The 44666-nt window shown below is 61.3% G+C and carries 43 protein-coding genes and 2 pseudogenes; 24 read left to right on the forward strand and 21 right to left on the reverse strand.

What is annotated here, in order from left to right; all coding sequences use genetic code 11:
- From G6035_RS15340 to G6035_RS15360, 6 genes and pseudogenes are all read left to right on the forward strand, one after another.
- Positions 1 to 431 (forward strand): annotated as a pseudogene (locus G6035_RS15340) (hypothetical protein); the annotation flags it as partial.
- On the forward strand, positions 428 to 1057 hold the full coding sequence (locus G6035_RS15345; RefSeq protein WP_176617975.1) for a 4-carboxy-4-hydroxy-2-oxoadipate aldolase/oxaloacetate decarboxylase: 630 nt from the start codon (positions 428 to 430) through the stop codon (positions 1055 to 1057). The pseudogene G6035_RS15340 and the gene G6035_RS15345, both read left to right, overlap by 4 nt.
- Positions 1058 to 1558: 501 nt before the next feature.
- Entirely contained in the window at positions 1559 to 1687 is a 129-nt protein-coding gene (locus G6035_RS20240; RefSeq protein WP_256128040.1) for a hypothetical protein, read from the forward strand.
- A gap of 1132 nt (positions 1688 to 2819) precedes the next feature.
- Complete coding sequence (locus tag G6035_RS15350; protein WP_176618011.1) at positions 2820 to 4070, forward strand: CaiB/BaiF CoA-transferase family protein; 1251 nt, start codon at positions 2820 to 2822, stop codon at positions 4068 to 4070.
- Entirely contained in the window at positions 4067 to 5065 is a 999-nt protein-coding gene (locus G6035_RS15355) for a hydroxymethylglutaryl-CoA lyase (protein WP_176617976.1), read from the forward strand. The genes G6035_RS15350 and G6035_RS15355 overlap by 4 nt, the downstream gene beginning before the upstream one ends.
- Positions 5066 to 5067: 2 nt before the next feature.
- Positions 5068 to 6057: a D-glycerate dehydrogenase gene (locus G6035_RS15360; RefSeq protein ID WP_176617977.1), complete on the forward strand. Its 990-nt coding sequence runs from the start codon at positions 5068 to 5070 to the stop codon at positions 6055 to 6057.
- A gap of 29 nt (positions 6058 to 6086) precedes the next feature.
- On the opposite strand, the gene G6035_RS15365 is transcribed toward G6035_RS15360, so the two are convergent.
- Positions 6087 to 6878 (reverse strand): IclR family transcriptional regulator, encoded by a 792-nt coding sequence (locus G6035_RS15365; protein WP_176617978.1) that lies wholly within the window; start codon positions 6876 to 6878, stop codon positions 6087 to 6089.
- A 98-nt stretch (positions 6879 to 6976) separates the two neighbouring features.
- On the opposite strand from G6035_RS15365, the gene G6035_RS15370 reads away from it, so the two are divergent.
- From G6035_RS15370 to G6035_RS15390, 5 genes are all read left to right on the forward strand, one after another.
- Positions 6977 to 7768: an IclR family transcriptional regulator gene (locus G6035_RS15370; RefSeq protein ID WP_176617979.1), complete on the forward strand. Its 792-nt coding sequence runs from the start codon at positions 6977 to 6979 to the stop codon at positions 7766 to 7768.
- A gap of 221 nt (positions 7769 to 7989) precedes the next feature.
- On the forward strand, positions 7990 to 8802 hold the full coding sequence (locus tag G6035_RS15375; protein WP_218063285.1) for an amino acid ABC transporter ATP-binding protein: 813 nt from the start codon (positions 7990 to 7992) through the stop codon (positions 8800 to 8802).
- An 84-nt stretch (positions 8803 to 8886) separates the two neighbouring features.
- Positions 8887 to 9762, forward strand: a complete 876-nt coding sequence (locus G6035_RS15380; protein ID WP_176617980.1) for a glutamate ABC transporter substrate-binding protein — start codon at positions 8887 to 8889, stop codon at positions 9760 to 9762.
- 37 nt (positions 9763 to 9799) lie between these two features.
- The gene (locus G6035_RS15385; RefSeq protein ID WP_176617981.1) at positions 9800 to 10450 is read left to right on the forward strand and encodes an amino acid ABC transporter permease; all 651 of its coding nucleotides are present in this window, start codon (positions 9800 to 9802) and stop codon (positions 10448 to 10450) included.
- Positions 10447 to 11352, forward strand: a complete 906-nt coding sequence (locus G6035_RS15390; protein ID WP_176617982.1) for an amino acid ABC transporter permease — start codon at positions 10447 to 10449, stop codon at positions 11350 to 11352. The genes G6035_RS15385 and G6035_RS15390 overlap by 4 nt, the downstream gene beginning before the upstream one ends.
- A gap of 553 nt (positions 11353 to 11905) precedes the next feature.
- Here G6035_RS15390 and G6035_RS15395 read toward each other — a convergent pair.
- From G6035_RS15395 to G6035_RS15415, 5 genes are all read right to left on the reverse strand, one after another.
- Entirely contained in the window at positions 11906 to 12964 is a 1059-nt protein-coding gene (locus G6035_RS15395) for a DUF4192 domain-containing protein (protein WP_176617983.1), read from the reverse strand.
- Between the two features lie 99 nt (positions 12965 to 13063).
- Positions 13064 to 14023, reverse strand: coding sequence for a hypothetical protein (locus G6035_RS15400; protein ID WP_176617984.1), 960 nt, complete (start codon positions 14021 to 14023; stop codon positions 13064 to 13066).
- 8 nt (positions 14024 to 14031) lie between these two features.
- Positions 14032 to 14505 carry a hypothetical protein gene (locus G6035_RS15405; protein ID WP_176617985.1) on the reverse strand — a complete coding sequence of 158 codons (474 nt, stop codon included), beginning with the start codon at positions 14503 to 14505 and terminating at the stop codon, positions 14032 to 14034.
- Positions 14506 to 14687: 182 nt separating this feature from the next.
- Entirely contained in the window at positions 14688 to 15188 is a 501-nt protein-coding gene (locus G6035_RS15410) for a hypothetical protein (RefSeq protein WP_176617986.1), read from the reverse strand.
- A 468-nt stretch (positions 15189 to 15656) separates the two neighbouring features.
- Complete coding sequence (locus tag G6035_RS15415) at positions 15657 to 16976, reverse strand: helix-turn-helix domain-containing protein (RefSeq protein WP_176617987.1); 1320 nt, start codon at positions 16974 to 16976, stop codon at positions 15657 to 15659.
- Positions 16977 to 17179: 203 nt separating this feature from the next.
- Here G6035_RS15415 and G6035_RS15420 point away from each other — a divergent pair, with 203 nt between their 5' ends.
- The 3 genes from G6035_RS15420 to G6035_RS15430 all read left to right on the forward strand — a co-directional run bounded on the left by G6035_RS15420 (position 17180) and on the right by G6035_RS15430 (position 22306).
- Positions 17180 to 18517, forward strand: coding sequence for a hypothetical protein (locus G6035_RS15420; RefSeq protein ID WP_176617988.1), 1338 nt, complete (start codon positions 17180 to 17182; stop codon positions 18515 to 18517).
- Between the two features lie 256 nt (positions 18518 to 18773).
- Positions 18774 to 20198 (forward strand): reverse transcriptase domain-containing protein, encoded by a 1425-nt coding sequence (locus tag G6035_RS15425; protein ID WP_176617989.1) that lies wholly within the window; start codon positions 18774 to 18776, stop codon positions 20196 to 20198.
- Between the two features lie 497 nt (positions 20199 to 20695).
- On the forward strand, positions 20696 to 22306 hold the full coding sequence (locus G6035_RS15430) for an RNA-directed DNA polymerase (protein ID WP_176617990.1): 1611 nt from the start codon (positions 20696 to 20698) through the stop codon (positions 22304 to 22306).
- A gap of 714 nt (positions 22307 to 23020) precedes the next feature.
- Here the strand turns inward: G6035_RS15430 and G6035_RS15435 are convergent.
- From G6035_RS15435 to G6035_RS15450, 4 genes are all read right to left on the reverse strand, one after another.
- Entirely contained in the window at positions 23021 to 24079 is a 1059-nt protein-coding gene (locus tag G6035_RS15435) for a DUF4192 domain-containing protein (RefSeq protein WP_176617991.1), read from the reverse strand.
- Positions 24080 to 24172: 93 nt separating this feature from the next.
- The gene (locus G6035_RS15440) at positions 24173 to 25141 is read right to left on the reverse strand and encodes a hypothetical protein (protein ID WP_176617992.1); all 969 of its coding nucleotides are present in this window, start codon (positions 25139 to 25141) and stop codon (positions 24173 to 24175) included.
- Complete coding sequence (locus G6035_RS15445; protein WP_176617993.1) at positions 25141 to 25617, reverse strand: hypothetical protein; 477 nt, start codon at positions 25615 to 25617, stop codon at positions 25141 to 25143. Before G6035_RS15445 ends, G6035_RS15440 begins: the two co-directional genes overlap by 1 nt.
- A 198-nt stretch (positions 25618 to 25815) precedes the next feature.
- A complete protein-coding gene (locus G6035_RS15450; protein WP_176617994.1) occupies positions 25816 to 26325 on the reverse strand; it encodes an SRPBCC family protein in 510 nt (169 codons plus the stop codon).
- A 419-nt stretch (positions 26326 to 26744) separates the two neighbouring features.
- Between G6035_RS15450 and G6035_RS15455 the strand changes: the two genes are divergently transcribed.
- The 6 genes from G6035_RS15455 to G6035_RS15480 are packed head-to-tail and all read left to right on the forward strand — an operon-like array spanning position 26745 to position 31819.
- A complete protein-coding gene (locus G6035_RS15455) occupies positions 26745 to 27377 on the forward strand; it encodes an RraA family protein (RefSeq protein ID WP_176617995.1) in 633 nt (210 codons plus the stop codon).
- A gap of 52 nt (positions 27378 to 27429) precedes the next feature.
- A complete protein-coding gene (locus tag G6035_RS15460; RefSeq protein ID WP_176617996.1) occupies positions 27430 to 28362 on the forward strand; it encodes an ABC transporter substrate-binding protein in 933 nt (310 codons plus the stop codon).
- The gene (locus tag G6035_RS15465) at positions 28359 to 29285 is read left to right on the forward strand and encodes an amino acid ABC transporter permease (protein ID WP_176617997.1); all 927 of its coding nucleotides are present in this window, start codon (positions 28359 to 28361) and stop codon (positions 29283 to 29285) included. The genes G6035_RS15460 and G6035_RS15465 overlap by 4 nt, the downstream gene beginning before the upstream one ends.
- Positions 29282 to 30043 (forward strand): amino acid ABC transporter ATP-binding protein, encoded by a 762-nt coding sequence (locus G6035_RS15470; protein ID WP_218063279.1) that lies wholly within the window; start codon positions 29282 to 29284, stop codon positions 30041 to 30043. Before G6035_RS15465 ends, G6035_RS15470 begins: the two co-directional genes overlap by 4 nt.
- Before the next feature lie 14 nt (positions 30044 to 30057).
- Positions 30058 to 31206: a pyridoxal phosphate-dependent aminotransferase gene (locus G6035_RS15475; RefSeq protein WP_176617998.1), complete on the forward strand. Its 1149-nt coding sequence runs from the start codon at positions 30058 to 30060 to the stop codon at positions 31204 to 31206.
- Between the two features lie 13 nt (positions 31207 to 31219).
- On the forward strand, positions 31220 to 31819 hold the full coding sequence (locus G6035_RS15480) for a TetR/AcrR family transcriptional regulator (protein WP_176617999.1): 600 nt from the start codon (positions 31220 to 31222) through the stop codon (positions 31817 to 31819).
- Positions 31820 to 31865: 46 nt separating this feature from the next.
- On the opposite strand, the gene G6035_RS15485 is transcribed toward G6035_RS15480, so the two are convergent.
- Together G6035_RS15485 and G6035_RS15490 are read right to left on the reverse strand one after the other, a co-directional pair.
- The gene (locus G6035_RS15485; protein WP_176618000.1) at positions 31866 to 32648 is read right to left on the reverse strand and encodes an alpha/beta fold hydrolase; all 783 of its coding nucleotides are present in this window, start codon (positions 32646 to 32648) and stop codon (positions 31866 to 31868) included.
- A gap of 2 nt (positions 32649 to 32650) precedes the next feature.
- The gene (locus tag G6035_RS15490; protein ID WP_176618001.1) at positions 32651 to 33841 is read right to left on the reverse strand and encodes an acyl-CoA dehydrogenase family protein; all 1191 of its coding nucleotides are present in this window, start codon (positions 33839 to 33841) and stop codon (positions 32651 to 32653) included.
- Positions 33842 to 34045: 204 nt separating this feature from the next.
- On the opposite strand from G6035_RS15490, the gene G6035_RS15495 reads away from it, so the two are divergent.
- From G6035_RS15495 to G6035_RS15510, 4 genes are read left to right on the forward strand one after another with little or no spacing between them, the layout of a single operon-like run.
- Entirely contained in the window at positions 34046 to 34603 is a 558-nt protein-coding gene (locus tag G6035_RS15495; RefSeq protein ID WP_176618002.1) for a MaoC family dehydratase, read from the forward strand.
- Entirely contained in the window at positions 34600 to 35496 is an 897-nt protein-coding gene (locus G6035_RS15500; RefSeq protein ID WP_176618003.1) for a CoA ester lyase, read from the forward strand. Before G6035_RS15495 ends, G6035_RS15500 begins: the two co-directional genes overlap by 4 nt.
- Positions 35493 to 36659, forward strand: a complete 1167-nt coding sequence (locus tag G6035_RS15505) for a CaiB/BaiF CoA-transferase family protein (protein WP_218063280.1) — start codon at positions 35493 to 35495, stop codon at positions 36657 to 36659. Before G6035_RS15500 ends, G6035_RS15505 begins: the two co-directional genes overlap by 4 nt.
- 36 nt (positions 36660 to 36695) lie before the next feature.
- The gene (locus G6035_RS15510) at positions 36696 to 37385 is read left to right on the forward strand and encodes a GntR family transcriptional regulator (protein WP_176618004.1); all 690 of its coding nucleotides are present in this window, start codon (positions 36696 to 36698) and stop codon (positions 37383 to 37385) included.
- Between the two features lie 17 nt (positions 37386 to 37402).
- On the opposite strand, the pseudogene G6035_RS15515 reads toward G6035_RS15510, so the two are convergent.
- The 9 genes and pseudogenes from G6035_RS15515 to G6035_RS15550 all read right to left on the reverse strand — a co-directional run.
- Positions 37403 to 38233 (reverse strand): annotated as a pseudogene (locus G6035_RS15515) (TAXI family TRAP transporter solute-binding subunit); the annotation flags it as partial.
- On the reverse strand, positions 38224 to 38340 hold the full coding sequence (locus G6035_RS20675; RefSeq protein ID WP_218063281.1) for a twin-arginine translocation signal domain-containing protein: 117 nt from the start codon (positions 38338 to 38340) through the stop codon (positions 38224 to 38226). The gene G6035_RS20675 and the pseudogene G6035_RS15515, both read right to left, overlap by 10 nt.
- Complete coding sequence (locus G6035_RS15520) at positions 38337 to 38816, reverse strand: HAMP domain-containing sensor histidine kinase (RefSeq protein ID WP_176618006.1); 480 nt, start codon at positions 38814 to 38816, stop codon at positions 38337 to 38339. The genes G6035_RS20675 and G6035_RS15520 overlap by 4 nt, the downstream gene beginning before the upstream one ends.
- A gap of 81 nt (positions 38817 to 38897) precedes the next feature.
- Positions 38898 to 39233, reverse strand: coding sequence for a hypothetical protein (locus tag G6035_RS15525; protein ID WP_176618007.1), 336 nt, complete (start codon positions 39231 to 39233; stop codon positions 38898 to 38900).
- Positions 39234 to 39289: 56 nt separating this feature from the next.
- Positions 39290 to 40645 (reverse strand): MFS transporter, encoded by a 1356-nt coding sequence (locus G6035_RS15530; RefSeq protein WP_176618008.1) that lies wholly within the window; start codon positions 40643 to 40645, stop codon positions 39290 to 39292.
- A gap of 74 nt (positions 40646 to 40719) precedes the next feature.
- Complete coding sequence (locus tag G6035_RS15535) at positions 40720 to 42237, reverse strand: aldehyde dehydrogenase (protein WP_218063282.1); 1518 nt, start codon at positions 42235 to 42237, stop codon at positions 40720 to 40722.
- On the reverse strand, positions 42234 to 42827 hold the full coding sequence (locus G6035_RS15540; RefSeq protein WP_218063283.1) for a thiamine pyrophosphate-dependent enzyme: 594 nt from the start codon (positions 42825 to 42827) through the stop codon (positions 42234 to 42236). Before G6035_RS15540 ends, G6035_RS15535 begins: the two co-directional genes overlap by 4 nt.
- A complete protein-coding gene (locus G6035_RS15545; protein ID WP_218063284.1) occupies positions 42824 to 43360 on the reverse strand; it encodes a thiamine pyrophosphate-binding protein in 537 nt (178 codons plus the stop codon). Before G6035_RS15545 ends, G6035_RS15540 begins: the two co-directional genes overlap by 4 nt.
- Before the next feature lie 134 nt (positions 43361 to 43494).
- A complete protein-coding gene (locus G6035_RS15550; protein WP_176618010.1) occupies positions 43495 to 44427 on the reverse strand; it encodes a LysR family transcriptional regulator in 933 nt (310 codons plus the stop codon).
- Positions 44428 to 44666: the final 239 nt, after the last annotated feature.

The raw sequence follows: 44666 nt of genomic DNA on the forward strand, positions 1-44666 counted from the left end.
AGCATCTTGCCGTTCCCCTGGCTGTGGGCGGAGCCAGCCTGCTGGCCAGCGCCTACAGTCCCAACCCGGTCGTGGCCTTCATTTTCCTGACCCTTGCAGCCGGCGGCATCTGGGGCGGGCTCGGCGTCTTTTGGACCCTGGCCGGAGAATTCCTGGCCGGCGCTGCGCGGGCAAAGGCCATCGCCCTCATCAACACCCTGGCCCAAATGGGTGGGCTCATTGGCCCCTGGATGACCGGGGTGCTCAAGGATGCCACAGGGGGATTCGCCGTCCCCTTGACGGCACTTGCCGTCGCCTCGTTCCTCGCCTCCGCGATCGCACTGCTGATGAACCGGCATTCGAAGATTGCATTGCGCACTCCCATGGTGCCCTCGAAGGGGTACTCCCCGACCCCTAGTTCCGCATCTTCCCAGAAGGAGCCCACGGCATGAGCATCACCACCACCGGCACCAATATTTTTGACCGACTCGCCGAACTTGGCGCTGCCACCGTCTACGAGGCCAACGGACAGCGCGACGCCGTCGACCCCACCATCAAGCCACTGGACCCTCGTTCACGCATTGCCGGTCGCGCCGTGACCGTGGAACTGGAGCCTGGCGACAACTGGTTCATTCATCTCGCACTCCTCGAAGCTGGCGAAGGCGACATTCTCGTCGTCGACGCCAAGGGTTACACGCAGGCCGGCCCTTGGGGCGACGTGCTGACCCTGGCCGCCCAGGAACGCGGACTCGCAGGGCTGGTTATCGACGGCGCCGTCCGTGACAGCCAGGACATCATCACAGCAGGATTTCCTGTCTTCACCCGGGGCGTCTGCATACGAAAGACAACGAAGGTCCAGAAGGGACGGATCAACATCCCTGTTACTGTCGGCGGGGTCCTGATCAACCCCGGCGACGTATTGGTCGGCGACGCCGATGGACTGGTCCGAATCCATGCAGACGACCTGGCCACTGCACTGGCCTCATCGGAGGCACGGCTGGCCAAGGAAGATGAAATGCGCGACGCCATCCGTGCCGGTGGGACGACCCTGGACCTGCTGGGACTGCCCCGCCCCTGACCTGCCCACGCACCGCCTCGAGGGTCGAGGAAGGCCGAGGAAGACCCCGCGAATATGGCGCCGGGTTGCTTCCCGTCGACGCCGGCCCCGCCCCGGCTGGCTGCAGGAGCGGCATGTCGCCGCAAGGAGCAGCGCTTGGGCGCTGAGCGCAAGCACCGGCGCCCGGCCGTCGGTCCCGCCCCGGCCGTCGGTCCCGCCTCGGCCGCCGGTCCCGCCCCGGCCGCCGGGGCCGTGAGCGCCAATCCGGCGTCGTGGACCTGGATGTCCGTTGCGCTCTCGCTCGGCGACTGTTCTTTTGGCGGCGGCACCCTTCGCCGCAGAGGGCGAACAGAACCTTCATGGTCGCGACGCCACCGCAGGCGTTGGCCGGGTCTTCGGGATCGCTGAGGGCCCAAAATTCCTTTGTCGGGGTTAGGCCGCGAGCCGCCGCTGCGTGCCCGGTGGCCAGGGCTGCTGTGGTGATGTCCATCCCCACGCCTCATCTGGCGCAGGCCGCACAGAATGCGCGCTAACGACTTTGCCGGCGTCACGCATGTCCTGCACCCGGTCATCGGAGCCCTGAGCGGCCTGTTCCCTGTCACCGGACCCGCCCCCGACGTCGCGGGCGGCATGTTCTGCTACCCGAATTGATTGACGCCTGCTTCCCGGTCGACGGCCCGGTCCCCTGGCGCGGGCGGGCAATGTCTTCGTGTCCGCTATGCCATCGCAGGCGTCCGCCGGGTTGTTGAGGTCAAGTTCGACGTGGAGGTGGTTTTCGGCGTTGCCGCTGACCCGAATTTTCTCTTTTCCGCGTCTGGTCTGGACCACCCCCGCGTGCCCGAAGTCCATGGGCGTCTTGGTGATATCCAGTCCCATGCCATGCCGAGCGCTGGCAGCGCACGATGCGCGCCAGGCGCTCCGGCGGCGTCAAACATTTCCATCACCCGGTCGGCGGGGAGCCCCGCCACTTGTCGCGCCCCTGAACTCGCGGCCAACAGTGAACTTGCGCGTCGACTGTCCCCGACCGGCCCGGCATACCACCGATGACGCAATCCGGCACCTCCATGCAGGGGCCGCGAACGGCGTGCAGCCCGATACCGCCCGTGCCCGCGCTATCAACTGGTCCTGCTCCGGATCTGTCAGCGCCGACGTGCGCCGGGGCCGATGCGTGCGCCGGGATTGGTGCCTACCTTGCCGGAATGGCAGCATGCACGCGGGGTATTCACCGAGTCGCACCGACGCCGGGACGGGGCCATCCAGTGCTGGACAGCAGTGAGGTTCCGAAGGCGCTGCCCAATCCGTGAGCGCATGATGCCGGAGTCGTGCCCAGATAGCCGACCGCCAGTTCTTTTCATCGGCGTAATTCCGGAGCAGCCGACACCAAGGGTGCCCCGCCTGCTCCGCCGACATCCACGCCCCTGAAGCGGCCAATAGAGCGGCCAACTCGACATCCGTCCGCAAGTCCATCGTGACAGTATGGCGGCGAACGCGGGAAACCACTGTGGCGAGCTAAGAGCCCGGGTAGTCCTTCACATCCAATGCCTTATTCGCGGGCAGCCAATAGAGCCAATCGAACCGTCTGGTTTACATTATGAGTTTCATCTCATATTATGAGTATCAATCTTGGCGCTCCCATATAAGGCACCATCGCGGCGACTTCATGGGGGGACCAACGACCGGTCAGTCCTTGCTGCCCCGCAGCGGGAATGGGCCGCTCCTCGCCGGGGCAACGCCGATGAATCTTCACGCGATACGCACACGTTTACGTACAGAAAGCGAACCAATGACACAGACACGCATCGCTCCGCTAGAAGGCGTCCGCGTCCTTGAGCTGGGAAACTACATTGCCGCACCCACGGCTGGTCGGATGCTCGCTGATTTCGGTGCGGAGGTCATTAAAGTGGAGCGGCCAGGGTCCGGTGATGAACTGCGAAACTGGCGCCTGCACAAGGGTGACACGTCCATGTTGTACCGCACGATCAACCGCAATAAGAAGTCCGTGGTGCTCGATCTTCGCACCGAGGCCGGGAAGCGGGCCGCGCTCAGGCTGGCCGCGAAATCGGACATCCTGTTGGAAAATTTTCGCCCGGGGACACTCGAAAAATGGGGACTGGGCCCGAACGCGCTCAATGAAGCCAACCCGGAACTGATCATCACCCGCATCTCCGCCTTTGGACAGACCGGTCCGCTGTCGGCGCGTCCGGGGTTTGCCGCCGTCGCCGAGGCCTATGGAGGGTTCCGCAACCTGGTGGGTGACCCGGACCGCCCGCCAGTCCGCGTGGGCGTATCAATCGGCGACTCCATCGCTGGGCTTTATGCCGCCTTCGGGTCCGTGATGAGCCTCTACCAAAGGAATGCCCGACGGCGGGATGCGGCCGGCACCGTGCCGCTGTCGGAGCGGATCATTGATGTCGCGCTCAATGAAGCCATGTTCTCCATGATGGAATCACTCATCCCGGACTACCAGGCCTATGGCGTGGAAAGGCAGCGCGTCGGCGGCCGCATGGAAGGGATTGCCCCATCGAACGCTTATTTCTGCAGGGACGGCTCGAGCATCGTCGTGGCCGGCAACGGGGACTCCATCTTCCAGCGTTACATGGACACCATTGGGCGCCCTGATCTGGCAGCTGACCCGACACTGCAGAGCAATGCCGGCCGCTGGGCCCGACGCGAGGAACTTGACCACGCCATCGGTGCGTGGACCGCCGGCCTTGACTCCGCAGACGCGCTGGCTGCACTTGATGCCGCCGGTGTTCCTGCCGGGCCCATATTCACGGCGGCGGATATCAGCACGGACAGCCAATACGCTGCCCGGAACATGATCCAGAGATTTGACGTTTCCACCGGCGAGGAGATACTGACCGGTGTCGGGTTCCCCGGAATTGTTCCGGTCATCGGCGGCCAATCGCTGCCCATCCGCAGCCTGGGCCCCGATCTGGGGGAAAACACGGCAGAAATTCTCTCCGGACTCCTTGAAATGGACGACGAAGAGATCAATGCGGCATCGGGCCGCGAGGAGGCACTTCAGCCATGAACCATCAGCCATTCGACTCCGCGGACACGGACACGAGCCAGATTATTCTAAGGGATGTCACCCTGCGGGACGGCCTGCAGCTCACCGGCAAGCTGTTAACCACCGAACAGAAACTTCAGACCGTCCGGGAGCTGCTGCGACTGGGCGTGCCTGCCATTGAACTGGGCTCCATGGCCCGACCGGATCTCGTCCCCACCATGGCCAACACCTTGGAAGTGGTCCAGGCCCTCACCCCCGGGGAACTGGAAAAGTGCTGGATCTGGGTGGCCACCCCCGGACACGTTGCCAAGGCTGCGGCTGCCGGTGCCCGAAATTTTCAGTACTGCCTCTCGGCATCAGACTCGCACAACAAGGCGAACATCGGCCGCACCACGGATGAAAGCCTTGCCGCGTTGCCGCAGGCGATGGAACATGCCAGGGCCGTTGGCGGGCAGGTGCAACTGTGCATTGCCACCGCGTTCACCTGTCCCTTTGAGGGAATGGTTCCCGAGGACCGGATCCTGGCCATCGCCAACGATCCACGCACGGAGGGCACCGCCGACATCGTGTTCTGCGACACGCTTGGCCAGGCGATCCCCGCCCAGGTCGCCGGCCTGGTTCGGCGCGTCCGCGAAGAGTCCCCGGCGCGGCGGATCGTCTATCACGGGCATGACACATGGGGACTCGGCGTCGCCAACACCATTGCAGCAATCAGGGCCGGTGCATCCATGGTGGACGGCGCCTTGGGCGGGCTGGGCGGCTGCCCCTTTGCGCCGGGCGCCAGCGGAAACACGTCCACCGAGGACATTCTGTTTGCAACCCGCCCCGGCTGGCTGACCACAGAGAGGTTCGCCGGATTGGTGGTTTTGTCCGAGAAGCTGCTCGCGGAATTAGGTGAACCCAACCGATCCAAGGCGGCACAGGGTGCCCGATCCAACGCGGCGGCCTTCGCATGGGTCATCCCGGCGGAGGATGCTTCATCTGACAACATGTCCTGCGGCATGGGAGGGAACTGAATATGGGCAACCGCTTCCTGGTCACTACCGCCATCCCGGATCCCGGACTGAAACTGCTCAGCGACGCCGGCCAGGTCACGGTGCTGCCCGAACCTCCCGACTACCCGACGCTTGCGGGTTTGTGTTCCTCGGGTGATTTCGACGTCGTTCTCACCCAGCTGCGCGACGTGATTGACGCGCCGCTTTTGGCCCGTGCGCAGCTGCGGGGCGTGTCCAACTACGCGGTCGGGTACAACAACATTGATGTTGCTGCTGCTGCCCGCTGTGGCATTCAGGTGGGCAACACCCCCGGTGTGCTGACGGATGCGACGGCGGACGTTGCCATGTTGCTCATCCTCGGCACCGCGCGCCGTGTGGTTGAATCCGACAATTTGGTCCGCACCGGCCAGTTCCGCGGCTGGGAACCCGAATTGCTTCTAGGACGGGATGTCTCCGGTGCTGTCCTGGGATTGGCCGGCTTTGGCCGGATCGCCCGTGCCACGGCCCGGCGTGCCCTCGGTTTCGGGATGGACGTGCTCTTCGCGCCGCGGCCTCCGGGGGATCGCCCGGTAGGCGAGGAGGAACTCGGCGAGTTTGCCGGCAAGATCCGGCAGGCGGGGTGGGATGAGCTTGTGGAACGCAGCGACTTCCTCTCCCTTCACGTGCCGCTGGTTGAGGAAACACGACACCTCGTGGATGCCCACGTGCTGCATCGAATGAAGCCCGGCGCGATCCTGATCAATACCGCCCGCGGGCCGATCGTCAACGAGGCGGACTTGGTGGATGCGCTGAGAGAGGGTGTCATCGCCGGTGCCGGGCTGGACGTATTTGAGGATGAACCGAGGCTGGCGTCCGGGCTGGCCGCGTTGCCGAACACTGTCCTGCTGCCTCATGTGGGAAGCGCCACCGTCGCTGTGCGCAGGGAGATGGCCCGACTGTGCGCCCTGAACGCCGTCGCCATGGCTGAAGGCCGCACGCTCCCGCATCCGGTGAATCTCCCCGCCTGGTCATGATCATCGCTGGCCGATGCTCATGGTGGTCGTCACGCCTCGCCGGGGAACCTGCCGCTGATCAGCCTCGTCATGTTCTCGGCTGTTGCAAGCAGAGGTTCCACCCATGCCTGGCAGGTCTTCAGCGGCATACGCAGAGTGGGGCCACTGACGGTCACCGCCCCCACCAACTCGGCCCTGGAGTCGAAAACCGGAGCCGAAAGACCGGAGGCTCCATCTTCACGCTCGCCCACTGTGATGGCATATCCGTCGGTCCGGGTCTTTTTCACCGCAGAAACCAGATATTCCGAAGTAGTGATTGTCGCATCGGTGATCGACTCCAAGGGATCGCGTACGATGGCGTCCATCAGCGGAGCATCCCAGGCCAGGAGGACACGGCCGGCAGAACCCGCGTGGAGCGGGAGGACCTTGCCAAGATGCATCTCCCGCCGAAGGGCATGGTGCGTTTCCGCCAGGGCGACACACATGCGCTCGCGCTGCTCGGTCTTGAAGAAGCAGGCAGTTTCGCCAGTGGCGTCCCTCAATTTCTTGAGCAAGGGACCGACTATGTCCAGAACCTCCACACCGCGCGTGGCCGGGGCAGCCCAGTACGCCATGCGCATGCCAATGCGATAGGCATCCTCGTCCCGATCCAGGAAACCCTGGGACGTCAAATTCGTGACAAGTCGCTGAACTGTGGAAGTGGGCAGGCCCGTGGACTCGCGAATATCGCCCAGCGACAACACCGGGCTCGAGAGCGAGAACGCGTCCAAGATCGAAGAGATCTTACCAAGGACAAGCAAGGCATTGCCGGTGGACTTCGTGGAATTCTCGGCGGCCGACATGGGACTGACGTTAGACTACGGCCGCGGCTCGGTCCAATCGCACCTCCGTATTGGCAGGGCGCAGTCATTGACGTCGGGCTCAAAGGTAGATTTGTAGCATGGCCCTTATAGATGCGTCGCCGGTTCCCAACAAGCCACTGCTCGTGCTGGGGAAGATCACCGAGATCCTGGACGCCTTTTCCCTCTCCGAGCCCTCCCTTACCCTCGGTGACCTTCGGAGCCGGACTGGCCTTCCGACATCGACCCTTCAGCGCTTGGTCGCCAATTTGGTGGACCAGGGATTCCTGGACAGGGACGGGGAAGGCATCCGCGTCGGCATCAAAATGGCGTCATGGGCCGCGCCGGCAAAGAGAGGGGCCGACACCCTAAGCATCATTGCGCCGATTCTGAAGTCGCTCCGGGATGGTACGGGGGAGACAGCCTGCTATTTCCGGGAAGAACAGGGGCAGCGCGTTTGTGTCGCGATGGCCGAGACCAGGCATTTGTTGCGTCGGGAAATGCACGTGGGCAAGATACTGCCCCTGCATCTCGGATCCTCCGGAAGGGTGCTCATGGCATGGAATCCTGTCCTGGAGGCCCGGGTCCTGGAGCGTCCAATGCCCCTGGTCGGCGATGCGCCAGGCAGAACCACCGAACAACTGCAGCTGGCCATCAAGGAAACCCGGTCTTGCGGCTTCGCCATCACAGTGGGGGAGCGGGAGGACGGCGCGTCCGGGATTTCGGCTCCAGTTTTCGATGCCATGTCGGAAGTGCAAGGGGCACTGTCCATCCACGGCCCAACGTTGAGGATGCCCTGGGAACGTTGCCGCGAGTCCGTGGAACTGCTGCTCAAGTCCGCAGAGGAAGCGACCCGTCTCATTGGTGGCCGGCTACCTGATCCGCGACGGTAGCTGCTCACAGTGATCTAGGGCTGCCGGCTTTCAACCCTGTCCATCTTTCGATGGTCGTTGTCCCATTCGCACAGCCATTTCCAGTCCCATTTTCGTAACCTACATTGTGAGATCGAATTTACATTGTAATTTTTCTTTGGTTCATGTAGCGTGAATCACAGTGAGCGGGGAATCACATTGTGAGTCAAATGAGTAGTTCAGTTTCTAGGAGGGTCATGACTATGTTCAGCAAAGGCGCCGAACCCGCCGACACGCCTACAGTGGGTGTCGGCCCCCGCGTGGCCGAAAAGGCCGTTGCGGGACCGATCGTTCGTTTGAGCGGAGTGAACAAGCATTTTGGGTCCCTCCATGTGCTCAAGGAAATCGACCTCGACATCGCCGAGGGGGAAGTCGTTGTCATCATTGGGCCGAGCGGGTCCGGCAAATCAACCCTTTGCCGGGCGATCAACCGGCTTGAAACCATAGACTCCGGAAGCATCGAACTGGGTGGCTCCCCAGTACCAGTCGAGGGAAATCGGCTGGCCGCCCACCGAGCCGATGTTGGCATGGTCTTTCAGTCCTTCAACCTCTTCGCCCACAAGACCGTGCTTGAAAACGTCACCCTGGGACCCATCCACGTACGCAAGTGTTCGCCGGCCAAGGCCCGCGCTCAAGCAATGGAACTCCTTGAACGGGTAGGGGTCGGAGCTCAGGCGACAAAACTGCCGGCGCAGCTTTCAGGCGGTCAGCAACAACGTGTGGCCATCGCGCGCTCGTTGGCCATGAACCCGCGCGTTCTGCTCTTTGACGAACCGACCTCAGCGTTGGACCCGGAAATGGTCAATGAAGTGCTTGATGTCATGTCAGCGCTGGCCCAGGACGGTATGACGATGGTCGTCGTCACCCACGAAATGGGGTTCGCGAAACGCGCCGGAGATCGAGTGGTGTTCATGGCGGATGGGGCGATCGTGGAGCAGGCTTCGCCAACGGAGTTCTTCGACAACCCGCAAACAGACCGGGCAAGGGATTTCCTGTCAAAGATCCTTGTCCACTGAATCGGTCGGCTTCTACTACCCACCAGCCACCCGTCGGAGCAGTCCGGCAGTAAACAATGTCCGCAAAAAACAATGGAGTTTCTTATGAAGACACAACGCCTCACTATTTCAATGATCGTCCTCGGGGCTCTTGCCCTCACCGGGTGTGGAGGCACCACGGCAGCGGCCAACAAGGTCGAAAAGCAAACCTTCGCAGCGGGTACCACCATGGAGCGGCTTGCCACGGCCGGGACGATCCGGATCGGTACAAAGTTCGACCAGCCCGGTTACGGGCTCAAGGGACTGAGCGGCAAGCCTGAAGGCTTCGACGTCGAGATCGGCAAGATCATCGCCGGGAAGCTGGGAATCCCAGAGGACAAGATCCAGTGGGTAGAAACACCCTCCAAAGTCAGGGAGGAATCAATAATCCAGAACAAGGTCGACATCATCACGGCCACCTATGTCATCACCGATGAACGACGCAAACGAGTCAGTTTCGGCGGCCCGTACTATCTTGCCGGCAGCGACCTCATGGTCAAGGCTTCCGACAGTGCAATCAGCGGGCCGGAGTCCTTCAAGGACGCCAAACTCAAGGTGTGCGGCGGAATCGGCTCAATCGACGGGGACAAAATCAAGCCGTACCTGGCCGATCCGACAAACCAGATGGTCGAATTCGATGTTCTGAGCAAATGTGAGGACGCGCTGCGAACCGGCCAGGTGGATGCCATGACGGCCGGCAATTCGATCCTTGACGGGATGGCCGCCAGCAGCAAGGGCACCTACAAAGTCATCGGAAAACCCTTCTTTGTTCAGCCCTACGGTGTCGGAATGGCCAAGGGTGACATCAAGTTCTGCGAGTTCGTCAACAAGTCGCTCAAGGAGGCCGCGGCCGACGGCAGTTACGAGCGCGCGTGGAAGGAAACTGCGGGCAAAGGCCTGGAAACCGTTGCCAAGCTCCCTGAGCCCGCGCCCTGCTCCTGACCCAAAAATCATCCAACCCAGGTGAAAGGGTCCGCCCATGGACGTCATCGTCGACAATTTTGATCTATTTGCGCAGGGCTGGTTGCGCACCGTCCAGATCTGTTTCTACGCCCTACTCGGCGCGTTGCCCCTTGGCATCCTCCTGGCCGCGGCACGCGTGTCGCCCGTTCCCTTCCTGCGCTCCCTCGGCGGGACATGGGTAACCATATTTATGAGCTGCCCCCTCACCGTTGTCCTGTTCTTCATGGCGTTCGGTCTGCCGGAGATCGGCATCAAGGGATCATATTTCTGGTTCGGCACGATTGGTCTTGCGCTCTATTCGGCGTCTTTTGTCTGCGAGGCCCTTCGCAGCGGGATCAACGCTGTCCCCGCGGGCCAGGCGGAAGCAGCGAGGTCCATTGGGCTTTCCTTCATGCGGAGCCTGAACCTGGTAATTTTGCCTCAGGCCCTCCGTTCGTCGTTGCCGCCCATGACAAACGCAATCATCTACCTCATCAAGAACTCAGCCATTGTCGGGGCATTCGGTGTCGGGCAGGACCTCTTCGCCGTCGCCGACACGCTAACCGCGGCGCGTGGACTGTCGGCGCTTCCCGTACTGACCGGCGTCATAGCCGGCTACCTATTGCTCGTGCTGCCCATTGGGCGCATTCTGTCCCTGATCGAAACCAAGGTGGCGATTCTTCGATGAGCTCCTCAAGCTTCCTCTATGATGCACTCGGACCCCGTGGCAACCGGCGAGTGCGCTGGTACAGTGCGGCCTTCGCCGCCGTGGCGCTGGGCGTACTCTACCTAATAGGCCAGAAATTGGCGGTTGAAGGACAACTCAGCGAAGAAAAATGGGGTCCGCTGGTCAATCCAAGCAACCCCAATTTCGGGCCACTCTGGACATTCCTCGCCGGTGGACTGGTCAACACACTCATAGTTGCCGCGCTGGCCATCGTATGCGCGCTGCTATTCGGAACGGCCATGGCGTTGGCCCGTGTCACTTCAAGGCCGTGGTACCGCTGGTTCGTGGTGTCGGTCATTGAGGTACTCCGGGGCATCCCCGTGGTGCTGCTTATTTTCTTCGTAGCGCGTGTCCTGCCAGAGGTTGGAATCGGACTCTCGACCATGACTTTCCTGGTCATTGGGCTGACGCTCTACAACGGCGTGGTCATTGCCGAGATCCTTCGAGGGGGACTTCAGGCACTTCCTCGTGGGCAAAAGGAGGCCGCACAGTCTCTGGGACTGTCCAGTTGGAATACGCTGCGGCTGGTTCTGTTGCCCCAGGCGTTCCGCATGATGCTGCCGGCTCTGATCGGTCAGCTCATTGTGGTGGTCAAGGAAACGTCACTCGGTTTCATTATCAGCTATGAAGAACTGCTCCGACGTGGACAAATAGCCATCCAATCCCTGAGCAACCCCTTGCAGCTGTTTTTCATTATCGCCGTCATCTACATCATCATTAACCTCGGGTTGACGCTACTGACGCGGAAACTTGAACGCGGCGCAGGAAAAAAGACGGCCAAGACTCCGGGCGGCCGTCAAGGCGCCAAGGCAAGACGGCGGGTTCCCGACCCGATTCCGGAAGCCCGCGCCCTGCAATTGTGAATCGTCGACCCGGCTCTCGGATAATCCATCCCAGGATAAGCCGCGGAAGTTCGACTGGGAGCAATTTCTGAAAGTGGTCGCATGCCGCCCTCCGAGAGGGAGATATGGGGCCGCGCATGTGTAGCAGCCATGGAGCGCAGAAGTGCTCAGCACAGGTCAATGTCGTCGGACTTTCCGGGGCCAGCAAGGGAGGCCCGGCGCGGGGTGCGCCCCTGGCACAGGTCCAGCTTCGTTTGCCGCAGGGCGCGGAGCAGCCTCAACCACAGGAGTTTGTTCCTTTGATAGCCACCAAGGTCTTTCGCGGTACGCTGGGCCGAGCGATCCAGGAGATGGCACGCTTGACCCCGGTGGGCTCATGGGGACCATGGTGGTGTCAATGACGTGGCCGAGAGGATGGCGTGGGTGTTGGTTTGTTTGTGGGTGTTCACGTTGACGATGTTCGTGTATTCGTCGCGGACGATGCTCATGGCGACGGGTTCCTTCCCAAGACGGGACTTAAGGTGGCCAGCTTGTTGACGGCTTGCCGCTACCCATTAGAGATACACGGGGCCGGCTACCCCATGCCCATTCCACCGATTTCCGGCCCACGGGTGTGCGGCGGCTGGTAGGCGGTTTGCCGGCTGGTGGCCCAGTCGGAGAGGATGCCGTCGCGGACGAGGTGGTCGGTGAGTTGGGCCAGACGGTAATCCGGATCTGCTTCGAGGGCACGTTGGAAGCATTGGTGGGCTTTGCTTCCGTGGCCTTCCCACCATTGGATGACGCCGAGGCTGGTCAGTACGGGAGCTGCGTCGGTGCCATCGGTGCGCATGTAGAGCTGCAGTAGGACCTCTGATGCGCGGTCGACGCGCTTCCAATGGGGGCTTTGCTTGGTTTGGCCCAGAAGCAGATCCCGCATGCTGTCGTCGATGCCGGGGATATCGGCGAGGAGACGGTCCCGGACGCTAATGAATTTGAGGTTGGCGATGAGCTCCGCGGCCTCGTCGTCGGTAGGCTCGCTGCCGCCGTCGAGCATTTTGTTCCAGAGAGTCCTCGCCCTTTCAGTGGCAGCCTGCGGGGTCATCGCCTCGATTCGAAAGCAGTGCCGCATCACTTCGGTGCTGAGGGCCGGGCGGGCCATGACCGGGATGTGGAATCCGGGGGAAGTTTGAATGCTGGATCCGCGGAAGACGAGCTCGGCGTTGAGTTCGCTGGACAGGATCCGGTCCAGCGAATGGCTGGGCGTTGAGTCGTCGCCCATGCGCAGGTAGTTGGTGAAGGTCGTTTCTCCAACGACCCAGCCATCCCGGACGAAGACGTCCTGTTCGCCGAGCTTCTCGGTCAACTCCGCCATCACGTCCTCGTGCGGACGAATTTCCCCAGGGTTCAAGGAGGCGTGGGTAAAGATGCCGAAAACGACGGCGGTTGCCTCCCTGTCAGTGGCGACGTAGCGCAGGATCTGCTCGACGAAGTGATTGGTGTCAGCGCCTGGCGCCGGAAGGTCCACCCTGAGGGTGGAGCCGATGCAGCGACCGTCCAAGGTAACGCAGACCAGGCTTTCCTGTGGCCAGAAGCCCAGGCTGTGGCCCATCATGGCGATGAAGTCGTCAGGGGTTTTGATGCTGAGCTTTTCCATGATGCCTCCACATGGCGGTGCAGCTGGCTGATGCCAACTACACACATTCATGGTTGGGAGGCGCGCTAACTACATGACCGGGCTCTGGCGGGTGTCGTTTCAGTGCCCTTGGAGGAGCTGTTCGGCTTGGTTGACGAGGACTCGGTCGCGGGGGAGTAGCGTCAAGCCGCGCAGTTGGGCGTCCCGGACCTCGACCACGCGGCGCTGAAGATGGCCTGTGACCCGGCGTGCAACGGGGTCAAGGAGGGGTGTCCAGCGGTTGCGGAGCAGATATTTTCGCTGGGTGCTGCTGCGCCGCCAGACAGGAGTCATTAGCACCATCAGCCACCGTGAGCGGATATTGCGCCGCAGGAGTCCCAACGATTCGCGGAAACGCGGCAGCACGAGGCCGATGCTAACGAGGATTACGGCCAGGGTTTCAAGAATGGCAAAGGACCAGTTCAGCACGCCAAGCCAGGGGTTTCCGTAGGCCGGGGAGGCCTCGAGCATTCCGAGCAGGAGCCGGTTTCCCAACGCCAGCGCCATGAAGATGCACCCTGCAGCAAAACAACCAAAGCCCGATTTGAACGTCCTGCTTCTCATCCTGGGAAGGAACCGAAAGCATGTCAGGGCGGCGTCGGCGCAGACCCAGATGATGAACGCCGAGCCCATCCAAAGAAAGACCTGCATGCCTGGTTGGCTGCCGTAAGCCAAGGGCAGGTTCTGGTTGGTCACATCCACACGGCTACTGAAGAAGCCGGCGACGACGCACGTGCCAGCCAGAGCGAGGGCCAGGCGTCCACGCACGAGGTGGTGCCGCCGTCGTACTTGGCCACTGATGGCGGCCAGCACCGTGGCGGTGTGGAATTGCCAGAAACTGACCATGATGGCTATGACCAGGGCCAGTCCGACGTGGTTGCGGCCGCCGAGGATGGGATCGGCCGCGTTGTAGACGGCAGGGATAAACAGTGTGCAGGCCAAGGCGGCGAAGAACGTGGCGCGCAGGACGGGGGCGCGCTCCCTGTCCAAGGCCGTGCGGATCCGGACGAGCGTCAGCAGCCACAGCATGGCCGCCGGCACGTATTCCATTATCCGAAGACCTTGCTGAAGCCTGCAGGGTCTGCCGGAAGATCCTGAGAGCGGGAGACACGTTCCATCAGGAGGCCGGCCAAGAGCTCGGTTGCTGCCTCGTCCTCATCCTCGAAGCTGGTGCGGCCCAGTACCTGTATTGGTCCTCCCGGGAATCCGGGGAGGTCCACCATCAGCTGTGAGGTCGGGGTGCACCGGTGTCCAAGGATCAGATGGGCGAACTCGTGCAGGATGACGTACTGCCGATGCCACGACGAGTTGAGTGGGGCATGCAAGACATAATCAACTCCATCGTGGAGGAACCAAAACCCGCAAATATCGTTCCCACGCAGGGTACTGAGTTCCCCGATGACGATGGGGCGGCCGTTCTTGGCCTCGATCCAGGACTGGATGGAGCTGAGGCCAGGGTGATCGCCAAGCTCAAGCTGAGAGAGGGCACGTTGCACGATGTTGCGGGTCTTTCGCTTAGTCATGGCCGGGCCTTGGGGAAACGGCCGCCCTGATGGGCGCACAGGGCAATCGCTGTGCTTGTGTGCCCCACGGGTTGGTGCTGGCGGACGGACATGGACGGACCGATCGATGTGCTTCGGCGGCTGTGACGATTCACCGCGTACTTCATGCTAGATCCGTCCGAGGCGGCTGGCCAGACGTGAGTTTAGTTCTTGTCCGTTTGGCTTACTAGGTACTCCCTGAGCCCGGCTTCACCGCGGCGCATCAGCGCTGCGTGGGCGTACGTGAATGCGGGCCGTGCGACAGGACTAAGGAAGGCCATCCAGCGGCTGGTGGGGCGCACCCGCCATTCGATGTCCATTTGGGTTTTGTTGTTCACTGTTGACAGGTGGACGCGGCCTTCACCGACCAAGTCGCCGCCGGCGTCGAACGTGACTTCATTCAGGGTTTCAGCGTGGGTTGGGTGATATGTCACCGAGAGCGTGTAGCCCAACGACGCCTTGAAGTTCAGGGTGGCTGTTGATGCCAGGAGGAGCTCGTTATTGGTGGTGCCAGCATCGGTTTCCCGCTCAAGCGGCTTTCCCTGCGTGCAGCCGGGCCACCAATTCTGCCAAGCCATGTTGGGATCCGCGATGGCGTCCCAAACTTCCTGTTGGGTGTTCGGGAACGTCCAGGACGACGAGAGGTCGTAGAGTCGGGTGGCCATGGGGATATTGTTGCACGGGTAAACGGAGGAGCGCTCCGCATCTTGTTATGAGGGCACCATTTTGGCGGTCCAAGCAGGGAACTTCCAAAAACCGATACCAATGTAAGCCCAAGCGGTGTAAGTCCCTGCCCACACCTGAAAATTACAAAGTCGACGAAGCCGCCCGTAGACTGTGCTACTCCGACTACGGCCACGAAATTGAGCCCGAGGTCTGGGCCAATTAACCCGCCGACTCAGGGAATTAGGAATACTGCCATAGGCGTGCCGCTACACGCTGGTAGCGGCGGTCATGAATACCCAAGTAACAAACACCCAAACCGAGGAATTGGCCTCACACCACGCGGGTGGACCCCGGCCGCGGACACCAGCCGCCACACCCTTGCATGACCGATAGCCAAGCACGGATTCCTGCTGCGCTCGCAGTCGTGAAACTCGGCGTGCAGCCACGCTCGGTGGCTTGGCTAGGTGCTAGGTGGTGGTTGGTAGTGATAGATAGTGCAGTGATTCGGCTCCGAACTGTTCGATGATTTCAAGGGCCATTGATCGGGCAATGGCGAGGAGGTCTTCTTCGGTATCGCTTGGGAGGATTTCGCTTTCCACTGGGTGGAGTCTTGGAATTGTTCGGCCGCTGTAGTCTTGGCCGACTTGAGATGGGTCGAGAAGAACTCCGCCGGATCGTCTTGGCCCAACAAGAATGAAGGGCTGAGTGCCACTTCGGGTGGCTTCGATGCGGAGGCCGAAGGCTCCAGCATTCTGGCCCTTCTGCATGGCTTCGTAGGCAAGGGAAACGATGTCGGCCGCGAAGGATTCTACGGTCCACTCAAGAATTTCCTGATATTCACCTTTTGGTAGGATTTCTTTAGGTCTACCGAATCTGAACGTCTCGTGGCCTTGATCTGATTTAAGGGCCACGCCTACGGAACCATCGTGATGTATTTCGACATGAGCTTCTTCGCTTCGATTATCGGGCCCTTCAATGAAGGCTGTTTCAGCGATCAAGCGACGCCGGCCAACTTTCAGCCGCTCCGGACTGTGACGGATTCTCGAAAGGGGCCGGTCCAAGTCGCCGTCTTTCTGAGTCATTTCAACTGAGCGCCTGCGGCTAGCTTTCAACATCTCATAGACCTCTTGGCGGTTCACGTCACTGTGCTTGCTGGTTGGTGCCAGCGGGGTGGCTACACCGAGTAGCCATGTCTGATCCGGAAGATCAAGCCGATCCTTCAAGTCCTCGACCATGGTCTCCAGCAAGTCATTGCGCGATGACCGAAGACTGAAGCGCTCCGCGTAGGCCCGCTCAATTGATCGCTCATCAAGCCAAATCGTTGTTGGACCGTTTCGAACAGGGGCTCCGTACAGGTGCTTCTGCCCAACCAAGTGCGGCGCATTGGGGCTACCCGGTACGATGGCAACCACAACCCCGACTTCTGATTCCTCCGAACTAGACAGCGGGTACAGCTTCAAACCTGGAACCATGGGTTGGGCAGCTGCGGCAGCTGACAAGATCATAAGACGATCAGCTTCAATGACGCTCACAGGACTGATTGATTCCGCCCGTCCGGCGGAGTCCTCCGCGACACCGTAAACAATTACTCCCCCGCCGGAATTAGCCATGGCGGCGATGTCCTTGGTTGTTTCATGGACCTTGCCCCGCTGTGGCAGGTCACGCTTCCAATCCAGGCCCGCATCTTCACCAACTTCGGCAGTAACAGCCTGCACAATGTGCTCATAAGTCAGCACTCCCTTGGGTAGATTCAAGGCAGCATGAAGTGAGGTCCAGGGATTCGTCATAGGACTACGCTATCCCGATGATCGCAGCTGCCACGCGCCGAGCTGTGCCGAGAAATTCTTACACAAGTCGTCCCCGTTCGCTCTTGTGCTGACAGAAACGCAATGCCCTTGGCATAAGCTGTTTGTGGTGCAGTGGGCTGCATCAGGTGGAAGTGTTTCTATCCAGATTTGGGACTTTCCCATTCGTGCCAGAGGAGACTGCATTGGACGACGAGATTGAACTGTTTGGTGATGAAAATGGCATAGCGCTCATCGGTGATCCGGCAGCAATCGAGCGCTTTCTGGCATCGGAGGGCCTGCCGTCGAAAGACCTTGGGTTGCCGAGGCTGGGGTCGGCTCTCATTGCGGGGGCCGGAGCAGCACAGGCCAGTGCCGAGATTGCCGCGAACGCTGGCCGCTGGGTGAAGCTGACCGAGAAATCAGCCAAAGCGCTAAAGTCCACTGAGCTTATGAAAGGGTCGGAGGCGGGCGTTCGCCGTGCCGTCCTGATGAAGAATGGAAAGATCTCAGGACTCCTCGAAATAACTAAGACTCCCGCACAGATTCTGACCAACCCTGCTGCGCTGTCTAGCGTCGCCGGCTTGATGTCGCAGGCCGCCATGCAGCAGCAGATGGACGAGATCACGGACTACTTGGCAATTATCGATGAAAAAGTCGACGGCATCCTTCGTGCCCAGAAAGACGCCGTGCTGGCTGACATGATCGGGGTTGGACTAGTTGTCGATGACGCTATTACAACTCGGGATACAGTCGGGAGGGTGTCCGAAGTCACCTGGTCGAAAGTGCAAGCATCGTCGCTGACCGTCGCAAGCACCCAGATGTATGCGCTGCGGCAGATGGATGCGCTGGCAGAGAAGATGGAGCGAAAGTCTAAAATAGGTGATGTCGCCAAGGCGGCGCAAGAAACTGAGCCCAAGGTTCGCGAGTGGATTGCCGTCCTAGCTCGGTGCTTCCAGCTATACGACTCGCTGGCTGTGCTTGAACTTGACCGTGTCCTGGATGCTTCTCCCGAGGAGCTTGATAGTAATCGACGTGCCCTACGTGTGGCTCGGCAGAATCGACTTGATCAAATCACGCGGAGAACTGAGCAACTGCTTTCAAAGATGAATGCTGCCGCTGGATGGGCCAACACGAAAGTACTCCTTCATCCAACAACAGCACGGACGGTGGTTCAGTCAAATAATAAGGTGGAAACTGCCCTGAATGAGTTCCACAAGTGCCTCGGCATTGAGGACGGCCAGCAATCTGTCGAGGCCAAAACTTGGGTAGAGGCGGTCGTTGATGTTCGCGACAAAGTGATCGAAACGGGTGCAGATGGTGTCGACGCTACCAAACGCATTAGTAGTGATGCCTTTGGTCTAGCACGGACAACAACCGACAAGGTCCTTGAATCAGGATCTGATGGCGTCGATGCAACGAAGCGTTTTGGTAGTGAAGCACTGGGTCGGGCGCGGACAATAAGCGACAAGGTCTCGATCGGGCTTGCCGAACGTTTGCTCCGTCGGGTCGCGGACGATGAGAGGCCTGAGCGAGAGGGCTGAGCGGGCAGGCCCGTCGGAAATGTGCGTGTCTCATCCACCCGTCGGAGTGCATAACGTCTGATGGACGGACAGTATTTCGACAGCACGTCTGCCTACCACCGGCCCACGCTCACATTTGCTATGATCCCGGAAGGATCGCTTCCGATCTCCCGGAGCTGGAATATACTTTACAACCAACATAGGTCTACGCGCCTATGAAATTAATCGTAGATAAGGCTGCTGAAATGAGCGGTGGAAATCCAGGGACGGAAACTGAGTGAAAGACGTCTTTCCGTCCGTGAGGGATATGAAGCAGATATTCTTCAAGCAGCAACGCCGGAAGAATATTTTGCCTGAACATGCGGTTCTCACGGCCCACTTTAACGAAAAGATAGTAGCCCTACGCCGGTCCATCATAGAGTCAAATGATAAAGAAGAACAGAAAGAACTAAACTCAGAGCTTGAAACTGCTCTAAATTCCAAGCGAGATGTTGAAGATCTATTCTTTCAGAAGCAGGTAGATCGAGTGACGAACTACATGCTCAATCAACCAGATACGATTCGACTTTCGCGAGGGCCTCGTGCGGACCGTGAGATAACTACCTTCAGCAAAAGACGTCCAACTATAACGCTTTTTGATAGATATATTGCACTGGTTCTTACGCGCGCATTCCGAGTGCATAGCGTTGGGCGAGACCACGTAATCAGAAATTTAATTAACGCTCTACGAATTACACTAGGATCAAGTCAAGCTAATCGGTCGATAATCAAACTAGATATTGAAGAATGTTTCAAAAATATTGACCACGAAATCTTGATGAATAAGTTAGGCTCCCACGCCGGAGTGCCCAGATTTGTCCTCAAGCATGTGGCATCAGTATTGAATTCTTACGAGCGAATTTATGGACAAAGGCGGGGCCTGCCGCAAGGTGTGCCTTCCTCATCAGTATTGGCGGAGATATATTTTGAAAAATTTGATAATCGACTACGACAGCACCCTCGCACGGTTCTATATGCAAGGTATGTTGACGACATTGTAATTGTGTGCCATGGAAACGAAATCGTATCAGTACAAGAAACAATTTCCGAACAACTGGGGTTACTTAAATTTAAAATAAATGAACTAAAATCCGAAAAAATTAGTCATCCGTCTGACATAAATACTGACCTAACCTATCTTGGGTATACATTTGCATTTAATGCTGGTAGTGGACAGCTTCAAGGCATAGATATTTCTGAAGATAAGTTCAATCGATATGAAATGGCATTGTGTCGCCTGGAGCAGTTTGGAAAGAATCAAGTCTGTTGGAGTAGATCCCAAGATGTGGACCTATTTCTTGGAGGCTTCGAGTACCTGATCTATCAGCATCACTCAAAGGGGGACGAAGACTCGCCGAGAATCGTTACGGGACTCGGCTACAGCGCGCGTTACGTACTCCAGGTGAATGGATCTATGCCGAGAGTAGAAAGTCTAATCAAGAGCGCTTTTCATCGATCAAAGCCGATTCTCGGGAGCGTCTTACGTGGCAATTCGAACAGTGCCATTTGTCCATGCTGCGGAGGGCCAGTTGTGCGGGCGGATGAGCTAATGCGCATTCAGAGGCAGAAGTCGGTCCAGCCGTCCAAAATTCTCGCGTCCAACGCAAAACCGCATCTTGACGACGAAATGCGACTACGGATCCAGAGGTTGTTGTGGAATTAGTTCGAGGTGGGGCATCGCGGCTCAGGGCGCTGGCAACTGAGTGCCTTCCGTTTGAAATGCCGCTTGAGGCGGGATCTCCATGGCTTTATGAGTGGTTTGACAGTCGATTCGTGACGGCGAATACTGCGGGAGTCCGAGTGCGGGCTAGTAGCAGGAAGGATTTGCTTCTGCTTACTTTGATCGGCGCAAGTGATAAAGTTCCGGTCTTTGCGGGTGCTAGCTTGAAAAGGACCGTGACCATTAGCGCGGAGCAAGTTTCTAAGACATGGCGAGCACCAGCGTCTTTTCTGGTCAGGCGTGATCAGTTGAGAACTAGGCAGCTGGATCTCCTTGCGCTCGGGTCCCAGGTTGCTATTGCCCTCGCCTATTCGACGCACAAGGACTCAATTCTATATTTCGCGGGTCGCAGCAGGGTTTCATTACGCTTCCCTTCAAGAGTCACTTCGCCAGGAAAGCATTTGCAATCGCGATTCAAAGAGAATCGACCGAATCGTACAGTGCCCATTGAAACCACCGGTAGACGACTCGGTACATTTAACTCCTTCTTTGCTTATGAAAAATATGCATTTGTGGGTGAATTTTATGATTCTAAGAGATGGAACGCGCTTGAAGCTCATTGGCGCTTCTTGCGGAGGGTCGATGTTTCGAATTGCTTCAAGAGCATTTACACCCATTCATTTGCATGGGCTACAGGTAGTGATGCTCACAGCAAAGCTCATCTGGGCGGCACCACTGCATTTAGCCAGTTAGATTTTGGGCGCGCATTCGACAAAGTAATGCAAACGGCCAATTGGGGAGAGACTCATGGAATATGTGTGGGCCCAGAGGCCTCGCGAATTTTTGCCGAGATTATTTTTCAGAAATTTGATCTGGAAATTGTAAATCGACTACATAAAATTGGCCTAAGACCCGATAATTATGAAATACTTCGCTATGTTGATGACTATTTTATTTTCACTCGCGAAGACAGTGATATCGATAAGATTTCAAATGTTATTAGTGAAGTGCTGGCTGAGGGGGGTTTCACTCTCAATACGGCGAAGACCAAGGACTATGTAACACCATTCACGACGGAGATTTCGTTGAAGAAAGCGATGCTAAAGGTGTTCCTTAAGCAATCTCTGCCGTTCAAGGGAAAGCTGCCAAATTACGATATCCGAGAAGTTAGCGTACATCTAAAGGCGGCGCTCGTGGGTTCGGAAAACGATGCGCAAGCGGTTGGTGCATCGTTGAGTCAAGTGGAACTTCGCCTGCGGAAGTTCCTGACAAAGCGAGCCCCGAAATGCAAGGACGTGGAGAAGGCGAGGGCCCTTTCGGAGTATGCATGGAGCTTTGTTCACAGCATGCTTTATCAGTACCTTTCGCACCCGTCGGTTTCCTCCGCGATGAAGGTTGTTCGAGCGTTGCGAGATTTCCGAAGATCGTCAAAATTGTATGCCAAGCTATCTCCCCGAGATCTCCAAACCATAGAGTACCAAGCGGACGAATTCCTTCACTTCGCGGTAACTCGTGCAATTCAACGCCTTGTTAATGTGCCAGGAAGTGAAGTCGAACTCTGCCACTTTTTGTCGCTGGCGTCTGCAAGTAATCTTGACCTCTCTGGTGCAAGTGGACTGGTCGTGTCTCTGGCGGGGCGTCTTGATGAATGTGCTGAGCGTGGTCGCTCTCCGAAGTCCAACCAGGCGGGCGTGTTTCTAATGCTCTCTGTTTTGAAATACTTCATGGCTGAAGGTCGAGCAAGCAAGCAGGACAGAGCCAGACTCTTGAGTGTTACTGGGAAGTTCGCCAATACACTTTTCTCTAGGGAGTTCCTGCCAGGCGGTCGCATCAAGAGGCACGCTTCGCAGGAACTGTTCCTACTCGCACTTCTTGAGTGTCCTTTCATAGAGGCAAAGCTGAAGCTTGACTTGCTTGACAAGCCTTGGGTCAGAGCAGTGCTTATTGGTGAGATGGAGCTTCCTGAGCCTCAGGCCAAGTCGGCCCGTCGATTCTTAAAGCGATGTATCGCGGATGAAGAAACCGAAAGCGGCGCCCTGGCTGCTTTTGCTTGGGATGATGACGACTTTGATGCGTTACTTTACGAAAAGGAGCCACAGTTCATATACTGAGATGGCGTTGTGCGTAACTTGTGTTCTTAGCGACTTGTTATGCATCGGGGGGTGGACCCCTCGGGGGCCTTGTCCCGACACACACAATGTATCCGGGTTCTCCCATTTCCCCCTAGTAACGAGCTGCATAGCTTGTAACTAGGGGGAAACATACTTATGCAACGAGCCTATGAGCGCCGAACGGTGATTGGACCCCCAGTTTTCGCCGCGGGGATGGGACGTTGCGACCGCCAATGGCGTCACTGACCATCCGGATTTCGGAGCTGGTGCATCCGACATTGCGACGGATCTGGCCAAGCGGAAGTCATCTAGATATGGCCCGGACCTAGGTGGCCTGCAGACCATCATAGGATACCGCTGGGCCGGCACCGATAGGTGATCAGCTCCTGCGGGGCGGAAAGGGGCGACTGTAATGAGCCCAGTGTGCAATGAGACGGACATTCTTGTGGTGACTGGATCACCTCAGGGCCACTTTACAAAAGTCAGTGCAGCAGTTCCGACCGAGTCACCTGAAACCTACCGGTTTGAAGCAAAAGCAACAGCAATATAGTAGCTATCGTTGTTGCGTCTGTGCCACAAGAACAAAGGTCAAAAGCCATAAACGGAAAGTGTGATGCGGTCCTCGGGCCTAAAGCGGGGTTCGTCGGTTCGATGGGTTGCCTGTCTACCTTGCCGAACGACGTTCAGCCGGCTTGTCCGCCTCACTGCCGATGCCTACGCCATCCCCATCCCGCCGATTTCGGGTCCCCTGGTGTGGGGTGGTTGGTAGGCGTTTTGGCGGTTGGTGGCCCAGTCGGCGAGGATGCCGTCTCGGACGAGGTGGTCGGTGAGTTGGGCGAGGCGGTAGTCGGGGTCCGCCTCGAGGGCTTGTTGGAAGCACTCGTGGGCTTTGCTGCCGTGGCCTTCCCACCATTGGATGACGCCGAGGCTGGTGAGGACGGGTGCGGCGTCTACGCCGTCGGCGCGCATGTAGAGGTGGAAGAGGACTTGGGTGGCACGGTCCACGCGCTGCCAGTGGGGGCTTTGCCTAGTCTGGCCCAGAAGGAGGTCGCGCATGCTCTCATCAATGCCCGGGATGTCGGCGAGGAGCCGGTCGCGGACGGTGATGAATTTGAGGTAGGCGATGAGTTCGGCGGCTTCATCGTCGGTGGGGTTGGCGCCGCCGTCGAGCATTCTGCCCCAGAGCTCCCTGGCCTGGGCGGTGGCGTCCTGTGGGTTCATGGCCTCGATCCGGTAGCAGTGGCGGAGGACTTCGTGGCTGAGGTCGGCGGTCGCGGTGACGGGGACGTGGAAGCCGGGGGAGTTGTCGATGCTGGAACCGCGGAAGACGAGTTCGGCGTTGAGCTGGCTGCCCCTGATCCCCTCCAGAGAATGCTGGGTGGGGCGGCCTGAATTCAGGTGGAGGTAGTTGGTGAAGGTGGTTTCGCCGATGAGCCAGCCGTCGCGGACCGTGATGCCTTCGCCGCCCAGCCGCCGGGTGAATTCGTTGAGCATGTCCTCGTGGGGGCGCGGGTCCCCGGGGTTCCAGGGGGCGTGGGTGAAGATGCCGAAGACGACGCCGGTGGCTTGGTGGTCGGTGGTGATGTAGTGCAGGAGCTGGTCGGTGTACCGGGCGGTGTTGGTGGTGGGGGAGGGCAGGTTGACGCGGAGGCTGGCACCGATCCGGCGCCCGTCCAGGACCATGCAGACCAGGGATTCCTGGGGCCAGAAGCCCAGGCTGTGTCCCATCAGGGCGATGAAGTCGTCAGGGGTTTTGATGCTGAGCTTTTCCATGATGCCTCCGGTGTTGGGGCCGGCGGGTGCCGGTAACACCTGTTCATGGACGACGGCGGCGAAAACTACGTGACCAACCGCAAGCTGGGCGCTCTAACGGCCCTGGAGAAGTTGTTCGGCCTGGCTGATGAGGACCCGGTCTCGGGGGAGGAGCGTCAGTCCGCGCAGCTGGCAGTCGCGGATCTCGATGACGCGGCGGTGCAGGTGCGCGGTGGCCTGGCCGGTGACCGGGTCCAGGATGGGGGTCCAGCGGTTGCGGAGCCGGTATTTGCGTTCGGTGCTGCTGCGCCACCAGGCCGGGGTCAGCAGGGCCATGAGCCAGCGGGAGCGGAGGTTTCGGCGGAGCAGTCCTGGGGATTCACGGAAGCGTGGGAGCATGAGCCCGATGCTGACCAGGAGCACGGCCAGGGTTTCCAGGATGGTGAACGACCAGTTCAGCCCGCCCAGCACCGTGCTGTTGCGGGCGGGGGATTCCTCGAGGAGTCCGAGGGCGAGGCGGTTGCCTAGGGCCAGGGCCATGAGGGTGCAGCCGGCGGCGAAGGCGCCGACGCCGGACTTGAAGGTCCTGCTGCGCATCCTGGGCAGGAATTTCAGGCAGGTGAGGGCGACGTCGGCGCATACCCAGATGATGAAGGCCGAGCCGGCCCAGAGGAACAGCTGCATGCCCGGCTGGTTCCCGTAGGCCAGGGGGAGGTTCTGGTTCGTGGCATCGACACGGCTGGCGGCGAAGCCGGCAATCACGCAGGCCCCGGCCACGGCGGCAGCGAGCCGTCCGCGCCCAAGGTGGCGCCGCCGTCGTGCGTTGTTGGTGATGGCGGCCAGGACGGTGGCGGTGTGGAACTGCCAGAAGCCGGCCAGGATCGCGGTAATCAGGAGAAGGCCCACATGGTTGTGTCCGCCCAGGAGCGGGTCGGCGGCGATGTAGACGGCGGGGATGAAGAGGGTGCAGGCGACGGCGGCGAAGAACGTGGCGCGCAGCACGGAGGCGCGTTCCCTGTCGCGGGCGGTGGGGATGCGGATAAGGGTGAGCAGCCACAGCATCGCTGCGGGCACGTAGTCCATTAGCCGAAGACTTTGTGGAAGCCGGCGGGGTCGTTGGGGGCCGCCGGTGGGTGGTGGTTGATGCGGGCGCTGAGGAGGTCGGCGAGCATTTCCGCGGCGGCTTCGGCGTCGTCCTCGTAGCTGACCCGGCCGAGGACCTGGAGGGGGGTGTCGGGGAATCCGGGCAGCTTCGTGAGATCGAGGGAGGTTGCGGTCCGGTAGTGGCCCAGGATCAGGTGGGCGAATTCATGCAGGATGATTTGCTGCAGGTGCCAAGATGATTTCGGCGTGGCATGCACGACGGAGATGTAGTCCTCGTAGGTCATGCACAGTCCGCAGAGGTCGTCGCCCTTCATGGTGGGGAGTTCTTCGATGGTGATGGGGCGGCCGCGCCTGGCCTCAATCCAGGCCTGGATGCTGTTCAGGGACGGGTTCTCGCCGAGGTCCAGCTGGCGGTTGGCGAGGCGGACCTGGCGGCGGATTCGTAGCTTGCTCACGTCTTCGCCTTGGGCCGGCCGCCCGCCGGTGTGCGGCGGGGGATTTTTCCGCGCGGCGGGGTGGGGTGGTTGATGCCCGTGTTCCCCGGCATGTCCATGCGTCTTCCCCGTTGAGCCCTGTTCAGCGGCAGTCCCGGACCGCTGTTCTCCTCATGCTAAATCCGGCTGCGGGGCGCTGGCCAGAGGCGGGGCGAAAATTCAGCCATGGTTGTTCGTGTAGCGCCAGGCCAAAAAGTTCCTGAGCCCGGTTTCGCCCTTTCGCATGAGGGCCGCGTGGGCGTAAGTGAATGCTGGCGCGGCGATCGGGCTGAGGAAGGTCATCCAGCGGCTGGTGGGGCGCACCCGCCATTCGATGTCCATGCGGGTGTGGCCGTTGTCCGTCCTGGTGAGGACTACGCGGCCTTCGCCTTCGAGGTCGCCGCCGGCGTCGAACGCTATTTCATCTGGGCTGTTCACGACGGTGGGGTGGTAGGAGACGGTCAGGGTGTAGCCGAGGGAGGCCTTGAAATTCAGCGTGGCGGTGGTGGCGAGGAGCAGTTCCTCGTTGGACGCGCCTTTGTTTGCGGTCCGCTCCAGCGGGCTGGCGTAGCTGCAGCCCGGCCACCACTCGGGCCAGGACATGTCCGGATCGGCGATGACGTCCCAAACTTCCTGCTGGGAGTTCGGGAAGGTCCATGAGGAGGAGAGGTCGTAAAGTCGAGCTGCCATGGGGAAATTGTTGCACGGCCGTCCCTGAAGCCGCCAACGGCGTCCAGCAACTCGGTGCCTCCTTTGGTCAAAGGTGCTTTGGCCTGGCCCCGGACAAAATGGACACGGGAGCGTACGCCGGACCACCATTTGAGGCGACCTTGACGATGGTGCATGAGTCAAGTTTTTAGTGCCGTGTGAGCGAACGACAGAAGGATGGCCATGGAGGCCGTGTGATTGGCACGCGTCCGCGGCAGAACCTCGATGTGTGATCGTCTCAACCCTGAAAGGTTGCTACCTCCAACGGTAAGAGTTGGCCGTTCCGGACAAGCGTAGATTTCAGGTTTTTAGGTCTTGACGTGACCCAGACAACATGAGACGCTTGTCGCAGTTGAGACAGATGTCTCACCATTTTGATTGTTGGCTGAAGGACTTATTTCATGAAAATTGATCAGAGCATGATCGATGTCGGTCCCGTTGATTTCCTGCGTTCCGACCACACCGGGTCCTTTGAGGGCCTCCCGGTGGCCAACATCGGGGATGCCATGGACAGAATGGGCATGTGCGATTCTGGACTCCACGCCATGTGGTCCGGCGCGGCCTGCGTCGGTACGGCGTTCCCTGTTACGGTTCGCTCGGGGGACAACGCCGGACTCCATGTTGCGCTGGAGCATGTGCGTCCAGGGGACGTCTTGGTCGTGAACGGGGGAGGGGACCTGTCCCGTGCGCTGCTTGGGGACCTCCTGGCGACCAAGCTCCGAACCTTAGGTGTTGTGGGCGCTGTGATCGATGGCTGTATCCGTGACCGCTCGACACTCGAGCAGATGAGATTCCCGGTATGGGCGAGGGGCGCCAACCCCTCTGGACCATACAAGAACGGCCCCGCCCGTTTGGCCAGGGAAGCAGCTGTCGGCGGGGTGGTTGTCAGACCTGGAGACATCATTGCGGCGGACGACGACGGCGTCGCTGTCATTCCGGCTGACAGCGCCGCCGACGTCTACCGGCTCACTCTGGAGGTCATGGCGCACGAGGCTGAATTGTCCAGGGAGTTTTCCCGCCCAATCGGCCGCTAACCATCGAATCGGAAATTCCACAATGAAGTGAAAATCCCACAGGAGACAGATAATGCAAAAGAGTAAACTCATTGTTCCATGCCTGGCCATCGCGCTCTTGGTCTCGGCCTGCTCACCCGGCACCGGTGGCACGGCCGCGACAGGGCAGACACCCGGCACCGGCTCATCCGTTCAGGTTGAGAACGCAGCCTTGACTTCAAGCGTCAAGGTAAACGAATCGGCCCGTAAGCTGCTCCCTGCGGCCATTCGCGACGCGGGCGTGTTGAAGGTTGGAGGCGAAACCAGTCTCCCGCCGTACCTGTTTCTCAAGGAGGGGAAGCTTACAGGCATCGAGGCCAACATCATGGATGCGCTGGGAAAGTCGCTTGGACTTAAGGTGGAGGTCACGAACACCAAGTTCGCGGCGATGGTGACCGGTCTTGCATCCCAGCGGTTTGACGTCGCCATGTCGGACTTTTCCGACACCGTGGAGCGTCAGAAGCAAGTGACCTTCATCGACTACACGCAATCGGGACAGATCCTAGTAGTAGCAGCAGGCAACCCGAAGGGCATCAAAACCTTGGCGGACTTGTGTGGCAAGTCCGCGGCAGGACCGTCCGGAAGCTTGTCGGTTGAACTGGCCAAGCAGCAGTCGGCGAAATGTGCGGCCGACGGCAAAGCCAAGATGGACGTCCAGCAGTACCCGACCGGTGCAGAAACCCAGCTCGCCCTGCAAAACGGGCGAACGGATGCCATGGCGATCGACTACGCCATCGGCAGCTACAACGTAGAGCAGGTCCCGGACAAGATCGAAATGACGGGAGACCCCTTCGCGCTAGGATTCCACGGCGCTGCCGTCCGCCCGGCAGATAAGGACCTGCAGGCAGCCTTGGAAGCTGGACTTACCGGATTGATTGCCGACGGCACCTACAAGAAGATCCTGGACCAGTGGAAAGTACCGCAGATGGCCATGGACAAGGTGCTAATCAACGGGACCAAAAAATGACGGCACTCACCACTGATCCTTTGGCGTCGGAAAGTTCTCCCTTGAAACTTGCGCCACGCCGGCACTATGCACAGGTCGTTGGGGCGGTCGCAGTGTTGTTGCTCGCGTTTCTGTTGATTCAGAGCCTGGCACTAAACAAGAACATGCAGTGGTCGACCGTTTGGAAGTACCTTTGGAATGGCCAGGTCGGCCAAGGGATTGTCACTACCTTGGTACTGACTGTCATTTGCATGGTCATGGGCACCATTTTAGCCACAGTCCTCGCGGTCATGCGCCTGTCCAAGAACAAGGTCCTCTCGACTGTTTCCTTTGCCTATATCTGGTTCTTTCGCGGGACACCCCTTCTGGTCCAGCTCATCTTTTGGTACAACCTAGCCGCTCTCTTTCCCCTGCTGGGCATCGGCATCCCGCTTACAAATATCTCCGCGTCGGTGTCCACGAACGTCGTCATCACAGCCTTTGTGGCCGCCGTTTTGGGCTTTACCCTGAACGAAGCCGCCTACATGTCTGAGATTGTCCGAGCCGGAATCCAATCCGTCAACGTCGGCCAGCGTGAAGCTGCGCTCTCAACCGGCATGACAGAAGCGCAATGCATGGTCCGAATAGTGCTCCCGCAAGCCATGCGGGTGATTGTGCCGCCGACCGCCAACCAAGCCATCAACCTGCTCAAGGCGACGTCGTTGGTTGCTTTCATTTCCGGTGGAGACCTTCTCTCGGCCGTCCAAGACATCTACGCCGTGAACTTCGCAGTCATTCCCCTGCTTGTCGTCGCCAGCATTTGGTACTTGGTGGTCGTGTCCGTCGCCAGCGTTGGCCAGCACTATCTCGAACGGCGTGTCGGCAAAGGATTCACTCACTTCAGCGAAGACGCCGTTCGCGATCAAATCGCCTCGATCAAGGCTGCCCAAGGAGGAAACGAATGAAGCCAATGGTGGAGATTATCGACCTGCACAAATCATTCGGCAAGGTGGAGGTCCTCAAGGGCATCAACCTTCAAGTCAAGCCAGGTTCTGTCACGTCCATCCTTGGCCCGTCCGGTTCAGGAAAGTCTACGATGCTCCGCTGCATCAACCACCTCGAGCAGCCAACGGGTGGCGCTGTAAAAGTCAACGGTGACTACGTCGGATATACCCGCAAGGGCGACGTGCTCAGCGAAATCTCGGGAAAAGCACTTGCGAAACAGCGCGCGGGTATTGGCATGGTCTTCCAGCGATTTGACCTCTATGCCCACAAGACGGCATTGGAAAACATCATCGAAGGCCCCCTGCGCGTTCTGGGTCAGTCTCGGTCGGCGGCCACCGACGAGGCCATGGCGCTGTTGGAACGCGTCGGGCTCAGAAACCGTGCCCGCGCCTACCCTGCCCAATTGTCCGGTGGCCAACAACAACGAGTTGCCATAGCCAGGGCCCTTGCCATGAAACCCAAAGTAATGCTGTTCGACGAACCAACATCAGCGCTCGACCCTGAACTGGTAGGCGAAGTCCTCGCCGTCATGAAGGAAGTGGCAGCTTCCGGCATGACCATGCTGGTCGTTACCCACGAGATTGCCTTCGCCCGCGAAGTCTCCAGCGAAGTGGTGTTCATGGCAGATGGTTACATCGTCGAGCAGGGCGATCCAAACCTTGTGCTCCGCAAGCCAAGCCACCCCCGCACACAAGACTTCCTCTCACGAGTGCTATAAAGGATCCCAAGAACATGCCAAGCCCCAAAACTATCCATGCCATCCAACGCGTGCGAGACGTATCGCTGAGGAAGCCCCTCCCCACCCCACCACCGGGCGTGGTCTCCCTCGCCGTGGGCGAGCCTGACTTTGACACCCCAAAAATCATCCGCGACGCAATGAAAGACGCCTTGAACCGGGGCGAAACTCATTACTCGAACCAGCTGGGCCTCATATCGCTGCGTGAGGCCATTGCCCTGCAAGAGCGACGCATTCACAACCCGCTTACCTTGGATGACGTACTCGTAACTCATGGAGGCACGGCAGGACTTGCTGCCGCCATCCTTGGCCTCGTACAACCCGGTGACGTGGTAGCCATCGAAGACCCGACTTATTCCCTTTACCGGGACCTGGTGGCGTACGCTGGCGGAACCGTGAAATCCTTCACCCGCGACCGCACCGGGCGACTCGAGCCCGAATCATTGGCCGAGGCGGTCAGTGATGCCAAGCTCGTCATTGTATGTCAACCGTCCAACCCCACCGGTGCGATCATGAACGACGCGGACTGGATGGCCATCGAGTCCGCCACGGTCGATCAGCAAACCACCATCCTGTCCGACGAAGCCTATGCCAACCTCGTTTACGATGATCTGGCATTCATCTCAATACTCGACAGGGTCAACTTGGCAGGCCGGGGAATACTGTGCCAGACCTTCTCAAAGAAGTTTGCAATGACAGGCTGGCGGGTCGGCTACCTGGTCGGACCACCTTCCACCATCTCGTCGGCTGCCACGGTTCACCGGACGTTCAACGGGTCCGTAAATACGGCAGTCCAATATGCCGCCCTGACGGCACTCACGGAGGGCCAAGCCGCCGCAAACGGGATGCTCGAAACTTACGCGGAACGCCGCATCAGGATGGAACTCGTACTAAACGACACAGACGGACTTCGCGCAACTCGCCCGGAAGGAGCGTTCTACTATTTTTGTAAGTACGCGGACTCAAGGCCGTCAGTCGAGGTAGCGCGCGCGGCCGCCGAAGCTGGCGTCCTTGTCCGTCCGGGCAGGGAGTTCGGACCCGCGGGGGAAGGGTTTGTCAGACTATCCTTTGCCGTAGGGTTGGACGACATTCATGAAGGCATCGCCCGCCTGGGCGGGATCCTCAAATTGGATGGAAAACACTAACATTGGATCACAGATGACCACCATCGTTCCGCGGCAGGACACTTCAAGAAACCAGGAGCAAGTTCTGAAGGCTGCCCAAAAATTGCTGGCGGAATCAGCGGAAACACTGTCCATGCGGAGGCTTGCCCAAGAAGCCAACATATCTCCCGCGACCATCTACCGATACTACGGAACAATAGATAACGTGGTCGAGTCCTTTCGACGTTCCGTCATTTCCTCCGTTGTGGCCAAGAGCGACGCCTGCACCGATTCTGGTATCCAACTTCTCAAGACAGTTTGTTTGTTCTGGATTGACCTGGTTCTCAAAGATGGAAAAGCCATGAGCCATTCCCGGTCCCGCACCGGATACATGCAGCGCCTCAGGAATAAGACGCCTGACATTCTGATGCAGGAGGCTGCGATGTCGAGGCCTCTGGCCGAAGCTTGTCGCGAACTGAAAATCACTGTCCCGGGCGAGGAAGCGCTCTTCCTGTGGAACCAGATATTTGATCCACGCGATGTCCTGGACCTGGCGGCTTCCCTGGAGATCGGACGCATAGAGTTACGCGACCGACTTTCCAGCGCGCTGCTCGGAGCCCTCCAGGGATGGGTCGCAGGTACTCAGCCTCACTAGTGTCGGAGCCCTGGCAGGCGGCTTACTGATAAGTCAGGGTCGGGTTCTACTCCGAAAGGAAGGCCGACACCGCTTTCGCCGCCTGGTCAAGTTGTTCCTCGAAGTATGCATGCCGAGCACCGTCGAACACGCGGACGGTGGCGCCGGGGATCAGGTCGGCCAGCAGGTGCCCGTTGGCGGTCGGCACGACGGCGTCGTCCGCTCCGTGGAGCACCAATGTGGGTGCCGAAATGTGGGATGCGAGAGCGGATGTGTCGTGCGTGGTGCTCGCGCGGCGATGCCCGATACGGGCAAGCTGAGTCCCCGGTGTCGACACGACGGCGGGGTTCGGTTCGTGCGAGGCAAGCCACTCGGCCGAGTACATCAGGGGCAGTCGGGCGCGGTTTCCTTCCGGCCCCGATTGTCCGAATTGTTCGGCCGTGGCAGGGTCCATCAGGACGGCGGACGCCCCTCCGGTGGAGGTGCAGCCGAGCACCAGCTTGTCGGTCCGTTCCGGATGGTCCAGCGCGATCCACTGTGCCACCTTGCCGCCCATCGACGTGCCGTACACATGCGCCGCCGCAAGGCCCAGGGAATTCAGGACGGCAATGGCGTCGCCGGCAAACCTGCGGGTGGAGTACTCCGCCTTTGGTGCGGCGATGCTGGCGCCCGTGCCGATGTAGTCGGTGCGGATGACTGTGTGGCTCCCCGCCAGTGACGGAACAACACGGTCCCACCATCGCCGGTCCGTGCCCTGGCCGGACAGTAGCAGCAGCGCAGGTCCGGCGCCTTCGACGCTGAAGGCAATGGTGGAGCCGTCGTCTGCGGTGGTTGTGCTGGAGGTTGTCATGGTTAGTATGACCGGGGGAGGCCGAGGACCTTGGTGCCGATGAAGGCCTTGATCATGTTGTTGTTCACGGGTGCCACTTGGTACATGCGGGTTTCGCGGAACTTGCGTTCGATGTCGTATTGGTCCACGAAGCCGTAGCCCCCGTAGGTGTTCAAGGCGGCGTTGGCGGCGTCCCAGCTGGCCTCGGAGGCAAGGTGCTTGGCCATGTTCGCTTCGGCTCCGCAGGGTTCGCCGACGTCGAAGAGCCGGGCGGCCTCGAACCGCATCATGTCCGCAGCGCGGATCTTCATGTACGCGTCGACGATCGGGAACTGGACTCCCTGGTTGGAGCCGATCTTGCGGCCAAAGACCTCGCGGCTGTTGGCCCAGTCCGTGGCGCGCTGCGTAAACCAGTATCCGTCGCCCACGGCCTCGGAGGCGAGCAGGATCCGCTCGGCGTTCCAGCCGTCGAGCACGTAGCGGAAGCCGTTGTCGACCTGGCCTATGACGGCCGAGGCCGGCACCCGCATGCCGTGATATTGGACCTGGTTGGTGGCGTAGTTGAACATGGTGCGAACCTTCACCACTTCCAGGGTTTCCGGCTGCTGGGCGCGCACCTGGCGCAGATCGACCAGGAACAAGGTCAGGCCGCGGGTGCGGTCGGCGGAGTCCTTGGGGGAGGTGCGGGCCAGGACGAATGCGAGGTCTGATTCATCGATGCGGCTGGTCCAGCTCTTATGCCCGGTGATGACGAAGTCGTCGCCGTCGCGCACTGCACCCGTTTCGATGCTCGTGGTGTCCGAGCCGGCCTTGTCCTCGGTGATGGAAAACGCCTGAAGGCGCAGCCGCCCGGCCGCAATTTCGGGCAGGTACGTGTCCTTTTGCGCTTCGCTGCCGTGGCGGAGCAGGGCGCCCATGGTGTACATCTGCGCGTGGCACGCGGCCGAGTGCCCGCCGGAGCGGTTGATTTCCTCCATGATGATGCTCGCCTCGGTCAGGCCGTAGCCCAGCCCGCCATATTCGGTGGGGATGAGTGCTGCCAGCAGCCCCGAGTTGGTCAGGGTGTCCACAAATTCCTGGGGGTAGCTGCGTTGCTGATCTGATTCGCGCCAGTACTCATCGCCAAATCCCTTGCAGAGCTCGCGCACCGTTTGGCGCAGCTCCTCGGTGGCTGGTATCGCGGTCGCGCTCACGTCTGTGGTTTGGGGGCCCATGGCTACCTCCTTGTAGTGGCCGGATTATGGTCCGGCTGACTGTTCTGACGTCACTCTACATAATATATTGAGAAGCGCCAAGAGGGAGGCTTGTAGAATATTAGCGCCGGTAGTCCTTGACATCACAGTCATTCATGGAAAGATTCTTTGAAGAACATAATATATTGATGGATTCGAAGATGATCCCGCGTCGGAAGGAACAAAATGGCACGCAGCACTGAAGTCAAGGAGTTACGGATCGTCGAGGGGTGGACCGGCCGGCTCTTCGAGGACTTTGCCGTCGGCGACATTTATTACCACCCGTTCGGCAAGACGGTGACACAGGCCGACAACCAGCAGTTCACGCTGATGACGCAGAATGTGGCCAAGACCCACGTGGATGCCAACTTCGCCAAGGGGACCGAATTTGGCCTGCCGCTGGTCAATTCCACGTTCACCCTGGCGCTGGTGACGGGCCAGTCCACCATTGATCTGTCCATGAACGTCTTTGCCAACATGGGCTGGGACGAGGTCCGCATGCCGCACCCGGTCTATGAGGGGGACACCATCTACTCCCGCTCCAAGGTCCTCTCCGTCCGCGGCTCCGCGTCGCGCCCGCACCTGGGCCTGGTCACCGTTGCGACCGAGGGGTTCAACGAGGGTGGTGCCATCGTGATCAGCTATCGGCGCACGTTCATGGTCTACCGCCGGGGACACCTGCCCAGCGTGGCCTCGTCCCGTCCCGACGAGTCCTCGCTGCCGGCCGTGGAGGTCAAGGCATGAGGGCCCCCGCCGCCGTTGACCTGCGGACGACGCCGGAGGTGGACTTGGCAGCGTCCGTCACCATTTTGTTCGTCCCCGGCAACCGCCCCGAGCGTTTCGCCAAGGCCTGTGCCATGGATGCCGGCGCTGTCATCATTGACCTGGAAGACGCGGTCGCGCCCGGCGATAAGGCGCAGGCCCGGCGCCATGCCGTCGCGGCCCTCTCCGCGGCAGCCGAGGGTCGGCTTCGGGCGCTGGTGCGTGTCAATACGCCCGGCAGCGATTGGTTTGCCGAGGACCTGGCCGCGCTGGGCGAACTCGCTCGCACACCGGACCACGGGCTGCGCGGCATCATGCTGCCCAAGGCCGAACACCCTTCCCACATCGCCATGGTGACGGCAGCCGTGGCGGAGGGGACCGGCGTCGTACCGTTGGTGGAAACGGCGCTGGGAGTGGTCAACGCCCTTGACCTTGCCCGCACCCCCGGCGTCGCCCGGCTGGCTTTCGGCGCCGTGGATTACGCACTGGACATTGGTGCCACCGACGATCCTCGGGCGCTGGACTACGCCCGCGGCGTACTCGTCGTCGCGTCCCGGGCCGCCGGCATCGCCGCCCCGCTGGACTCGCCCTCAACTGCCATCGAGGACCTGGCGCGCGTGGCGACCGAGGCCGGGCTGGCCCGGATGCTCGGCTTTGGCGGGAAGTTGTGCATCCACCCCGCCCAGCTCGCCGCCGTCGGGGCGGCATTTGCGCCCACTCGGGCCGCGACAGCCTGGGCCGCCGAAGTACTGGCCGTCGCCAACCACGGCGCAGCGCAGGTCAACGGCGAAATGATCGACCGCCCGGTCGTGGAACGCGCCCGCCGCATCGCAGCCACGGCTGCGGCCACCCGCGCCCGGAAGGACCAGTCATGAGCATGTTGCCGTTGGAGGGGCTGACGGTTGTCTCGCTGGAACAGGCCGTCGCCGCGCCGTTTGCCACGCGCCAGCTCGCGGACCTGGGGGCGCGTGTGATCAAGATCGAACGGGACACTGGTGACTTTGCCCGCGGCTACGATGAAAGCGTCCACGGCATGGCCAGCTATTTTGTGTGGCTGAACCGGGGGAAGGAATCGGTGGTCCTGGACTTGAAGTCCGTCGCCGGGCTCGCCGCGCTCAAGTCACTGGTGGCCAAGGCCGACATCCTCGTCCAGAACCTGGCACCCGGGGCCATCGAGCGTCTTGGTCTGGGACCAGACGAGGCCCTGGCATTGAATCCGCGGTTGATCCACGTGTCCATCTCCGGCTATGGGCGGGGCGGCAGCTATGAAAGCAAGAAGGCCTACGACCTGCTGGTGCAGTGCGAGGCTGGGCTGCTCAGCGTCACCGGAACGCCGGAGGAACCCGCAAAGGTGGGCATCTCGATCGCCGACATCTGCGCGGGCAGCTACGCCTACTCGGGCGTGCTCACCTCCCTGTACCAGCGGCGGGGGACCGGACGCGGCGATGTGCTGGAAATCTCCATGCTCGAAGCCCTGGCCGAATGGATGGGACAGCCCTATTTCTATGCCCAGTACGGCGGCCGGCAGCAGCCCCGCACGGGGGCCCAGCATGCCACCATCGCACCTTACGGGCCGTTCGCGGCCGCCGACGGGACGGTGTTCTTCAGCATCCAGAACGAACGTGAGTGGGCCAAGTTCTGTGAGGTGACCCTGGGCGATCCCGAGCTGGCCGTGGACGCACGCTTCCACACCAACACGCTGCGGGTCGCCAACCGGGGCGAACTCCACGCCGCCATTGACGCGGTGCTCGGCCAGCTGCCGGTGGCCGAGGCCCTGGCCCGGCTGGACGCGGCAGGAATCGCCAACGCGCAAATGCGGAACATGGCGGAACTGGCAGACCACCCGCAGCTGCAGGAACGGGACCGCTGGCGCGACGTCGACTCGCCCGTGGGGCCCCTGCGAAGCCTCCTCCCACCCGTCACATCACGGGAATCCGCCGTGCGAATGGGACGGGTGCCCGCCTTGGGGGAACACACCGGGAAGGTGTTGGCCGAGCTGGCCGCCGATGCGGCAGATGGTGAACTGTCGGTTCGCTAAGCTGGGGACTTCAGTGGAAGGAAGAACGGGCGGACCATGACGGAAACTCAGCAGGGCAGGCGGCGCCCGCAACTTAGTGACGAGGCGGCCGCCTACATACGGGCGCTGATCATGTCCGGGGAGTTGCGGCCGGGTTCGCAGGTGCGCCCGGAAACGATCGGTGAGCGGCTGGGCATTTCCACCACGCCTGCCAGGGAAGCGTTGCAGCTGCTGCGCGTTGAAGGGTTTCTGGAATTGGTTCCCCGTCGCGGCTTTCAGGTGGCGCCGCTGACCGGGGCGGACATTCGGGACCTGTTCCGGGCGCAGGCTCTTCTGGGGGGTGAGTTGGCGGGCCGCGCTGCCGTGCGCGTCGGCCCGGCGGAGCTGGCGGAACTTTCGGCGCTCCACCATGAACTCATGGCGGCCGCTGCGCGGAACGACACAGGGCTTCTGGAGGAAAAGAACCACGCCTTTCACCGGATCATCAACCACCTGGCGGACTCCCGCAAGATCCTGTGGGTGCTCGGGCTAACGGTGCGGTACGTCCCCCGGATGTTTTATGCTTCCATCCCGGGGTGGCAACAGGCCACTGTCGAGGACCATGGAAAGGTCCTGGACGCCCTTACCGCCGGCGATGCCAACGCCGCACGCGGCGCCATGGAAGACCACCTCACCCACGCGGGCGAATTGCTGGCGGAGCACTTTGACGCGCGGATCCAAGGAGAAGGCCAGCGCACCCCCGCCTGACGCCCCCTTGCGGCGTCTTAGCCGTGCCACCGGCGGTAGGTGGCAGCAGCCCCTGGATGCAGGGGAACACCTGCCGTGGTGATGAGCGCGCGGGTCCAAAAACTGCATCCCCAGAATTCCGGCAGCACCAGGTCGGCGGATCGTGAAACCAAAATGTCCACCAAAGATCCAGCGACCACATCCGTCAGGTCGGACCGGGCCAGCAGCAGGCTGGCGACACCCACCGTCCGAGTCTCCCCGGCATTGCCGTAGACGCCTGCCGGGATGCTGGTGGACTGGTAGACGGACCCGTACTGCCGCTGGAGCAGGAGGGCTTTCGCGCCCAGGTCGATGAGGCGGATCTTGTTGCCGGCTGAACCGGCCACTATGGGCAGCGGAACGCCGCCGGCGAACAGGGCAGCGTCCACCGTGCCCGTGACCAGGGCGGAGCCGGTCGCGGCGATGCCGAGGGGCCGTTCGGTGAAGTCTCCGCCGCGAACACCGGCGGCCGCCAGGATGCGCAGTGCCGTGGAGCGCGTACCGGACTGCGCCGGCCCGAGGCTCACGGTCCGCCCCGCCAGCCCGGCAACCGATTTTATGGGCGAGCCGAGGGGGACGGCGAGCTGCCAATAGGTTTGGTAAACACGCCCGACGGCGGCCAGGCCAGCCAGGTCCGTGCCCAGGGCGTCGGCCAGGGCCCGCCCAATCCCCGCGCGGCCCGCCCTCATGAGCTGAAGGTTTTGGAGGGTTCCGGGCGTCTCCAACGGGACCAGCCTGAACGCTGGTTCAGATGCCGCCGCCGCGGCAAGGAGGTGGGCGAATTCGGCAAAGAAGCCGCCATTCTGTCCGCCGGCCAACGCTACTTTGACCGGTTCCTGCCGGGTGCACCCGGCAGGGCTGCGGCCAGGCCTGCGCCTGTCGTCGTGAGGAAGCCACGGCGGGTGGGTGAGCTGCCGGTGAAATGTCGTGATGTCATGCGGTTCTCCCCTCCCGTGTGGATTCCGGGTTGGGAACGCCGGGGATTTCCACCGTGGCCGTCAATCCGCCCCCGGGCGTCTGCGACAGGCGGAGCGTGCCGCCCATGTTTTCCGCCAGGGCTGCGGCGATGGCCAGGCCCAGGCCCGTGCCGGGCGGATTCGGGGCGCCGCGGTCAGCTGAAATTCCGCCACGGAAGAACCTTTCGCTCAGTCGGCCCAGGTCTGCTGAGCGGACTCCGGGGCCGGAGTCGGCCACCGTCACGGCCACGATATTGCGCCCGGTCGCCGCCACGCCGACCCTTAGCTGCCCGCGCGGAGCGTACTTGCACGCATTGTCCAGCAACACGTCCAGGACCTGCTGCACGAGGTGCTCCTGTGCCAAGACCCGGTGTGTGGTGCCGGACCCGCGCAGGGTCAGTGAAGTGCCTTTTTTCTCGGCCGTCGTTGACCAGAAGTTGACCCGTCCGGCTGCCACGAATCGGGCATCGCAACTTTCCTTGACGGGGGCCGGGTGTTTCGGCCCGGGCAAGGGCCAGCGGGTCGCGCAGGATCGCGTTCAGGCGTTCAGGCGTTCCGCCTCGGTACCGGCACGCTGGACCCTTGGGCGGTTGGCTGCATCCACCTGGCCTTCGAGCGTGTCCAGGCGCAGCTGCAAGGCGGCCAGGGGGTTGGGCAACTGGTGGGCGGTGTCGGCCACCAGACGCTGCTGGGCTGCCGTTGACGCGGTGACGGCGCTGGCCATGGCATTGAAGGAGCCGGCCAGCTCGCGCAGTTCTCGCGGCCAGCCGGCGCGCTGGGGCAGCTGCTGCCGGTCTGGGCGGACGGGGATGAAGGGCAAGGCTGCCGCCAGTTCCCGCACGCGCAGGCTGAGCCGGCCCAGAGGGCGGATCACCCACGCGGAAGGCCAGCTGAAACCTCAGTCCCAGCCGGCCCTACGAGTGTCCGAGGCTAGTCCTTTTGCGCGCCGCCGGTGACGCTGATGCCGTGCCGGGGAACACCGTCGTCCGGTTCCACGTCAATGGTGTTGCGCGTGAAGGATCCCTTCATCATGATCAGGGCCACGAGCGTCAATGTCGCGAAGCCTGTCACATACCAGCCGAAAAGCCCTTCATGGCCGGCGGCCTTCAACCCCAGGGCCACTGATTCTGTGCTCCCGCCCAGGACCGCTCCGACGATCGCGTAGGGCAGCCCGACGCCGACGGCACGGACATGGGTGGGGAACATTTCCGCTTTCACGATGGCGCCGCAGGCGGTGTATCCGCTGAGGATCGCCAAGGCCAGCACCAGCAGCAGAAAGGCAGCCCAGGGGTTTCTGGTGCGGCCCATGGCGGCGAGGATGGGGACGGTGAACAGCACGGCCCCGATGGCAAAGGACAGCAGAGCGCGGCGCCTGCCGATCCGGTCCGAGAGCGCACCCATGGCCGGTTGCATGAAGAGGAACACCAGGAGGGCGAAGAAGTTGATCATCGCGGCCTCGGGTTTGGGGATTCCGGCAGTGTTGACCATGTATTTCAGCGCGTAGGTGGTGAAGGTGTAAAACGCGATGGTGCCGCCGGCAGTCAGGAGCATGACGGCAACCAGCTGGCGCGGGTGGTTGCGGATGAGCGAACGCAACCCGGTCGGCTCGCCTTCGGGGCGTCGTGTCCGGGCCGCCTGGAAGTGGGACGACTCGTCCATGGAGCGGCGCAGCCACAGGACGACAAGGCCGAGCACGGCGCCGACCAGAAATGGGATGCGCCACCCCCAGGCATGCAACTGCCCGACGGTGAGCGCCGACTGCAGGCCTATCAGTGTGAGCAGGGCCAGCAGCTGGCCGACGATGATCGAGGAGTATTGGAAGCTGGAGTAGAATCCGCGGTGCCCCGGCGTCGCGATTTCCGACAGGTACGTGGCACTGGAGCCGTACTCGCCGCCCACGGAGAGTCCTTGAAGCAGCCGGGCGGCCAGCAGCAGGGCCGGGGCGCCAAGTCCTATCACGTCGTAGCCGGGAATGAGCGCGACCATCAGCGAGCCGATGCTCATTAGGGTCACCGAGAGGGTCAGCCCGGCCCGGCGTCCGCGCCGGTCCGTGTAGAGCCCGAGCATCCAGCTGCCTAGGGGCCGCATCAGGAATCCGACGGCGAACACCGCCGTCGTGGACAGCAGCTGTACCGTGGCGTCACCCTTCGGGAAGAAGACGCTGGCGAAGTAGAGGCTGAAGGAGGCGTAGGCGAACCAGTCGTACCACTCGACCAGGTTGCCGATGGAGCCTTTGATGACGTTTGAAATAACGCGCCGCCGTGGAGGCATGAGTGGGAGAGCCATGTTTTTCACCAATCTTTTGAAGAGAGCGGCCGGCACGCCGGTCAAGCTGTCGGCCGCTGGCGTTTGACGGGCCTTCAGCCCAGGACGAAGGGATCCCGGTTCGGGGCCCCGGTGTTTATCCACACGGTTTTGGTCTCGAGATAGTCGCTGATGGCCTCGCTGCCGTTTTCCCGGCCGACGCCGGAGTCCTTCATGCCGCCGAAGGGTGCCATGAAGCTGACGGTGCGGTAGGCGTTGACCCACACCATGCCGCTGTCCACGGCGTCGCTCATGCGGAAGGCCCGTTCGATGTTGCTGGTCCAGATGCCGGCGCCGAGCCCGAACCGCGTGCTGTTGGCCAGGCGAACTGCCTCGGACTCGTCACGGAACGGGATCACGGCCAGGACGGGTCCGAAGACTTCCTCCTGCGCAATGTCCATCTCAGGTGTCACGCCGGTGAAAATGGTGGGTTCCACAAACCAGCCGCCGCTGGGCTGCGTGGCCGGCACCTGGCCGCCGAGCGCCGTCGTCGCCCCCGCCGCAACGGCCTGGTCGATGTGGCCCAGGATCTTCGCCAATTGCGGCCTGGTTGTCACCGGGCCCACTTGCGTTCCGGGCGACATGGGGTCGCCGATGCGTGCCCGGCGGGCGAGGCGTACAAGCCTGTCCACGAAATCATCGTGGATGGATTCCTCGACCAGCAGCCTGGACCCTGCAATGCAGGTCTGGCCGGTGGCGGCGAAAATCCCGGAAACGACACCGTTGACGGCAGCGTCAAGGTCGGCGTCGGCAAAGACGATGTTGGGCGATTTACCGCCAAGTTCCAGGGTGCACCGCTTCAGCCCGGCCGCGGCCTGGGCCCCGATGAGCCTGCCGGTTGCGTCCGATCCGGTGAATCCGATCTTGCGCACCAAAGGGTGGTCAACGAGCCGGGCCCCGACGTCGTGCCCGAAACCGGTCACGACGTTGACTACGCCCGCCGGTACACCCGCCTCCTCAAGAATCCGGACAAATTCCAGGGTGGAGGCCGAGGTGAATTCGGAGGGCTTGATGACGACGGTGCAGCCAGCCGCCAGGGCGGGGGCCAGCTTCCAGGCCAGTAGCAGCAGGGGCGAGTTCCAGGGCGTGATAATTCCCACCACCCCGACTGGCTGCTTGCGGGTGAAGGCGAAGTAGCCTTTCTTGTCCAGTGGCAGGACCGAACCTTCGACCTTGTCTGCCAGGCCGCCGTAGTAGCGGAACCACTCGGGGATATAGTCCATTTGGCCGCGCATCTCGGCCAGCAGCTTGCCATTGTCACGCACCTCGATTTCGGCGAGCCGTGCTGTTTGGGCGGCCAGGGCATCGGCCGCAGTCACCAAGACCTTCCCGCGCTCGGTGGGCGTCATGCCCGCCCAAGGACCGATGGTGAAGGCCCGGTGGGCGGCGGTCGCGGCAAGGTCGACGTCGGCCGCACCGCCCCATGCGACCCTCGCCCAGGCCCGGCCGGTCCACGGATTCTCGGAATCCAACCACGTCCCCGTCGTATGTGGGCGGCCGTCAATGTGCATCGGGTAGGAAGCAAGTTCAAGGGCTGCGCCATCGGCTGTGGCGGACGCCTGGGACTGGCTCACAGCGGTGCCAACCCAAGGTGGGCGCGGAAAGAATTCTTCGCGGCGGCCCCGTCACGCCCGGGCATGGCGCGCGGCTGCTCGCCCGTGGCGATGACGGCATGGGCGAACACTGGCCCGGACTGACTCTGTATGTGCTTGGCGAGGTCGTCGACGTCGTCCAGCCCATTGATGCGCAGCACTACGCCAATGCCGAATCCGGCGGCAATCTCGCCCAGGTTGGCGCCCAGGGAGGTGTGGCTTTGCTGCATGCCGGTCTCCCCAAAATGGCCGTTGTCCAACACCACGATGCTCAGATTGGAGGGCCTGCTGGCGGCGACGGTGCCGAGGGAACCGATGCCCATGAGCATTTCGCCGTCGCCCGTGATGACCACGACCTGCCGCTCGGGTTGGGCCAGGGCGAGCCCGAGGGCCAGGGGGACTGCCCCTCCCATGGCACCCCAGAGGTGGAAGACACCCGCGCGGTCCGGGGCTGTTGCGTGGACGTCGTAGGTGGGGTTTCCGAGGCCGGTGACGACGAGTGCCTCGGGCACGGCGGCCAGGAGCGAGGCGACGAGTTCGCGGCGGTCCAGGTTGCTGGTTGCGGTGTTCACTTGCTGTCCTTCTTCCAGATTTTGCGCCCAATGAGCCTCTGGCCGATGAGCACGGCGACGCGCTCTCCGGCAAGGAACGCCGCATCTGCGGCTGCCGAAACCGTCTCGGCAACGTCGTCCGGGGTGTCGGCGCGCAGGACGTTGATTCCCATGAGCTTGAGGGCGTCCTCCGTGGCCCGGCCCATGGGGCCCTGCCACGGGTTGAACTCCGCGTATTCGCCGCGCATGGTGACCAGGGCCAGGAACGGGAAGCGGCAGGAGTCCAGGAGCGAGAACATGTTCACGCAGTTGCCGACGCCGCTGCTTTGCATCAGCAGGGCCGCGCGCTGGCCGCCCAGCCACGCTCCGGCGACGACGGCAACCCCCTCCTCCTCCGTTGTCAGGACGACGTCGGTGATGTGGGGGTCGGCGATGGCCTCGCGGATGGCGTGGCTGTGGCCGGCGTCGGGCACGTAGGCAACTTGCTGGACGCCGCTGGCACGCAGGGCGCCCCAGAGCTCCTGCTGCCAAATGGGTGTTTCTGTGGCGGGCACGTGTGTCTCCTTTGATGTGATGAACGTCATCTATTATTTGAATTGATTTAAAATCAAATCAAATAGTATTTTCTGATGTCACTATCAGGGCAGGGGATGGCTGCAGTGCAGAAGGCTCCGCGAATATCGGGTTTTTAGGCGGAGGGGAGGCGTCCCGAGGGCCAGTCCCCGGCCTCCACGAGATTGCCGGCAAGTACGGCAACAATCGCCGTTACCGCCGTGACAGCCTGACGTGTGGCGGCGTCCCTGGCGGTGGCAAGGATGATGGAACGTTCGATGACGGGCACTTCCAGGGGTGCCGCTTCGATCCGGCCCTCTGCGAGGTCGGAGACCAGGCAGCATGCGGGGAGCGCGGACCAGAATCCGCCAGACATGGCGAGGCGCTTTTGGACGTCCATGGAGTCCGTTTCGACGGCAGGCTCCAGTTCCAGATTTTCGGCGGCAGCCGCAGCGTTGAGGAGCGTGCGGATGCCTTGGCCCGTGGCTGGCAGAACCATGGCATGACGGGTGAGCTCGGCCAGGGGGACCGCATCCCTGAGGGCCAGGCCTGAACCCTTGGCGGCCACGGCCCAAAGCTTTTCCGACAGCAAGGGGCGGGTATTGAGCGTTGGGCTGCCTTGGGCTTCATAGAGCAGGGCCGCGTCGACTTCACCGCGGTCAAGGTGCTGTTGCAAGTCGCCAGAGTAGCCCACCTGAAGTCGCAACTTGATGCCAGGATGCTGGGTCGCGACCTCTTCGACGAGAGGGACGGCCAATAATTCCGTGGTGCTTGGCAACAGGCCCATGGTCACGAGTCCGCGGATGGATCCGAGGCTTGGACCGACCTCGGCCTTGGCGCGGGCCACGTCGTGGAGGACGCGGCGGGCATGTTTGACCATTTCCTTACCCGCTTCTGTCGGCTGCATGCCGTGCCGGTTGCGTTCGAAGAGCGTGACGCCCAGTTCCTGTTCGAGGAGGCGGATTTGCCGCGTGACGGCGGGTTGGACCAAGTGAAGGATTTCCGCCGCACGGGTCACGCTGCGAGTTTCGGATACCGTCACGATGGCCAGAAGCTGCTTGAGATCCATCAGGTCCTGTCCTAGGGTGTCGGGCTTGTTCAAATACTATGGGGCAAACCACATCATCACGCGGCTGGGCCAGTGTCCAACCGGTTTCACGTGTCCCCGGTGCCCAGAGAAAGTCCACGGCTGAGGAGACGGATATACAGTGGGCAGTGTCGGAAAGTAAGGACAGTGACGATGCCCACACGTGTTAGCTTTGCCAATCTTGAGACTTTCCTGGCGGTTGTCCGCAGCCCGACGATCAG

It is taken from the genome of Arthrobacter sp. SDTb3-6 (genome assembly GCF_013376095.1).
Lineage (GTDB): Bacteria > Actinomycetota > Actinomycetes > Actinomycetales > Micrococcaceae > Specibacter.

Coding starts and splice junctions, on each gene's coding strand:
- G6035_RS15345 (WP_176617975.1), top strand. CDS start 428: ATGAGCATCACCACCACCGGCACCAATATTTTTGACCGACTCGCCGAA.
- G6035_RS20240 (WP_256128040.1), top strand. CDS start 1,559: ATGCGCGCTAACGACTTTGCCGGCGTCACGCATGTCCTGCACCCGGTC.
- G6035_RS15350 (WP_176618011.1), top strand. CDS start 2,820: ATGACACAGACACGCATCGCTCCGCTAGAAGGCGTCCGCGTCCTTGAG.
- G6035_RS15355 (WP_176617976.1), top strand. CDS start 4,067: ATGAACCATCAGCCATTCGACTCCGCGGACACGGACACGAGCCAGATT.
- G6035_RS15360 (WP_176617977.1), top strand. CDS start 5,068: ATGGGCAACCGCTTCCTGGTCACTACCGCCATCCCGGATCCCGGACTG.
- G6035_RS15365 (WP_176617978.1), bottom strand. CDS start 6,878: ATGTCGGCCGCCGAGAATTCCACGAAGTCCACCGGCAATGCCTTGCTT.
- G6035_RS15370 (WP_176617979.1), top strand. CDS start 6,977: ATGGCCCTTATAGATGCGTCGCCGGTTCCCAACAAGCCACTGCTCGTG.
- G6035_RS15375 (WP_218063285.1), top strand. CDS start 7,990: ATGTTCAGCAAAGGCGCCGAACCCGCCGACACGCCTACAGTGGGTGTC.
- G6035_RS15380 (WP_176617980.1), top strand. CDS start 8,887: ATGAAGACACAACGCCTCACTATTTCAATGATCGTCCTCGGGGCTCTT.
- G6035_RS15385 (WP_176617981.1), top strand. CDS start 9,800: ATGGACGTCATCGTCGACAATTTTGATCTATTTGCGCAGGGCTGGTTG.
- G6035_RS15390 (WP_176617982.1), top strand. CDS start 10,447: ATGAGCTCCTCAAGCTTCCTCTATGATGCACTCGGACCCCGTGGCAAC.
- G6035_RS15395 (WP_176617983.1), bottom strand. CDS start 12,964: ATGGAAAAGCTCAGCATCAAAACCCCTGACGACTTCATCGCCATGATG.
- G6035_RS15405 (WP_176617985.1), bottom strand. CDS start 14,505: ATGACTAAGCGAAAGACCCGCAACATCGTGCAACGTGCCCTCTCTCAG.
- G6035_RS15410 (WP_176617986.1), bottom strand. CDS start 15,188: ATGGCCACCCGACTCTACGACCTCTCGTCGTCCTGGACGTTCCCGAAC.
- G6035_RS15415 (WP_176617987.1), bottom strand. CDS start 16,976: ATGACGAATCCCTGGACCTCACTTCATGCTGCCTTGAATCTACCCAAG.
- G6035_RS15435 (WP_176617991.1), bottom strand. CDS start 24,079: ATGGAAAAGCTCAGCATCAAAACCCCTGACGACTTCATCGCCCTGATG.
- G6035_RS15440 (WP_176617992.1), bottom strand. CDS start 25,141: ATGGACTACGTGCCCGCAGCGATGCTGTGGCTGCTCACCCTTATCCGC.
- G6035_RS15450 (WP_176617994.1), bottom strand. CDS start 26,325: ATGGCAGCTCGACTTTACGACCTCTCCTCCTCATGGACCTTCCCGAAC.
- G6035_RS15455 (WP_176617995.1), top strand. CDS start 26,745: ATGAAAATTGATCAGAGCATGATCGATGTCGGTCCCGTTGATTTCCTG.
- G6035_RS15460 (WP_176617996.1), top strand. CDS start 27,430: ATGCAAAAGAGTAAACTCATTGTTCCATGCCTGGCCATCGCGCTCTTG.
- G6035_RS15465 (WP_176617997.1), top strand. CDS start 28,359: ATGACGGCACTCACCACTGATCCTTTGGCGTCGGAAAGTTCTCCCTTG.
- G6035_RS15470 (WP_218063279.1), top strand. CDS start 29,282: ATGAAGCCAATGGTGGAGATTATCGACCTGCACAAATCATTCGGCAAG.
- G6035_RS15475 (WP_176617998.1), top strand. CDS start 30,058: ATGCCAAGCCCCAAAACTATCCATGCCATCCAACGCGTGCGAGACGTA.
- G6035_RS15480 (WP_176617999.1), top strand. CDS start 31,220: ATGACCACCATCGTTCCGCGGCAGGACACTTCAAGAAACCAGGAGCAA.
- G6035_RS15485 (WP_176618000.1), bottom strand. CDS start 32,648: ATGACAACCTCCAGCACAACCACCGCAGACGACGGCTCCACCATTGCC.
- G6035_RS15490 (WP_176618001.1), bottom strand. CDS start 33,841: ATGGGCCCCCAAACCACAGACGTGAGCGCGACCGCGATACCAGCCACC.
- G6035_RS15495 (WP_176618002.1), top strand. CDS start 34,046: ATGGCACGCAGCACTGAAGTCAAGGAGTTACGGATCGTCGAGGGGTGG.
- G6035_RS15500 (WP_176618003.1), top strand. CDS start 34,600: ATGAGGGCCCCCGCCGCCGTTGACCTGCGGACGACGCCGGAGGTGGAC.
- G6035_RS15505 (WP_218063280.1), top strand. CDS start 35,493: ATGAGCATGTTGCCGTTGGAGGGGCTGACGGTTGTCTCGCTGGAACAG.
- G6035_RS15510 (WP_176618004.1), top strand. CDS start 36,696: ATGACGGAAACTCAGCAGGGCAGGCGGCGCCCGCAACTTAGTGACGAG.
- G6035_RS20675 (WP_218063281.1), bottom strand. CDS start 38,340: ATGACATCACGACATTTCACCGGCAGCTCACCCACCCGCCGTGGCTTC.
- G6035_RS15530 (WP_176618008.1), bottom strand. CDS start 40,645: ATGGCTCTCCCACTCATGCCTCCACGGCGGCGCGTTATTTCAAACGTC.
- G6035_RS15550 (WP_176618010.1), bottom strand. CDS start 44,427: ATGGATCTCAAGCAGCTTCTGGCCATCGTGACGGTATCCGAAACTCGC.